The sequence below is a fragment of the Chryseobacterium joostei genome (genome assembly GCF_003815775.1).
Taxonomy (GTDB): Bacteria; Bacteroidota; Bacteroidia; order Flavobacteriales; family Weeksellaceae; genus Chryseobacterium; species Chryseobacterium joostei.
The window spans coordinates 1,038,086-1,095,756 of the sequence record NZ_CP033926.1 but is presented as its reverse complement, the minus strand read 5'-3'; the positions used below and the strand labels follow the sequence as shown (position 1 = coordinate 1,095,756).

58 protein-coding genes and 1 tRNA gene (2 of these 59 running past the window's edge) are annotated in these 57,671 nt (G+C 34.2%); 38 read left to right on the top strand and 21 right to left on the bottom strand.

Annotated features, from left to right (window positions below; all coding sequences use genetic code 11):
• The 9 genes from EG359_RS05150 to EG359_RS05110 form a co-directional block, all read left to right on the top strand.
• Positions 1-791, top strand: partial view of a VOC family protein gene (locus EG359_RS05150; RefSeq protein ID WP_076351316.1) — the 3' portion only. It extends 76 nt beyond the left edge of the window; only the last 791 of its 867 coding nucleotides appear in the window; the start codon falls outside the window, past its left edge; its stop codon occupies positions 789-791.
• Between the two features lie 89 nt (positions 792-880).
• Positions 881-1,309 (top strand): SRPBCC family protein, encoded by a 429-nt coding sequence (locus tag EG359_RS05145; protein WP_076351318.1) that lies wholly within the window; start codon positions 881-883, stop codon positions 1,307-1,309.
• A 62-nt stretch (positions 1,310-1,371) separates the two neighbouring features.
• Entirely contained in the window at positions 1,372-1,830 is a 459-nt protein-coding gene (locus tag EG359_RS05140) for an SRPBCC family protein (RefSeq protein ID WP_076351320.1), read from the top strand.
• Between the two features lie 33 nt (positions 1,831-1,863).
• A complete protein-coding gene (locus tag EG359_RS05135; protein WP_076351323.1) occupies positions 1,864-2,322 on the top strand; it encodes a DoxX family protein in 459 nt (152 codons plus the stop codon).
• A 171-nt stretch (positions 2,323-2,493) separates the two neighbouring features.
• Entirely contained in the window at positions 2,494-4,503 is a 2,010-nt protein-coding gene (locus EG359_RS05130) for a S9 family peptidase (protein ID WP_076351325.1), read from the top strand.
• 253 nt (positions 4,504-4,756) lie between these two features.
• Positions 4,757-5,311, top strand: a complete 555-nt coding sequence (locus EG359_RS05125) for an RNA polymerase sigma factor (protein ID WP_174567008.1) — start codon at positions 4,757-4,759, stop codon at positions 5,309-5,311.
• 11 nt (positions 5,312-5,322) lie between these two features.
• Complete coding sequence (locus tag EG359_RS05120; RefSeq protein WP_076351329.1) at positions 5,323-5,655, top strand: hypothetical protein; 333 nt, start codon at positions 5,323-5,325, stop codon at positions 5,653-5,655.
• 91 nt (positions 5,656-5,746) lie between these two features.
• A complete protein-coding gene (locus EG359_RS05115; RefSeq protein ID WP_076351331.1) occupies positions 5,747-6,004 on the top strand; it encodes a hypothetical protein in 258 nt (85 codons plus the stop codon).
• A gap of 407 nt (positions 6,005-6,411) precedes the next feature.
• Positions 6,412-7,059, top strand: a complete 648-nt coding sequence (locus EG359_RS05110; RefSeq protein WP_076351333.1) for a J domain-containing protein — start codon at positions 6,412-6,414, stop codon at positions 7,057-7,059.
• 1 nt (position 7,060) lies between these two features.
• Here the strand turns inward: EG359_RS05110 and EG359_RS22375 are convergent, their stop codons facing one another.
• Positions 7,061-7,213, bottom strand: a complete 153-nt coding sequence (locus EG359_RS22375) for a hypothetical protein (protein WP_162926100.1) — start codon at positions 7,211-7,213, stop codon at positions 7,061-7,063.
• 476 nt (positions 7,214-7,689) lie between these two features.
• Between EG359_RS22375 and gcvP the strand changes: the two genes are divergently transcribed.
• Positions 7,690-10,548, top strand: a complete 2,859-nt coding sequence (gcvP, locus tag EG359_RS05105) for an aminomethyl-transferring glycine dehydrogenase (protein WP_076351335.1) — start codon at positions 7,690-7,692, stop codon at positions 10,546-10,548.
• 76 nt (positions 10,549-10,624) lie between these two features.
• On the opposite strand, the gene EG359_RS05100 is transcribed toward gcvP, so the two are convergent.
• From EG359_RS05100 to EG359_RS05085, 5 genes are all read right to left on the bottom strand, one after another.
• The gene (locus EG359_RS05100; protein ID WP_076351337.1) at positions 10,625-11,134 is read right to left on the bottom strand and encodes a hypothetical protein; all 510 of its coding nucleotides are present in this window, start codon (positions 11,132-11,134) and stop codon (positions 10,625-10,627) included.
• A 184-nt stretch (positions 11,135-11,318) separates the two neighbouring features.
• Positions 11,319-11,492: a hypothetical protein gene (locus tag EG359_RS22370; protein WP_164463041.1), complete on the bottom strand. Its 174-nt coding sequence runs from the start codon at positions 11,490-11,492 to the stop codon at positions 11,319-11,321.
• A 74-nt stretch (positions 11,493-11,566) separates the two neighbouring features.
• Positions 11,567-12,010 (bottom strand): hypothetical protein, encoded by a 444-nt coding sequence (locus tag EG359_RS05095; protein ID WP_076351339.1) that lies wholly within the window; start codon positions 12,008-12,010, stop codon positions 11,567-11,569.
• Between the two features lie 12 nt (positions 12,011-12,022).
• Entirely contained in the window at positions 12,023-12,772 is a 750-nt protein-coding gene (locus tag EG359_RS05090) for a YggS family pyridoxal phosphate-dependent enzyme (protein WP_076351341.1), read from the bottom strand.
• Positions 12,769-13,488, bottom strand: coding sequence for an AAA family ATPase (locus EG359_RS05085; RefSeq protein WP_076351343.1), 720 nt, complete (start codon positions 13,486-13,488; stop codon positions 12,769-12,771). Before EG359_RS05085 ends, EG359_RS05090 begins: the two co-directional genes overlap by 4 nt.
• Before the next feature lie 48 nt (positions 13,489-13,536).
• On the opposite strand from EG359_RS05085, the gene EG359_RS22790 reads away from it, so the two are divergent.
• Together EG359_RS22790 and EG359_RS05080 are read left to right on the top strand one after the other, a co-directional pair.
• Entirely contained in the window at positions 13,537-13,662 is a 126-nt protein-coding gene (locus EG359_RS22790; protein ID WP_262488022.1) for a hypothetical protein, read from the top strand.
• 921 nt (positions 13,663-14,583) lie between these two features.
• A complete protein-coding gene (locus tag EG359_RS05080; protein ID WP_076351345.1) occupies positions 14,584-14,919 on the top strand; it encodes a DMT family transporter in 336 nt (111 codons plus the stop codon).
• Positions 14,920-14,977: 58 nt separating this feature from the next.
• Here the strand turns inward: EG359_RS05080 and EG359_RS05075 are convergent, their stop codons facing one another.
• Positions 14,978-15,412: a hypothetical protein gene (locus EG359_RS05075; protein WP_228434873.1), complete on the bottom strand. Its 435-nt coding sequence runs from the start codon at positions 15,410-15,412 to the stop codon at positions 14,978-14,980.
• 187 nt (positions 15,413-15,599) lie between these two features.
• Here EG359_RS05075 and EG359_RS05070 point away from each other — a divergent pair, with 187 nt between their 5' ends.
• Complete coding sequence (locus EG359_RS05070) at positions 15,600-16,676, top strand: sensor histidine kinase (protein WP_076351349.1); 1,077 nt, start codon at positions 15,600-15,602, stop codon at positions 16,674-16,676.
• Positions 16,676-17,401 carry a LytR/AlgR family response regulator transcription factor gene (locus EG359_RS05065; RefSeq protein WP_076351351.1) on the top strand — a complete coding sequence of 242 codons (726 nt, stop codon included), beginning with the start codon at positions 16,676-16,678 and terminating at the stop codon, positions 17,399-17,401. Before EG359_RS05070 ends, EG359_RS05065 begins: the two co-directional genes overlap by 1 nt.
• A 26-nt stretch (positions 17,402-17,427) precedes the next feature.
• On the opposite strand, the gene EG359_RS05060 is transcribed toward EG359_RS05065, so the two are convergent.
• The gene (locus EG359_RS05060) at positions 17,428-18,054 is read right to left on the bottom strand and encodes a class I SAM-dependent methyltransferase (protein WP_076351353.1); all 627 of its coding nucleotides are present in this window, start codon (positions 18,052-18,054) and stop codon (positions 17,428-17,430) included.
• A 214-nt stretch (positions 18,055-18,268) separates the two neighbouring features.
• On the opposite strand from EG359_RS05060, the gene EG359_RS05055 reads away from it, so the two are divergent.
• Positions 18,269-19,624, top strand: a complete 1,356-nt coding sequence (locus tag EG359_RS05055) for a deoxyguanosinetriphosphate triphosphohydrolase (protein ID WP_076351355.1) — start codon at positions 18,269-18,271, stop codon at positions 19,622-19,624.
• Positions 19,625-19,732: 108 nt separating this feature from the next.
• Positions 19,733-20,671, top strand: coding sequence for an SPFH domain-containing protein (locus EG359_RS05050; RefSeq protein ID WP_076351357.1), 939 nt, complete (start codon positions 19,733-19,735; stop codon positions 20,669-20,671).
• Positions 20,672-20,783: 112 nt separating this feature from the next.
• Here the strand turns inward: EG359_RS05050 and EG359_RS22700 are convergent, their stop codons facing one another.
• Positions 20,784-21,395 carry a DUF4377 domain-containing protein gene (locus tag EG359_RS22700; protein ID WP_084180271.1) on the bottom strand — a complete coding sequence of 204 codons (612 nt, stop codon included), beginning with the start codon at positions 21,393-21,395 and terminating at the stop codon, positions 20,784-20,786.
• Between the two features lie 148 nt (positions 21,396-21,543).
• Between EG359_RS22700 and EG359_RS05035 the strand changes: the two genes are divergently transcribed.
• From EG359_RS05035 to EG359_RS05020, 4 genes are all read left to right on the top strand, one after another.
• On the top strand, positions 21,544-23,565 hold the full coding sequence (locus EG359_RS05035; RefSeq protein ID WP_076351359.1) for a DUF3857 domain-containing protein: 2,022 nt from the start codon (positions 21,544-21,546) through the stop codon (positions 23,563-23,565).
• An 89-nt stretch (positions 23,566-23,654) separates the two neighbouring features.
• Positions 23,655-24,464, top strand: coding sequence for a hypothetical protein (locus EG359_RS05030; RefSeq protein ID WP_076351361.1), 810 nt, complete (start codon positions 23,655-23,657; stop codon positions 24,462-24,464).
• Positions 24,464-24,922: a lipocalin-like domain-containing protein gene (locus EG359_RS05025; protein ID WP_084180272.1), complete on the top strand. Its 459-nt coding sequence runs from the start codon at positions 24,464-24,466 to the stop codon at positions 24,920-24,922. Before EG359_RS05030 ends, EG359_RS05025 begins: the two co-directional genes overlap by 1 nt.
• 18 nt (positions 24,923-24,940) lie before the next feature.
• Positions 24,941-25,393, top strand: coding sequence for a hypothetical protein (locus tag EG359_RS05020; protein WP_076351363.1), 453 nt, complete (start codon positions 24,941-24,943; stop codon positions 25,391-25,393).
• Positions 25,394-25,497: 104 nt separating this feature from the next.
• Here EG359_RS05020 and EG359_RS05015 read toward each other — a convergent pair whose 3' ends face one another.
• The 3 genes from EG359_RS05015 to EG359_RS05005 form a co-directional block, all read right to left on the bottom strand.
• Positions 25,498-25,830 carry a DUF962 domain-containing protein gene (locus EG359_RS05015; protein WP_076351365.1) on the bottom strand — a complete coding sequence of 111 codons (333 nt, stop codon included), beginning with the start codon at positions 25,828-25,830 and terminating at the stop codon, positions 25,498-25,500.
• A gap of 158 nt (positions 25,831-25,988) precedes the next feature.
• Positions 25,989-27,671 carry an APC family permease gene (locus EG359_RS05010; protein ID WP_076351367.1) on the bottom strand — a complete coding sequence of 561 codons (1,683 nt, stop codon included), beginning with the start codon at positions 27,669-27,671 and terminating at the stop codon, positions 25,989-25,991.
• A 103-nt stretch (positions 27,672-27,774) separates the two neighbouring features.
• Positions 27,775-30,015, bottom strand: a complete 2,241-nt coding sequence (locus EG359_RS05005; RefSeq protein ID WP_076351369.1) for a CocE/NonD family hydrolase — start codon at positions 30,013-30,015, stop codon at positions 27,775-27,777.
• 255 nt (positions 30,016-30,270) lie between these two features.
• On the opposite strand from EG359_RS05005, the gene EG359_RS05000 reads away from it, so the two are divergent.
• The 4 genes from EG359_RS05000 to EG359_RS04985 all read left to right on the top strand — a co-directional run bounded on the left by EG359_RS05000 (position 30,271) and on the right by EG359_RS04985 (position 35,684).
• Positions 30,271-33,234: a tetratricopeptide repeat protein gene (locus EG359_RS05000; RefSeq protein ID WP_076351371.1), complete on the top strand. Its 2,964-nt coding sequence runs from the start codon at positions 30,271-30,273 to the stop codon at positions 33,232-33,234.
• A gap of 9 nt (positions 33,235-33,243) precedes the next feature.
• On the top strand, positions 33,244-33,729 hold the full coding sequence (locus EG359_RS04995; protein WP_076351373.1) for a hypothetical protein: 486 nt from the start codon (positions 33,244-33,246) through the stop codon (positions 33,727-33,729).
• 30 nt (positions 33,730-33,759) lie between these two features.
• Positions 33,760-35,526, top strand: a complete 1,767-nt coding sequence (locus EG359_RS04990) for a TonB-dependent receptor (RefSeq protein WP_076351375.1) — start codon at positions 33,760-33,762, stop codon at positions 35,524-35,526.
• 86 nt (positions 35,527-35,612) lie between these two features.
• Positions 35,613-35,684 (top strand) — tRNA-Arg (locus tag EG359_RS04985).
• A 972-nt stretch (positions 35,685-36,656) separates the two neighbouring features.
• Here the strand turns inward: EG359_RS04985 and EG359_RS04980 are convergent.
• From EG359_RS04980 to EG359_RS04965, 4 genes are all read right to left on the bottom strand, one after another.
• The gene (locus EG359_RS04980; RefSeq protein ID WP_076351379.1) at positions 36,657-37,343 is read right to left on the bottom strand and encodes a hypothetical protein; all 687 of its coding nucleotides are present in this window, start codon (positions 37,341-37,343) and stop codon (positions 36,657-36,659) included.
• Positions 37,344-37,512: 169 nt separating this feature from the next.
• On the bottom strand, positions 37,513-38,178 hold the full coding sequence (locus EG359_RS04975) for a hypothetical protein (RefSeq protein ID WP_076351381.1): 666 nt from the start codon (positions 38,176-38,178) through the stop codon (positions 37,513-37,515).
• A gap of 247 nt (positions 38,179-38,425) precedes the next feature.
• Entirely contained in the window at positions 38,426-38,728 is a 303-nt protein-coding gene (locus tag EG359_RS04970) for a hypothetical protein (protein ID WP_123867276.1), read from the bottom strand.
• A 4-nt stretch (positions 38,729-38,732) separates the two neighbouring features.
• On the bottom strand, positions 38,733-39,524 hold the full coding sequence (locus EG359_RS04965; protein ID WP_076351385.1) for a hypothetical protein: 792 nt from the start codon (positions 39,522-39,524) through the stop codon (positions 38,733-38,735).
• A 144-nt stretch (positions 39,525-39,668) separates the two neighbouring features.
• On the opposite strand from EG359_RS04965, the gene EG359_RS04960 reads away from it, so the two are divergent.
• From EG359_RS04960 to EG359_RS04940, 5 genes are all read left to right on the top strand, one after another.
• Positions 39,669-40,115 (top strand): hypothetical protein, encoded by a 447-nt coding sequence (locus EG359_RS04960; RefSeq protein WP_076351387.1) that lies wholly within the window; start codon positions 39,669-39,671, stop codon positions 40,113-40,115.
• A 142-nt stretch (positions 40,116-40,257) separates the two neighbouring features.
• Positions 40,258-41,919, top strand: a complete 1,662-nt coding sequence (locus tag EG359_RS04955; RefSeq protein ID WP_076351389.1) for a DKNYY domain-containing protein — start codon at positions 40,258-40,260, stop codon at positions 41,917-41,919.
• 45 nt (positions 41,920-41,964) lie between these two features.
• Positions 41,965-42,303 (top strand): hypothetical protein, encoded by a 339-nt coding sequence (locus tag EG359_RS04950; RefSeq protein ID WP_076351391.1) that lies wholly within the window; start codon positions 41,965-41,967, stop codon positions 42,301-42,303.
• 158 nt (positions 42,304-42,461) lie between these two features.
• On the top strand, positions 42,462-42,923 hold the full coding sequence (locus EG359_RS04945; protein WP_076351393.1) for a hypothetical protein: 462 nt from the start codon (positions 42,462-42,464) through the stop codon (positions 42,921-42,923).
• Between the two features lie 341 nt (positions 42,924-43,264).
• Positions 43,265-43,939 (top strand): HEAT repeat domain-containing protein, encoded by a 675-nt coding sequence (locus EG359_RS04940; protein WP_076351397.1) that lies wholly within the window; start codon positions 43,265-43,267, stop codon positions 43,937-43,939.
• A 364-nt stretch (positions 43,940-44,303) separates the two neighbouring features.
• On the opposite strand, the gene EG359_RS04935 is transcribed toward EG359_RS04940, so the two are convergent.
• Genes EG359_RS04935 through EG359_RS04915 form a run of 5 tightly spaced genes read right to left on the bottom strand, consistent with a single transcriptional unit; the run spans position 44,304 to position 49,813 of the window.
• Complete coding sequence (locus EG359_RS04935; RefSeq protein ID WP_228434875.1) at positions 44,304-45,149, bottom strand: sugar phosphate isomerase/epimerase family protein; 846 nt, start codon at positions 45,147-45,149, stop codon at positions 44,304-44,306.
• Between the two features lie 18 nt (positions 45,150-45,167).
• Positions 45,168-46,577: a carbohydrate porin gene (locus tag EG359_RS04930; protein WP_076351399.1), complete on the bottom strand. Its 1,410-nt coding sequence runs from the start codon at positions 46,575-46,577 to the stop codon at positions 45,168-45,170.
• A gap of 5 nt (positions 46,578-46,582) precedes the next feature.
• Positions 46,583-47,887, bottom strand: coding sequence for an L-fucose:H+ symporter permease (gene fucP, locus EG359_RS04925; RefSeq protein ID WP_228434877.1), 1,305 nt, complete (start codon positions 47,885-47,887; stop codon positions 46,583-46,585).
• Positions 47,838-48,752 carry a carbohydrate kinase family protein gene (locus tag EG359_RS04920; RefSeq protein WP_076351401.1) on the bottom strand — a complete coding sequence of 305 codons (915 nt, stop codon included), beginning with the start codon at positions 48,750-48,752 and terminating at the stop codon, positions 47,838-47,840. The genes fucP and EG359_RS04920 overlap by 50 nt, the downstream gene beginning before the upstream one ends.
• 53 nt (positions 48,753-48,805) lie before the next feature.
• Positions 48,806-49,813, bottom strand: a complete 1,008-nt coding sequence (locus EG359_RS04915) for a LacI family DNA-binding transcriptional regulator (RefSeq protein ID WP_076351403.1) — start codon at positions 49,811-49,813, stop codon at positions 48,806-48,808.
• 907 nt (positions 49,814-50,720) lie between these two features.
• Between EG359_RS04915 and EG359_RS04910 the strand changes: the two genes are divergently transcribed.
• The 9 genes from EG359_RS04910 to EG359_RS04870 all read left to right on the top strand — a co-directional run.
• A complete protein-coding gene (locus EG359_RS04910; protein ID WP_076351405.1) occupies positions 50,721-52,211 on the top strand; it encodes a phytoene desaturase family protein in 1,491 nt (496 codons plus the stop codon).
• Position 52,212: 1 nt separating this feature from the next.
• Complete coding sequence (locus EG359_RS04905) at positions 52,213-53,049, top strand: phytoene/squalene synthase family protein (RefSeq protein WP_076351407.1); 837 nt, start codon at positions 52,213-52,215, stop codon at positions 53,047-53,049.
• A gap of 50 nt (positions 53,050-53,099) precedes the next feature.
• Positions 53,100-53,567 (top strand): SRPBCC family protein, encoded by a 468-nt coding sequence (locus tag EG359_RS04900; RefSeq protein WP_076351409.1) that lies wholly within the window; start codon positions 53,100-53,102, stop codon positions 53,565-53,567.
• Positions 53,568-53,569: 2 nt separating this feature from the next.
• Positions 53,570-54,022 (top strand): sterol desaturase family protein, encoded by a 453-nt coding sequence (locus EG359_RS04895; RefSeq protein ID WP_076351411.1) that lies wholly within the window; start codon positions 53,570-53,572, stop codon positions 54,020-54,022.
• Positions 54,019-54,708: a lycopene cyclase domain-containing protein gene (locus EG359_RS04890; RefSeq protein ID WP_076351413.1), complete on the top strand. Its 690-nt coding sequence runs from the start codon at positions 54,019-54,021 to the stop codon at positions 54,706-54,708. The genes EG359_RS04895 and EG359_RS04890 overlap by 4 nt, the downstream gene beginning before the upstream one ends.
• Positions 54,698-55,246: a lipocalin family protein gene (locus EG359_RS04885; RefSeq protein WP_076351415.1), complete on the top strand. Its 549-nt coding sequence runs from the start codon at positions 54,698-54,700 to the stop codon at positions 55,244-55,246. Before EG359_RS04890 ends, EG359_RS04885 begins: the two co-directional genes overlap by 11 nt.
• A gap of 20 nt (positions 55,247-55,266) precedes the next feature.
• On the top strand, positions 55,267-55,857 hold the full coding sequence (gene ribA, locus EG359_RS04880) for a GTP cyclohydrolase II (RefSeq protein ID WP_076351417.1): 591 nt from the start codon (positions 55,267-55,269) through the stop codon (positions 55,855-55,857).
• Positions 55,858-55,959: 102 nt separating this feature from the next.
• Entirely contained in the window at positions 55,960-56,259 is a 300-nt protein-coding gene (locus EG359_RS04875; protein ID WP_084180273.1) for a hypothetical protein, read from the top strand.
• A 242-nt stretch (positions 56,260-56,501) separates the two neighbouring features.
• On the top strand, positions 56,502-57,671 hold the 5' portion of the coding sequence (locus EG359_RS04870) for a cryptochrome/photolyase family protein (RefSeq protein WP_228434879.1). 114 nt of this gene lie beyond the right edge of the window; only the first 1,170 of its 1,284 coding nucleotides appear in the window; the start codon lies at positions 56,502-56,504; its stop codon lies beyond the right edge, outside the window.

Genomic DNA, 57,671 nt, shown 5'->3' with positions numbered 1-57,671 from the left:
TTGGCGGAGAGATTACTGTAGATACCCCGGTTGTGATGAACATTGATTTGTTCGGACAAAGGCTGATGCTATTGAATGGTGGGCCACAGTTTAAAAAGAACGCTTCCATTTCGTTCATGGTAATTTGTGATACAGAAGATGAAGTTCAAAAATATTGGGATAAGTTGCTGGAAGGAGGAATGGCCCTGATGGAGCTTGGCTCTTATTCATGGAGCAAAAAATATGGATGGGTTCAGGATCAATATGGAGTTACATGGCAGTTATTTCTGGGAGAAAAGTCTGGTGATCAAAAAATAGTGCCTACCATGATGTTCATTCATCAAAACAATGGTAAGGCTAAAGAAGCAATGGAGCTTTATACCCAAACTTTCCCGAATTCAAGCATTGGAAATGTCTTAAAATATGGTGATGGAAGCGAGGGGCATCCTATTCCGGAGCCGGCAGAAAATGTTCAGCATGCCAATTTTGTAATTGACAACTATACTTTATTCTGTATGGATAATTCCTACGATCATCAATTTGACTTTAATGAGGGCATCTCTTTGGTAGTGATGACCGATGATCAGCAACAAACCGATCATTATTGGAATACGCTTACCTCAAATGGAGGGAGAGAAAGTATGTGTGGCTGGTTAAAAGACAAATACGGCGTAAGTTGGCAAATTGTTCCTAAAAGACTCATCCAATTGATGAACGATTCTAATCAGGAAAAAGCCTATAAAGTAGTTCAGGCTATGATGAAAATGCAGAAAATAATTATTCAGGATTTAGAAGATGCATATAATTCCTAAAAACTTCGGCTTATTGTTTGATGCTATTTAGAAAAGCTTTGATCTTAAAGAATTGGAGCAAGTCATAATCAAATTCAAAATTTACAGGTATGGAGATATTATCATATGAAATAGAGATTAATGCAGAACCCGAAAAAGTATGGAGTGTCCTTTGGGGAGATATTACTTACAGACAATGGTCAACTGCTTTTGCGGAAGGCTCTTTTTACGAAGGAACTCTGGAAGAGAATAATATCATCAAGTTTTTTGATCCCAAGCACAATGGGATGTACAGCAGAATTGAAAAAATTATCCCTAATGAGGAAATAAAATTTCTGCATCTGGGAGAAATTTATGATGGCATTGAGGTTCCTAAGGATTGGGGAGATGCTACGGAAACCTACTTTTTAGAGGAAAATGATAACGGAACTCTATTGAGAACTGAAATTCACTCTCCCGAGGAGTTTAAAGAATTTTTTGAAGAAAAATTTCCCAAAGCACAGATGATTATTAAACATCTTTCGGAAAACCAACTTTAAATCAGTTGAAAGTAAGTCATGTGGGTTGGGAAGTATCGTAATAAATCACAAAATTTTAAAATATGGAAACCCTATCTTACGAAACAATAATTGATGCTCCCTTGCAAAAAGTCTGGGACATTCTTTGGAGCCCTGAAACATATAGCGTATGGACGCAGTATTTCGGTGCAGGATCATCTATCATGAAGTCTGACTGGAAAGTAGATGGTAAAACATACTTTCTAAATGACAAGGGAGACGGAATGGTCTCTACTATAGACAGTCTGGATGAACCTAACCAAATAGTTTTTAAACACCTGGGAATGATAGAAAACGGAGTAGAAGACACCCAAAGCAAAGAGGTAATGGAGTGGAATGGTTGCTTTGAAAAGTATTTTCTAACCGATTATGAGGGAAAAACAAAGCTTCATGCTGAGGTTCAGGTCGAGAAACAATGGCGAGATCATATGAATACAGGTTTTACAAAAGGATTGATCGTGGTAAAAAGCCTCGCAGAGAGAGTCAATCTTACTTCAGTATAAATTACATTCCTTATTATTTGAATTTAAATACCTATGAAATTATTAGTAATCCTATTCGGAACATTTATATTGGCTTTGCTTGGAACCACAGTTTTTCAAGGGAAACCAGACTTCGTATTCTCAGGAAACCTTGGAATGGCTGTATTCATCATATTTACAGGTTTCTCTCATTTTAAGTTTCAGAAAGGAATGGCGATGATGATCCCTGAGTTTATTCCCGGCAAAATGTTTTGGGTATATTTTACCGGACTTTTAGAAATTGCAGCGGGAATAGGGTTAATGATTCCCTCCATTCGGGAGATAACGGCAATCTTATTAATCATTTTTTATGTGTTGGTTTTTGTAGCTAACATCAATTCTTCCAAAAAGAATATTAATATTTTTAAGGCAGATTATACAGGCCCGGGGATGCAATATCTTTACGCTCAAAGGATTCCTATGCAGATCATTTTAATAGCGTGGACCTGGTATTTCGGAATTTATTTACATTAGATATAAGGCAGCTTCTAAAGCTGTCTTTTTTTATTTATTTGTTTTTTTTAGAAAAATAATGCTTAAATTATGTAACGTTTTGAGGTTTAAGCTGTCTTATATATAAAAGCTTTAATTTTTTTAATTAAAAGATTAAATGCAACCAATAGTTTTAACTTTAAAGCATAAGTTATGAATCTAAATTCCAAAATTTTCGGTACAGCTTATATTGTACTTTCCGCTATTATGATGAATGCACAGAGTTCTACATCCAAACTTCCGGGAGATCCCACGCTTCCGTCTACCAAGGCTAATCTAGAGAAACTTGTTTCTTATGACAAAGGAAACTTCAAGTATAAAGTTGAAGATTACTTTGCAAGACCAAAGGCTTCCCAATTTAAAATATCGCCGGATGGAAAGTTTCTTTCCTATAAAGAAAAAGACAAAGACAGCAAAAATCATGTTTATGTTAAAGAATTAGGTACAGGGAAAATTACCAAGGCCATTGTAGAAAAAGATGACCTGATAAAAGCATATGGCTGGTTGAACAAAAACCGTTTATTCTATACGCAAGACAAAGGGGGTAATGAGAATATTCATCTTTATGCTGCGGATACTGATGGTAGTAATCTTAAGGATTTAACTCCATTTGACGGGATTACATTAGGCTCAATTATTCCAATAAAAGATACAGACTTCGTTGTAGTTACAATGAATAAGAATAATAAACAGATCTTTGAACCCTATAAAGTTAACTTCGTAACAGGAGAAATAACCCAATTGTATGAAAATAAAGATGCCAATAGCCCTATTGACGACTATATTTTTGATAAAGACGGAAATTTAAGAGGATATACTATTCTTGAAAACGGATTAACAACGAAGACTTACTATAAAGACCTGCAGACAGGGAAATTCAATCTGATTAAATCAACGGATTGGTCTGATACATTCAGTATTGTCAGATTTAATGATAATTCCAAGAACAAAGGCGAAGCTTATGTGGTCACTAATCTAGACAGTGATAAAGCAAAGATTGTTTTATATGATTTAAAGAAAAATGCTGTAATTAAGGAGGTTTATTCCAATCCTGTTTATGATGTAAGCTCAATAAGTGTTGCCGGTAAAAACAGAAATTATGAACTGGATTACGTTAGCTATAACGGCGTAAAAGGAGAAACGGTTCCGGTAAGTAAATTCTATAAAGAAATTGATGATAAGCTAAAATCTCAGTTTGGAGACAAGGAATTTGGTATCGTTTCTTCAGATGATAATAATGATAAACTTCTTGTAGTAGTAGGAAGCGATAAGCTATACGGAACGTACTACGAGTATGACACAAAGACTAAGCAAACAAAGCTTCTTTATAACCTGATGCCACAGTTGAAAGAAGAGGATATGGCAGAAATGAGACCAATTGAATTTAAAAGTAGAGATGGACTAACGATTCGTGGTTATATTACCCTGCCTAAAGCAGCATTGGAAGGCAAAAAGGTTCCTTTAATTGTGAACCCACATGGTGGTCCTCAGGGAATCAGAGATGATTGGGGATTCAATCCGGAAAGCCAACTGTTTGCAAGCAGAGGGTATGCTACACTTCAGGTGAATTTCAGAATTTCAGGAGGTTATGGAAAAGAATTCCAAAAAGCAGGGTATAAGCAGATTGGAAGAAAAGCAATGGATGACGTGGAAGATGGAGTAAAATACGCCATCAGCCAAGGATGGGTAGATAAAGATAAGATTGCAATTTACGGAGGCAGCCACGGGGGATATGCTACCTTGATGGGCTTGATCAAAACACCGGATTTATATGCTTGTGGAGTAGATTATGTAGGAGTATCTAATATTTTTACATTCTTCGAATCATTCCCGGAATACTGGAAACCTTACAAAGAAATGGTAAAACAAATCTGGTATGATTTAGATAACCCTGAAGAAGCTAAAATTGCCAAGGAAGTATCACCTGTCTTCCAGATTGATAAGATAAAGAAACCATTGTTTGTAGTTCAGGGTGCTAATGACCCTAGAGTAAATATCAATGAATCTGATCAGATTGTGAAAGCTATGCGTGCTAAAGGATTTGAAGTACCTTACATGGTAAAATATGATGAAGGACACGGATTCGGAAAAGAACCAAACAGAATCGAATTTTATAAATCGATGCTAGGATTCTTTGCTGAAAATTTCAATAAGGCTAAGTAAGTTTAAAATTTTTATAATGATGGAAACGGAGGATATTGTGTCTTCCGTTTCTTTTTTGTCATTATTGAGAAGTTGGAAGTTGGGAAAAAATGCAAAGAGGTTAAGTATAAAAAATAATGAAAAAATATTTTATGAAATGAAAAGCCGATGGATAAAAGAAAAATTGAATTCTTAGAAAAATATTATAAATTTATTAAAGTAAAACCAAGAAGACAGTCGTCATAGCAATATGGAGGTTGTCGAAAAAATAACAATGCCACAGAAAGAGAAAGAAAGCATCATCTCGCAGACCGTTTCCAACTACGGAGGAAAGCTGATGTCCTATATTCGTCCCAAAGTGAAAAACACAGAGGATGCAGAAGATATTCTGCAGGAAGTGTGGTATCAGTTCAGTAGCATTACCAATCTTTCCGAGATTGTAAATGTAGGAGGCTGGCTTTACAGGGTCACTGCGAATAAGATTACAGATCGTTATCGTAAAAAGAAAACAGAAAATCTTGAAGATTTTGTTTACGAAGATGAAGACGGTAGTTTTTCCATTAAGGATATTTTATTGATGGATGATAGCGCAGGTCCTGAAGTAAAGATGTTTCAGGATGAGATCTGGAAAAAACTGTTTGAAGCATTGGATGAGCTTCCTGAGAAACAAAGGTTGGTTTACGTAGAAAATGAACTAAACGACAAAACCCTCCAGGAGATCGCTGATGAACAAGGAGAAAACATCAAAACTATCATCAGTAGAAAAAACTATGCTGTGAAGCATTTGAGAAACAGGTTGAGAAGACTATACGAAGATTTAAAAAGTTAGAAAAAGAAATTATGAATCATAAACACAAAAAGAGCTGGATTTTTTTATTCTTATGTCCACCATTAATTTTATTAGCCGTTACATGGATTGTAATGATGCTATGGAATTGTCTGCTTCCGGAAATTTTAGGAGTAAAGGCCATTACATTCTGGCAGTCTATGGGAATATTGATCTTAAGTAAGATCCTTTTCGGAGGTTTTCATTTTGGTAAGGGAATGAGAGACTTCAAGGAAAGAAAAATGAGACAGAGCATGGAAGGATGGTCGCCCGAAGAAAAAGAAAAATTCAAGGAAGTATGGAAGAATAAATGCTCCGGAGGATTCTTCAACAGAAACAACGAATAATTTGAAAATTTTAAAAAAGTAGTAAAGTAAAATTAAAATTCATTCGTCTATATAAAAAACAAGAAGTAGTAAAATTTAAAATTTTGAAAAAATGAAAAATTCAGCATTAAAAGGTGCTCTTGGAGCACTAGCCGTTGTGGGTGTAGCTTTAATCGCTAAAAAAGCAGTACAAAGAAAAAGATTTATTAAGGGTATTTTTGATGAATACGGAATCAAAGAAAAATCCCCATTTGGATTGGCTGACAAGATCAGGGAGATGAATAATGAAGAGTATGAGGCATTGAAGGGAAAATTCAAAAAGGAATTTGCTTCAAGATGCTGCAGAAAAGATAATACCTGCGAAGCATAATTCGTAAAAGACTAAATTGAAATTGTTTAATTCCGGCGCGGGAAGCAGAGCTTCCCGCGCCGGAATTTTTTATTTAATAGATTATACTTTCTCACAGATAATATTGATACATAATTATCTGCAAAATCTGCGTGAATATTATTCTAATACTATGTTTAGATTTCTTTCTATACTAGAAATGACAAAGGTACCATTGAAATTTTATTGAAGATAAAATCCTTGCGCCTTAAAAGCAACGATCTTATAAAACCTTTTGTGTCTTTGCAATTTCCAATCATCAATATAAAAATCATGTTGAGATTGCTTCATCTTTGATTCGCAATGACTTTTAGAGCTTTTCTTCTAGCAAATTTTTACCGGAAATATAAAACACAAAGAAAAATAAATCCTTATTTTTGTATTGCTCAATGAAAGACTACTACTATTTTCTCGGTATATCCCAGGATGCTTCAGAAGAAGACATCAAAAAGGCTTATCGGAAGCTGTCTTTAAAATACCATCCCGACAAGAACGATAATGATGATTTCTTTGCAGACCGTTTCCGTGAAATTCAGGAAGCCTATGAAACGTTGAGTGACCCAGGCAGAAGACATTCCTATGATCAGAACCTGGAAAGCCATCAGCGAAGTTTCAGATATAATGTTCCGCCCGTCATAAAGACTTTTACAGCCAATAAAATTCATGCGAAAAAAGGAGAGGAGATTATTATCAATTGGCAAACAAGTAATGCCGATGTGGTGAAAGTATTACCTTTCGGATTGGAGAAACCTTATGGTGAAAGAATCTTTAAGATTACAGAATTTAAGGATGGAAAATTCCAGCTTTTGCTTCACGCAACAAATTCGCTTCTGCATAAAACCGTAGTGCAGGGAATTACCATTACAGAGGTTTTTGAAAATGATACAGAGAAATTCAAAAACACAGTAGAGGATATGTTTAAGTCTCAGCCGAGAACGGCTGTGAACAAGAATGGTCTGTCCAAAATTACAATGTTGTTTTGGGGGATTGTAATTTTAGCAATTGCTTTATACTTCCTAATAAAAGAACTTATTTAGCCTAAGCCATTTTCTTTCTTCCGGGGCACTTTTTGCATCTTTTCCCTTTCTTGAATTTTTTACAGCAAGATTTCTTTTCACAGAACATCTCTTCATTATTGAATGCATATGCAGGAGCCAAAGGCTGAACTTTAAACGGGACAATCATATTCATACTGCAAATATATTAATTTAGAATAAATATAATTAATAAAATTTCATAAAAATCTTAAAACCTGATGAATAGCAGTGTTACTCACTTTTTTTACATTCATAATAAATTGCAGATTTAACATAATATCACTTTAGACCCTCCATAATTAATCCCTAAAAGAGGCTATTTCTTGCAGGATGGCGAAATGAATATATTCCTCAATTAATTTACGATCATTGAAAATTATTTAAAGTTTTTCAATGAATATTTCACTATTTTATTGATAATAAATAGGCTGTATTGTTGAGTATTATTTATAGAATCTATAAAATTGCTGTTTAAAACAATCCAAACCGTATCCGATGACTATCAAAAGCAAAGTTATCTAAAACAACTGAACGATAGGGTGAATTATCTATGGTTTTATGATGTTGTGCAATCGTGTAAAAAATTGTAATTTTACGCATCTTTTTACAAACAAAATCTAATAAATAAAAATGAATACAGAACAGTTTGTGAGCCGTCACATTTCTCTTAATGAAGCCGATAAACAGGCGATGTTGGAAAAACTTGGCGTTTCTAGTATTGAAGAGTTAATTTCTCAGACTATCCCTTCTTCTATCCGGTTAGAAAAAGATCTTGAGATCTCAGAACCGCTTTCGGAATACGAAATGCTAAACCACTCTAAGGACTTGGCATCAAAAAACACTGATTATACAAGTTATATCGGATTCGGATACCACAACACGCTTTTACCATCAGCTATTCAAAGAAATATCTTTGAAAATCCTAGCTGGTATACTGCATATACTCCTTATCAGGCAGAAATTGCACAGGGAAGACTGGAAGCGCTTCTTAATTTCCAAACTGTAGTATGTGATCTTACAGGTTTCGGATTGGCAAACGCCTCTCTATTGGATGAATCAACTGCAGCTGCTGAAGCAATGCATATGTTCTTCAACAACAGAACTAAAGATCAGAAAAAAGCTGAAGCTAATAAATTCTTTATCTCTGACCTTGTACTGCCTCAAACAATCTCTGTTTTGAAAACTAAGGCTGAGGGACTTGGAATTGAAGTAGTAATAGGAGACCACAAAACTCATGCATTCGATGCTTCTTACTATGGAGTATTATTGCAATATCCTGGAAAAAACGGTATTGTACTTGACTATACTGAGAACATTGTAGAATATAAAAAATTAGATCTTCAGGTAGCCGTTGCTTGTGATCCTATGGCTTTGGTGAAATTAAAGTCACCGGCTGAAATGGGTGCAGACTGTGCTGTGGGAACTTCACAGAGATTTGGTATTCCATTAGGTTACGGAGGTCCTCACGCAGCATTCTTTGCTTGTAAAGAAGATTATAAAAGAGATATTCCTGGAAGAATCATTGGGGTTTCTCAGGATATGTACGGAAAGCGTGCATTAAGAATGGCTTTACAGACAAGAGAGCAGCACATTAAGAGAGAAAGAGCAACTTCTAACATTTGTACCGCTCAGGTTCTATTGGCTGTAATGGCTGGTATGTATGCTGTTTATCACGGTCCAAAAGGATTAAACTATATCGCTGATCAGATTCACTTTAAAGCGAATGCATTAAAGAATGGTCTTAAGGCATTAGGATATCAGACGGTAGAAGAGCCTATCTTCGATACAGTGAAAATTGTAATGGCTGAGGATGAAAAGGCAAGATTGGTGAGATTGATGCTGGATCACAGACTTAACCTTAACTACTTTACAGAAGGCGTTGTAAGTATTGCAATCAATGAAAGCACAACATTGGAGAAATTAAACTATCTAATGGCTTCTTTCGCTCAGTTTAAAGACAAGCAAACTTTCAAATTAGAAATAAAAGAAGGATACAGCATTCCGGAAGAAAACCTTAGAAAGGATGAAATTCTTACAGAAGAAGTATTCAACAAATACCATACAGAAACAGAATTGATGCGTTACATCAAGCGTCTTGAGAGAAAAGATTTATCATTGACGCATTCAATGATTTCTCTGGGATCTTGTACAATGAAGCTTAACGCAGCTACTGAAATGTTGCCACTTTCATGGGCAGACTGGGGTAGTGTACACCCATTTGTACCGGTAGATCAGGCAGGTGGTTATCAGCAAATGATTGCAGAGCTTGAAAAAGATCTTGCTGAAATTACTGGTTTCGCAGGAACATCTTTACAACCGAATTCCGGAGCTCAGGGAGAATATGCAGGACTAATGGTAATCAGAGAATACCATATCTCAAGAGGTGATCACCACAGAAATGTAGTATTGATTCCTCAGTCTGCGCACGGAACTAACCCAGCTTCTGCAGCAATGGCAGGAATGAAGATCGTTGTTGTTAAAAACCTTGAAAACGGGGAAATCGACTTCGAAGATCTTAAAGCTAAAACAGAACAACATTCAGCTAATTTATCAGCTGTAATGATTACCTATCCGTCTACTTACGGATTCTTTGATGCTAACATCAAGGAAATTACCAACCTAATCCACGAACATGGAGGACAGGTATACATGGATGGTGCAAACATGAACGCTCAGGTAGGATTTACAAGTCCTGGAAACATTGGTGCAGACGTTTGTCACCTTAACCTTCACAAGACTTTTGCAATTCCTCACGGAGGTGGAGGTCCTGGAGTAGGTCCAATCTGTGTTGCTAAGCACTTGGTACCATTCTTACCATCTAATGCAAATATCAGAATCGGAACTAAAGACGCAATTGAAGGTATTTCTGCAGCACCTTATGGTTCAGGTCTAATCCTTAACATTTCTTATGCTTACATTAAAATGTTAGGTACTGACGGTCTGAAGAAAGCTACAGGACATGCTATTATGAATGCGAACTACCTAAAAGAAATTTTAGCTGAGCATTTCCCAATTTTATATTCAAACGAGAACGGAAGAGTAGCTCACGAATGTATCGTAGATTTCCGTCAGTTCAAGTCTTTAGGAATTGAAGTGGCTGATGTAGCGAAGAGATTGATGGATTATGGTTTCCATGCTCCTACCGTTTCTTTCCCGGTTGCAGGAACTTTGATGATTGAGCCTACAGAATCTGAAAGCAAGGCTGAGATTGATCGTTTTGCTGAAGCTTTAATTTCGATTAAGCATGAGATTGACGAGATTGCAAACGGACAGGCTGATCCGGCAAATAACGTATTGAAAAACGCTCCTCACACAGAGCAATTGGTGATCTCTGATTCTTGGGATAAGCCATACAGCAGAGAAAAGGCAGCTTATCCGCTACAATGGGTAAGAGACCACAAATTCTTCGCTTCTGTATCAAGAGTAGATGAAGCATACGGAGACAGAAACTTAGTATGTACTTGTGAGCCTATTGAAGCTTATATGTAATCTGAGTTTTTTAGATATAATAAATCCCTTTCAGTAATGAGAGGGATTTTTGTATTTTAAAAGATGATACCGGAAGCTAGTTCCATTTTGCACCAAAAGCAACAATCACAAAATAAATAGCGAGCATTATAATATTTGTGAAAAGATTGACTACAAAGAATGGTTTTAATAGTTTCCATCCATTCTGTTTTATTCTCAATGAAAGCCAATAAAAAGTAAACTCAATGATTAAGGTTGCCCCAAAGCTACATAGAAAGCCGGTAAAGAAACCACCGAGTTCATATTCTCCTACTCTTGATTTCATGCCCCAAAAATCCTGATAACCATTGAGTAAAGAAAAATAAGGTGCAATGAAGTAATATCCTGCAAACATAGAAATGTAGTTGGCTGCAATGATCAACCATTTTCTGTTTTGAAGATTAAATTTTTCTACAAGAAGCTTGCTTTCAAATGTTCCTATTATAAAATTGATCCAGATCAAATGCAAAAAACTAAACCAAATCATAGGAGAACCTGCATTAGCTAAAAGGAAATTTGGAATAAATAAAAGGAATACTAAGAGGTAATTTTGATGATTAGTTTTCACGTTTTTTATTGTTTAAAATCTATACAAAAACATTGTCAAAAATAAGTAAATATTCAGAGAAAAGCAGTTTGAGTTCTAGGGAAATATATGGAAAATGGATAGGTGTGTCTCATTAGGATTTTCAAATAAATAGAAAATCACCTCCCAAAAACTGAAAGGTGACTTTTTGTTATATTTTATTTTGCTATCTTCTCTTATAGCTGTAGGCAACCAGAATTGCTACACCCATAATGAGTACTGTAATCATTGAAATGGTTTCAATTGAAATTCCACTTTTCATCTGTGTGTTTTCTTTTTCACATGAAAAAAAGAATAATACTGTCATCAATAGACAGCCCGAGAGTAATTTTTTAATCATAAATGCATTTGTTTGGTTGCTAAAGTTTTATGATCAAAAAGTATACCGAATTTGTAGACTAGTTTGAGGCTGCTTTATGGCCTTTCATTTAGATTTCTGGAAACCTTGTCAATGACTGATTGGTATTGAAAGTAGCTGACAAATGTGATAAGAATAAAAAATAGGGTAGGGATTACAGTCTCTATGATCAAATGACCAGCAAGGAAATGTAAAATTAAGAAAAGAATAACAGCGTATATCAAATTAAACAGGATAGGATAAAAAGACTCTATCTTGTAGGTTAAAATTCTCGTGGATTCATCATAGATAAAGTATTCTTTGCCCGGAGATATCACAAGTGGAGATCTATTTGAAAAATCCAGTTTCACGAGACTGTCTTTTCCGGTTATGATGTTGCCGTCAATATTTATATGATCTACTTGTCTTTCCATAAAAGAATTCTGTACAGCATCAGTCACATTTTTTAATGTTTTTCTGCCTTTTATTTTTCTTTCAAATGTATAGTGAAGTGATGTCATGATTTTTTACTATTAAATTCCTTTATTTTCAATTTTTCCCTCGTCCCAGTAATAATTATCAGGATAGATTCTCTCTCCAAAAATTGCCGTTCCAACCCGTACAATTGTTGATCCTTCTTCAATGGCAGTTTCCAGATCTCCGCTCATTCCCATAGAAAGCTCGTTCATTTCTACATTAGGAATATTTTCTTGGATGATCTTCTGCTGTAGGTTTTTCAGGATTTTAAAAAACGATCTTACCTGTTCTGTTTCTGCACTGAAGAGTCCGATGGTCATTAATCCTTTTATTTTCAATGTAGAAAATTCTGAGACCTTTTTAATCAATTCAATAGCTTTATCAGGATCTACCCCAAACTTGCTTTCCTCATTGGATGTATTCACCTGAATAAGAACTTCTATTGTCCTATTTTCTGCCAGAAGCTTTTGATGAAGTTTTTCGGCCAATTCCAGACGATCAAGAGACTGAATACAAGATACATCATACTTTAAAATATCCTTTATTTTATTGGTCTGAAGATGGCCAATAAAATGGTTCTCGTGAGGAATATCCTTTAAATCTTCATACTTCTCTTTCAGCTCCTGTACTTTATTTTCAGCAATTAGGATTTGTCCGCTTTCTAGGGCAATTTTGATGCGCTCTGCCGAAACGGTTTTGGTGGCTAGTAATAATTTAACCTCATGATAATTTCTACCTGCTTTTTCACACGCCTTTTTTATCCGGTTATTGATAATTTCGAGGTTATGGAGAATATCTTCTTTCATGACTTGATGGTTTCTTTGGCCTCCAGTTTTGTTATTAATGCTGCTTTTACCGATGTTAATGCATGGTCCTTAGCCTCTGCAAAAGAAATTGAATATTTCCTTTCAATAGTCCTCATGTCTTCAGGAAACTGAGCAAGCAGTTTATCATAGAATGTATCCAGAAAATCATTGGACGGCATTTCATAATTGATCTTTAGTTGAAAACGTCTCAATAAAGCGGTGTCAATGATCTCAGGATGGTTAGTCGCGCAGAGAAGAAGAGCGTCCTCAGGGTAATAATCGATGAGTTGGATTAAAGTGTTCACCAGTCTTCTCATTTCTCCTACATCCTTGTCGTCACTGCCTCTGGCTTTTCCAATCTGGTCCAGTTCATCCAGAAAAAGAACAGATCTTTCCCTTGCAGCCTTATCAAATATCATTTTAATATTCTGGGAAGTTTCGCCAATACGGGATGAAACAATATTGCTTAAATTTAAAATGATAATATTTTTCCCTAGAGCATTGGCAATAGCCTTTGCGGTCATTGTTTTTCCGCACCCCGAACTTCCCTGAAGCAGAATCTTGTTATTTACAGGAAGTCCATATTCCTGCAATTCCTTGCTGTAAGTATTTTCCTTAATAAGCTGTACAAGATGATCCCTGTTGTGTTTATCGAGAAATACTTCATTAAGGGTTATCTGTTCCTTGTCTTGAATAATGAGGTTGTAAAGATTCATGATGACGATTAAAAAATTCTTGGATTAACAAAGATAAAGCTTTATTGAATGCGATCTAAAATCCTGATTGATAATAAATACCTAGGCCAGCGGGAAAGCGATGGAGGAAGCGGGATATCTGTAAACAAAAAGAAAAGCCAAACAGATGTCTGGCTTTTCTCATTTGGATATTAAAATTTGTTATGAAACTAAGATCTTTTTGCTATGTTTTTGGGCCCTTTTACCCTAATGGTAAAAGAGCAATCTGATTTCTCAGAGTAAAAACATAAAACAATATAATTAGTATAGTTTTGCTATAGGCTTTTTGTTTTAATAATTAGTTTCTTTCTCTTCTTACTGTCATGAAATATGATGAGAATACTACTAAACATGTTGCGATACCGATATAAGTTACCATTTTGTATTATTTTTAATTATTTGACTTTATTTTATCAATCTTTCAATTGCAATATTACAGCTTTCAAATCACGTGCCAAAGTAAAATACTATGATGTATGTCAGTGTGTTAGGGGTGTTTTAATTAATTTTATGTTGGTTTTTTGTTTACAATGTGTTAATGTATTATTGTGAATTTATTAATATATTTATTATTATGGCTTGAAAAAAATATTAAAATGTTAACGGTTTGCGGACTTCTATATTAGACTTGATAAAACAAATAATAAATAATGCGGCGCATAATATCCTTGTAAAATGTTTTAATGGGTTGTAAAATTTTAGCGAGAAATAGATTTCTGTGTTAACAAAATTTATTTTTTCAGTGTTTTTTTGTACTGAAACTTTTGGCAGTTGTCAGATTCCGTGACAGTCAGTGACATGTGTATTTGTGACAAAATCGGAAAGAAAGATACTTTCTCACCAGCTTTAATCTGGAAGTATTTTATAATTTATAAAATATAAGCACTAATCTTTCTGTGGCTTAAGGTGTTCATCAATAGATTGTTATGAAGTTTTTGAAAGGAGTGTAGGGTCATAAATGAAACCTTAAGCCACTGGGAAATGCACATGCGTTATTTAGTTTTTCACGGATTCTTTATTAATGGAAAGGAGAAAAACGAAATAGGTTTTATTACTTTTGCATAAAAGAATACACGTATGGGACGCAGTTATATTTTTCTTGCCTTGGCTATTATATTTGAAATTATTGCCACCACTTTTCTGAAAAAATCGGAAGAATTTTCTAAACTGTGGCCATCTGTTGTTACCGTAATAGGATATGCCTGTGCTTTTTACTGTTTGAGCTTAACGCTTCGTCAGATTCCGGTAGGAATTACTTACGCTATTTGGTCAGGAGTCGGGATTGTCTTTATAACAATGATCGGGATTATAGCTTTCAAGCAGGTTCCGGATTTACCGGCTATTATAGGGATTGCTCTTATCGTTATTGGGGTAGTTGTTATTAATGTATTTTCAAAAATGGGAACGCATTAATTGATTAAACTGATCGTCTATTAAAATTATCAAACAGGACTCGTTAGCTGCCTGTCATTTATTTCAACCTCTTTATAATAGATTGGAAAAAATTGAATGAAAAAATTCTATCATAAAAAATATCCAGACTGTTTTCAATAATTGCATCAGTATAGTTGGCTATATTGGAAGCAGACGTTTCTTCTACAAAAACAAACCAGATTTCAGAGAGTTCATATCTTCTTTTAAATTCTTCTGAAGCATTGCTGTCCGGAACGGAAGAGTGGTTTAGGTCACAAAATAGAATACCTTTCTTTTCACCGTTTTGTTCTACAATATTAATAGAATGGTGAATGTAGTTCAGGATTTTTATCTTCGGGTCAAAGCACTCTACAAAGTGGTGCAAGTCGATAAGCTGTATTACTTTTTCTTCCTTTTGAGATTCTGTCATAAAAAAACATTCCAATGATATTTCCTTTGTTAATTCGTGAAAAGTCGTTAATTCCATGCTCATTTTTTAAAGACTACAAAGAAATACAGAATATCAAAGGCAGATTTTATTTTTATACAAAATGGCTTGTATTTTATACAAAACCCAGGATGTCCATAGTTAGTATAATAAAACCAGGCTTTTGTATAATAAAATAGTTGTAATTTACGTTAATGACTATTTTTGTTAATGATAAAGCTAGCCTCATATTATGAAATACAGCCCGTGGAAATTTAAAGAAACATTTGTAATGGACTTTCTGGTGGAGAGAAAATATAGATTTCGGAGACATCTGTTATTCCTTATCTTTTTTTTTCTTTTGCTGTACAGTTCCAGATTTTGGCAGCCTTATTCAGGAACCGTTCAGTTTTATGTGCTATTCTTTGTATATATGGCACTTATTGTCATGGTTTACATTAATACCTATATATTGGTTCCTCGGTTTTTCTTTAAAACGCGATACCTCAGTTATCTGGTATTACTTGTTGTATTGGGAGTTGTAGGGCTTAATATTATCGGATATGGTTTAAGAACTCTTTTTGCTGATTTCAGGATTGATAATATTCATCGGGAGAATGAAAAAGGAGGAATCTATGAGGGAGTGTTAATGTGTATTCCTATTATTCTGACAACCACTACAATCAAGCTTTTGCAGAAGTGGATCAATGATAATAAAAGAATCAACGAACTGAGCAATCTTACCCTGAATATGGAGCTAAATGAGCTTAGGAACCAGATCAACCCTCACTTTCTGTTCAATATGCTGAACAATGTAAAGGCCTTGATAAGAACAGATCCTGCAAAAGCATCTGTGGTTATTGTAAAACTTTCAGAGTTTCTAAGGTATCAGCTGTATGAAAACAGTGAAGAAAAAACCTTGTTGACTTCAGAAATTGATTTTCTGTCCAATTTTTTGAACCTTGAAAAAATAAGACGAGAGCATTTTTCCTTTGAAATTCATACTGAGGCTGATAAAAGAACCATTAATACCACCTTTATTCCTCCAAACTTATTTACAACCTTTGTAGAAAATGCAGTGAAACATAGTGTAGATATCAGTGGAAAAGAATCCTATGTGAAAATAGAGATCAGAATTGAAGATAAGCTGCTTCACTTTATCTGTGTAAATTCCAGAAATCCGGATTATATCATCTCTGATAAGAAAAACAGCGGGCTTGGGCTTGCCAATATCACCAGAAGGCTGGAATTGTTGTATAATGATACCTTTGAGCTAAATATCAATTCAGAACAAAAAGAATATACCGTTAATTTAATAATTCCTGTATGATGAACTGTATTATAGTAGATGATGAACCTTTGGCAAGATCAGAAATGCGATCACTGATTGAAGAAGCCTCAAAGATTGATATTCTCGGCGAATTTTCCAATGCACCATCAGCAATGGAGTTTCTTAAGGATAATGATGTAGACCTTATTTTTCTGGATATTGAAATGCCGATGGTAACAGGGCTGGAGTTTGCTGAAATGCTTCCCAAGAGATCTCTGATTATCTTTACCACAGCTTATTCCCAATATGCACTGAAAAGCTATGAGCTTGAAGCGGTAGACTATCTGCTGAAGCCCATTGATCCCCAAAGATTAGAAAAGGCGATAGATAAAGCAATCCTATATACAGAACTTTTGTCTAAGGATACGATCAAAAATACAGTAGAATCTAATACCACAGATTTTTTATTCATCAAGGCAGACCGACGGTTTTACAAGATCAGCTTTTCGGATATTAAGTTTATCGAAGGCTTGAAAGATTATGTTGTAATGCATACGAAGCAACAGAAACTCATCACCGCAATGAACCTGAAAACAATCCATCAGAAAATGTCCGGAGAAAACTTTATTCGGGTGAGTAAATCATATGTTGTGAATACAGAGTATATTGATTCCTTTGATAATCATAATATATATATTGAAGAGGCTGAGATCCCAATCGGAGAAGTATATAGAGCCGATTTTTTCGCAAAATATGCCGGGGGATTTCTCAATTCTGACTTATAAAATCATCAATAAAGACTTCATTAAGTTTACATTTTCTGACCCACAAAACGAATAACAGAGCCTGTTCCGTTATGAAATAAGCCTTCATTAAGATCAATCTTTGTTTCTGTAAGTTCCACGATATTATAATCCGGAAAATCAGCTTTAATTTCATCTATAGAAAACAGGGATTCAATATCTTTTGGGCCTCCTACTTTTTCATCTTTGGCAATGTATTCAAGATGATTTTTACTGAAAGCCTCAAAAATAATAAAACCGCCTTTGCGCAGATACTGATTCAACATTTGATGTATCGAAGATTTAACAGATGCCGGAAAATGGGCGTAAATAAGCGCGATCACATCAAACTGCTCTTTCTGATAATTCAAAGTAGATAATTCTCCCACCTGATAATCAATATTCACGTGGTTTTGTTCAGCAAGCTGAAAAGCTTTCTTCTGACCATTGGCACTGATGTCAAAAGCAGAAACATTCCATCCTTTTGTAGCTGCAAAAACAGCATTTCGTCCTTCGCCTTCTGCCGGGAAAAGGATGCGGCCGGGGCTTAATTTGTTCAGTTGTTCTTTTAGATAATGATTAGGATCCGTTCCGTACGCAAACTGTTCGCTGCCATATCTCTTATCCCATCTGTTGAGCCATGTGTTGTCTGTCATTTACAAAAGAATTTTAATGGTGTATCTGAATTATTTTTTAGAAATAAAACAATATTCCTCATTCTGCTTCAGTATACCAAATGTAGACTATTTTCTTCTGGCTTCCGTCCATGAAAAACATTTACTGCAATAGATTTTTTGAATGAGAGATCTCTTTAATAAAAATCTAAATACTATTCCATAAAATTAAAATTTGGAGTAATTTTGAAAAATGATGAATTTAAACCAGATTTTCACCAATCAACGTACAGGAAACAATCCGCAAACTAAGGTTTCAAGAACTGATTTTCAAAGAGATTTCGATAGAATAATCTTCTCTTCAGCTTTCAGAAGGCTGCAAAATAAAACTCAGGTTTTTCCTCTTCCCGGAAGTGTTTTTGTACACAACAGGCTTACACATTCACTGGAAGTGTCGTCTGTAGGAAGAAGTTTAGGAAGTATTATTGGTGAATTTATTGTTGAGGATTATAAAAATGACCTTACCGAAGATTCAAAGAATTTTTATCTATACAATTTAGGAAATGTAATTGCCGCAGCATGTCTTTGCCATGATGTGGGAAATCCTGCTTTCGGGCATTCCGGAGAAGATGCCATTGCAAGCTATTTTGAAAGGAATGAAAAGGATCTGAAATCAAAATTCAATGAAAAGGAATGGGCAGATTTGGTTAATTTTGAAGGAAATGCAAACGCGATCAGAGTATTGGCTCAGCAACAGCAGGGAAAAGATGCGGGAGGGATTCAGCTTACTTTTTCTACATTGGCAAGTATTGCAAAATACCCATGTGAAGCCGTAGCCAAGCAAAAAGGAATTATTCATCGTAAAAAATTTGGGTTCTTCCAGAATGAGAAGGATATCTTCCTTGAGATAGCAAAAGGAACCCAGCTTATTTCTGAATGCGAAGAACCTCATATCTTTAAAAGACATCCGTTTGTATGGCTGGTAGAGGCTGCCGATGATATCTGCTATAATATTATTGATATGGAGGATGCACACAGACTCGGAATTGTATCCACTTCAGACTGTGAAAACCTTTTCTTTGAACTGGTGAAATCCGAAACCAATGATATGGATAAGGTTAAAAATAAACTGGCTTCCATTTCCAATGAAAATGAGAAAATTTCTTATTTAAGAGCCAAAGCAATCAATGCTCTAATTAATAAATCCCTTGAGATCTATAAGCAGAACTTTGACACAATTCTGAAGGGTAATCTGGATAAAGGACTTTTGGATATCTATAAATCTGAAAACAACGCTTTGCAGGATATAGAATCTTTCTCCATTGAAAAAATTTATAATCATAAGGCCGTTGTGGAAATTGAGAATGCAGGATACAATGTAATGTATGAATTACTGGATCACTTTATTCCATCCATTCTGAAGCCGGATAATGAAAGAAAGTCCTACGATAAAAAAGCATTAAAGCTTCTTCCAAGACAGTTTGTTTATGATAACGGTACAGACTATCAGAAAGTTCTCGGAATTATCGATTTCGTTTCAGGAATGACGGATAACTACGCTACAGATTTATATCGAAAAATTAAGGGAATAGACATCGGAATGACCGTTTAGTTTGAAAATAAGTAGTATATTTATGAAAAACTGTTTCAACTTATTAAAATGAGCTTGAATAGTTTAACAAAGCACATATTATTACTACTTATTATAAAAACTTAAACTATGGGTATTTTTCTAGCACCCGTTATTTTATTCGGGCTAATCATTTTATTTGCATCGTTCTTTGTAGTGAAGCAGGAAACTGCAGTTATTATTGAACGTTTTGGAAAATTTCAGGGAGTAAAGCACTCCGGATTGCATCTTAAGCTTCCTATCATTGATCAGATTGCTAAAAGACTGAATCTTAGAATTCAGCAGTTGGATGTGATGATTGATACCAAGACATTGGATAATGTATTCATTAAAATGAAAATTTCTGTTCAGTATCAGGTAATCAGAAACCAAGTAGGAGATGCGTATTATCGTTTGGAAAATCCTGAAAACCAAATTACATCCTTTGTATTTGATGTAGTACGTGCAGAAGTTCCTAAAATGAAACTGGATGATGTTTTCGTAAGAAAAGATGATATTGCAGTAGCTGTAAAAGGTGAACTTCAGGAAGCGATGAACAGCTACGGATATGATATTATCAAGGCACTGGTAACGGATATTGATCCGGATGAGCAGGTAAAGCATGCCATGAACAGAATCAACGCTGCCGAAAGAGAAAAAACAGCCGCAGAATATGAATCTGAAGCGCAAAGAATCAGAATTGTTGCTGTAGCAAAAGCTGAAGCAGAATCTAAAAAGCTACAAGGACAGGGGATTGCAGATCAAAGAAGAGAAATTGCAAAAGGTCTTGAAGAATCTGTAAGAATGCTGAACAATGTGGATATCAATTCGCATGAAGCATCTGCACTTATTGTGGTAACGCAGCATTATGATACTTTACATTCTGTAGGAGCAAGTACCCGAAGCAACCTTGTGCTTCTTCCCAATTCACCTACGGCAGCAAGCAATATGCTGAATGATCTGGTAGTGGCTATGACTACAGCCAATACTGTAGGAGAAGTAAGCAAAGGGAAATATCCTGAACCTCCTCAAAAAGAGCAGGGATATTAATGAAGAAATAGAAATACTGAATAAATAAGCATATCAATTGTTTGATAAAAGCTTTTATTTCAGATGTACAGATAAAAAAACTCCGAAGAAATTTCTTCGGAGTTTTTTATTATTATTTCTTGGTTTTGGAAGCCTGCTCTATCAATGTATATTTAATTGAAGATGCGTCTGCCGGTGGATTGGCAATTTTTTCTGTTTTTACCTTCAAAACATATTCATAACCTGGTTCATAAGTAAACCCTTCAATATGGCTGTAGAAGTTACTCCAGCTTTCAGAAGCATTCTCTTTTACCTGCATACACTTCATACGTCCCGCTCCTGCAGAACAATCTACAGTTTGTGATCCTATGATAAGTGTTTTTTCGTTGGCTGCCACTTCTTTTTTAGTTTTGGAAACCTGCTTTACCAAAGTGTACTTGATGGAAGAACCATCAGCGGGTGGATTTGCTATTTTTTCTGTTTTTACCTTTAAAACATATTCATATCCGGGCTCGTAGGTAAATCCATCGATGTTTGTGTAGAAATTAGTCCAGTTTTCTGATGCCTTCTCCTTTACCTGCAGACATTTCATAGGAGCTACTCCTGTACAATCTGCGGTTTGTGGTCCTACGATGAATGTTTTTTCATCAGCTGAGGATACTCCTGCGGTGGTTGTACATTGTGTCATTGCGAATAATGCTAATGCAGGTGCTGCCCCTTTTAGAATTGTTGCTATACTTTTCATAAACTTGATTTTAGACCATACTTGGCAATTACCATGCCGAACTTTTTCGCGAATTGTCGCAGTTCTTCTATTGTTTTTTAGTTTTTTAATCATTTAATTTGAGGTTCTTAATGATCATAACCAAAGAACATAATACGTAAATATAAATATGGAGAATCAAATTCAAGTTGAAAATTACAGGATTCAGAAGCCTGAAATGTGGGCGGGGAATATTGGGGACCAGGAGATTATGGACCGCATCAAAGATTCCGAATTTGCCAGAAAACAAACAGATGACGGCCGGGATTATTGCTACTTTTTAGACAAAAAATATTACACAAGCAATAAGGAAAATAGTGAGTATGCCTGTATGGCCTATACTTTAAATGAGCCAGGAAATTTAGAAAGAGCCTCTGTTTCTGATGTTATTGTGGAAGAAAATGAGATATATCAGCTTCACAGGATTAGTGTTTTGAGAGATGGAGTCTTAATAGATAAGATTCCGGATACGAAAATTAAGGTTCTCGACAGCGAAAATCAAAGTAGCGGGGGAGTTCTGAGCAGTAATAAAAAGATTAATATTACGATTAAAGACCTTAGGCTATATGATGTATTGGTGCTGGAGGACTCAAGGGTTAAGCCTTTTACAGATCGTGATTTCCTGAGAAAGGAATTTTCAAAATATGTTTGGGTAAGTCCGGATAATTATTGGGCGTACGGAAGTTTTAAGTTTACATTTATTAATGAACGTGAAGAGACTATCGCTTATAAAAAAACATTTTTCAGGGATGAACAAGGAAATGTTCTGGAACCGGAAATTAATTACCTAAAGAAAGGAGAACGCTTCGTTATTGAAGAACAGAATTATATCAATCCTGTAGATGCTGGACGTGAGATCTTCCCTTATATAGACTTTGCCACAGACAACAACTGGAAAGATCTTTCCAATTATATTGTTCCTTTTTATGAGGAAATTTTCAGTAAATCTTCCTTAAAGGACTTTGCCCCCAATGTGGTAGAAAAGCTGGATGACATTCATGATCAGGATGAAAAACTTAGGTTTGCTATAGAATATGTTCAGAATCATATCTATTATATCTTCAATGCAGATGAAATGAATGGTCATAAGCCACAGGAGCCTGCCATAACCTATGAAAACAAACAGGGAGATTGTAAGGCAAAATCTGTTTTATTAAAGATTATCCTAGATTATATCGGAGTGGATGCCTCTGTTGTGTTGGTGAATTTCAACACAGATTATTACATTAAATATTATCTGCCTTCATTGCTGAACTTCAATCATGTGGTGGTAAAGGTGAACTACAAAGGTGAGGAATACTTTATTGATGCTACCATCAGAGATGAATTCGGGTTGATTGAAAACAGAGGGTTTATCTATTTTATGCATTATCTTGAAGTGAAAAGAGATCAGGAGCTTCAGATAAGAAAGCCGTTTAAGTTTCCTTATTTCTGCCTTAATGAAAAAGTGGATCTTAATGTGCAGGGATCAATAGGAAAGCTGAATGTGGAAACTACTTATAAAGGGAACCGCGCCAATGCGATGAGAAGGTATTTTAAAGTTACCAATAAAAGGGAAATCATAGACAGCTGGAACAATTTCCTTTTTTATGGTCTTAATTATTCTAATGACAGAAACGGAACAGATGTAAGAAATATCTTTAAGGATGCTGTCATAGATGTAGTAAGCGATGATAAAAAGTTAAATGAAATAAAAATTCAATACTCTGCTACCGTTGATAACCCTTACTATACGGATCCACAAAATAATCGTTTTCTGATGTACTTTGATAGAAATGTAGTGAAAGCGAGTGCAAGGGATTTTATGCATAAAGATTTACCGTTTTGGCATAATTTCGATAGAGAGAAGTATGAAATTAATTTGTATACCGATCAGAAGATTGATACGGAAGAAAAATATACAGTTCAGGAAAGCACCATTAATAATCCTTATTTTGAATATAAAAGCCGTAAGAAAGTAACTAAGAACGGAGCAACAGTTACTATTGAATGTGATCCATTGGTCAATATTGAAATTCCACAAAACGAATTTGAAAAGTTCAGAAATGACCACCATACAGTAGCTGACAGCAATTTCGGGCTGGGAGTTGACATTATAGAACCAGGATTGATGAACAGACTTAAGTTCAGCTTTAAAAAAAGATTTAAATAAAACATTGATATAAAGATAAAAGAGATTTGGTTATGGGCTGCTTTGCAGCCCATAACCAAATCATTATATTGCTATTAAGATAATAACAGATGAGAAAATTATTCGTACTGACCTCTACTTTTTTTATAACCATTATGTCTGCTCAAAAGGCTGATAATGCCTTGCAGGGATATTTTGAAGAGGAGGGAAATGAAACCTTTTATAAGGGGTTCAATTTTGATGGAAACGGAAAAGTGATTGGCGGAATGAGAAGCAGCTATTACTTTACCAGAAATGACAGCTTGGTGATCATCCCTGATAAAAGTGTTTTTATTTTTAAAATTAAAAAGGATAAACTTATTGGGATTTCAGACTGGGTGAAAAATGGGGTATGGGTTAGTAAAAAAGACAGTACAGAGGTTAATAACAGAATAAACCCTGAGGAGTCTCAAAAAAGAGCGGCTTTACTGGCTGCGTATTATGATAAGACGAAAGATATGTCTGGGCTGGATGCGTTGTTTTCCAATGATTTTACTGCTATCAGTGAAAGCTTTTGTAATCAAGGTTTGGCTAAGGCATGCCTCAATACCTTTGGATTAAAAATGATGGAGTATACTCCTGGTTTTTTAGGAGATCATGAAAAACTTAAGGCTCAAAAAATCAAACCTCACCCGGAATTAATAGAGCTTTCCAAAAAAATAATAAACCTTGGTGAAACAGAGGGATATAACGTCTTGGGAGCCTACTATCATCTTTTAGGACTTAACGATAAGGCTTTTGAAACCTGGAAAGAGGGTGAGAAAAACGGAGATCCTGCATCTATGCTTTCCATGGGACTTATTGATCTTGGAGAAAATATGGATAAACAAACTGAAAGTTCGGATCATAAGAAAATAAACAAAAAGAAAAAGAAGAAATAATGATGAGAATGATATTTTCCACTGCCTTTATTCTGGCCTTTTCCTCCCTTGTAAGTGCACAGAAACTAAAGAAAGAGGATGTATTGGGATTCTGGAAGTTAAAAGAATCTGGATTTTATGAAGGTAAAACAAAGGTTAAAAAAGATTTTGACAATTGTCGTCTAATGAGAAATTACACGCTCAGGGAGGATGGTTTTGCTGTTTATAATTATGTAGAAGGAAGTGTCGGGGACTGTATGCCATCTGAACCCCGATTGTCTTTCTGGAGAATTGTAGATAACAGAATTCAGTTTTTTGTGGATGATAAAAATATTCTTGAGGAAGTAATGGTAACTTTCAACAAAGATAAGACAATGCTATTCTCCAGCTATATTCCAATTCCTGCCAAGAATAGTGATGCAAAATTAGAAGCGATATTGAATACCATTCATTACAGCATTCTCGAAAAGCAATACTAAATATTAAATTTTTAATCTATGAACTATGTTACAGTAATCTATCTCATCAATGTGTTGTTGTATGCCATTTATTTCTTTGGAAAAAGTGGGAGTGAAGTGAGTATGTCTGGTGTAGATTACACGATTTCTGTAATCATGTCACTTCTTTTAATTCTTGCAGGATATCTTAACGCAAAGAAAAAAATGACATACAGATCTGTCCTGTGGATGTTTTTTGTAAATGTTTTATTATTTGCAATGTCGGGACTGTTTGATCATTTTGGAAATGATTTTAATCTTTTTTCAACAGCGGGTGGTAATAGCTTTATGTTTACCCTGGCACTCATTGCCTATAATGCATTTGCATTTCCTTTAATTGTAGTGTTGGAGGGAAGTGGTTTTTCATTAGTTGTACCATTGCTGTTATCCTTTATACTTCCGTCTTTAGGATATTTAATAGGAAGAAAGATGTATTCTCAGAATAAAAATTAGAGGTGTGGCAGTTTTAATGTATTTGGTGTTTTCAAAGCATAGGATACCGTTTGCAATAAAGCTTTCCTTTTTTGCAATCCTGTAAGTTGTTGAAAAATTTAAGTTTAATGAGGCTGGCTGTCAGTCTTCGTAATGAACTTCTGTTTCCCGATTAAAAGCTCAAAAAACAGCTTGAAATCTGAGATTAAAGACCATAACGGATACTTAAAGGTGGCGGGTTTGTTTCTTTCAATAACCGCATGACTAAACCACGCAAATCCGTACCCAACAATCGGGATGTACCATAGAAACCTTTCCTTTCCGGAACTGATAACATAGCCTATAACAAAAAATATGAGCAGGGTTCCGATAAAGTGAAAAATTCGGGTTCCTGTTTTACTGTGCTCAGTAAGATAAAACTGATAAAATTCTCTGTATGTTTTGATTCTTTCAGTCATAATGGTCTAGTTTATTGATTCTATTGAAGCTAAAGCAATAATTCTGCCGATTTTTACGAACGGGTAAAAAAGCAAAAAGGCAAAATAGCCAATCGGTTTCTCCATCGGATTTAACCTCTTCGCTATTTTGCCTTTCTGCAATTGTATTTGTTGCCTATTTAGCTATTTTTTAATTCTTTTCCTAATTTACTGTTTTTGTATCCGTAGCAGAAGTAAATTACCATACCGATCAGGAACCACATCCCGAACCAGAACCAGTTCTCGTGGCTCATTCCTGTAAGAAGATACAGACATGAACTTAATCCAATCAGTGGAATTAATGATAAGTTCTTGATGAAAGTTACAACACACAGGATAAGGTTCACTATAATAAAGAAGAAAATAGAAGCTCTGAATTCCCCATCTTTAGGATCTCCCCAGTTCATAAGAGTCTGGAAAAATTCCGGTTGCCAGTAGTAAAAAGCAATTAGCCCGCCAATAAAAACAACAGGGAAAATAATTTTACCATTGATATAAGGAAGGTGGAATCTGCCTTTTATCTTCTCCTTAGCCGGAAGAACAAGAACTCCTGCACAAACCAATACGAAAGCGAAGATGGTTCCTATACTTGTAAAATCTAAGATGAACGTTTTATCTGTAAACAAAATAGGAATTCCCACTACAATACCTGTAACAATAGTTGCAAAAGAAGGTGTTTTATATTTTGGGTGAATGGTCAGGAACTTTTGAGGCATTAATCCGTCACGGCTCATGGCATACCAAATTCTTGGCTGTCCCATCTGGAAAACCAATAATACAGTGGTAATGGCAACAATAGCTACAAACGAAACTACAAGTTCCATCCATGCTACATTCGCATTTGTTTTTTCAAATATAAATGAAAGCGGATCTCCTACACCATCGAATTTTTTGTAATCCACCATACCTGTTAATACCAAGGTAAGTGCAATATAGATTACCGTACACAATACAAGCGAGATGATCATCCCTTTTGGAAGTGTTTTCTGCGGATCCTTTGTCTCCTCGGAAAGAACACTCAATGCGTCAAAACCAATATAAGCAAAGAATACCCCTGAAACAGCGCTCATTACTCCTGTAAAGCCATTTGGCATAAAGGATGGACTGCCTGTAGCAGGGCTTATTGGTGTCCAGTTATCAGTATTGATATAAGAAAATCCAACTATAATAACCAATAAGATTACACCAAGTTTTAAGATCACCAAAGAGTTGTTAAAGTTTTTACTTTCCTTTATTCCAACATAACAAAGCCATGTAATTAAGCCATTGATTACCAAAGCCGGAACATCCACAATAAACTTTAAGTTTCCAATTAATGGAGCTGATTTCCATGCATTTAATAATTCCTTGTTTTCTGAGCCGTTTCTAAAAGCTTTACTGGCTTCTGTATAGCTGCAGGTAAGATAATCCGGAATATGCATGCCGAGGCGTCCAAGGAAGCTTGTGAAATAATCGGACCATGAGAATGCAACGTAGATGTTCCCAAAGGAATATTCCATAATCAAAGCCCACCCAATTATCCAGGCAATCAGTTCCCCGAAACTGGCATAGGCATAAGTGTACGCCGAGCCTGCTGTAGGAATTCTGCTTGCAAATTCAGCATAGCATAAAGCAGTAAATCCACAGGCAAAACCACAAATCAAATATAGAAGGATAACACCGGGACCACCTCTAAAAACGGCTTCTCCCAAACTGCTGAAACTTCCAGCTCCTATAATCGCCGCAATACCAAAAAATACAATGTCCCATACACCTAAAACTCTTAAAAGTCCCGTTGATGTGTCTGTATTCGAATAGATTTTTCTTCTAAAAAGTTGACTCATTCAATAACTATATTTGATTTGAAAAAAACAAATGTAATGATTTTTTATTTTGATGTTAACAGTCGTTAAGAACATTTAGGTAAAAATACTTAACGAAAAGCCTTTAGTCTTCATAAACAGGTATTTCCACATAGCTGTCGTTATACCATTTTACTTCCAGCGGTTCCCCGGAATCTTTTATGGTTTCTTCACTTACATCTTTTCCTGTCCCATAATTGATTTGCCATGCCGAATTTTTGTTGACCCCCACCAATAAAAGCAGCTTACTTCCTTTTTCAATCTTCTTACTCATAAATATTGACTGCTTGATTGGAATTTGCTGAATTTTATTAGGCTCAAGAAGCTGACGTACTTCATTATCCTTAGCATAACTTGCTCTTGCGAGATGGGTAGATAGCCAGAAAGATTTTCCATTCGGCTTGATCTCATAAAGAAGAGTACTTGTGTCTATATCCTTTTTGTTGATGGAAATGTTGAAAACACCTGAAAGATTTCCACTCATAATAAGATCTTTATCCAGTACCTCACTTTCAAAATAAATGAAATCCGTGGTTTTAATACTGTCTTTTTTGCTTACCCCATAATAAGTGTCTTTATCATCTCTGTTTTTGAAATCAACAGTTTGTTTGGTGAAACTCAGGCTTCCGGGTTTATTAAAGACAGAAGAATTATTTTTACTATTCTGAAGGTAGAACTTAAGAGTAGAAGTGTGCATCTGATCAAGAGTTGGAACATGTTTCCATGTGTTAGTATTCATAATCTGAAAATTGACTTTATCCTTTAAAATTTCAGGTTTTTTACCATTTTTAAGAATATAGTCAAACCATGAAAAAGCAAGGTCATCAATACTGATTCTGGCAGATGGGTCTATACGGTTTCCCTCCACATAGGTATACCCGAAGCTTTGTGCCCCGCCATGAGTATAAGGACCTATTGTCATATAATGCTCAGCATTTTTATTGTATTTATTATGTTCCTTAAAATAATATAATGCGCCTATCTGATCATCATCATAATATCCGGTGGTAGTTAAGATCGGAATATTTATTTTGGCAAATTCCTCTTTGTAAGGAACCATTTTTTTCCAATACTGATCATATCCAGGGTGATCCAGCCATCTTTGGAATATTTTACTAGGTTTGCCACTTATAGTGTCTAATGCCCTGAATGATTTCCCACTTTTATACCATTTCGTATTAATGGAATCCCACTTTGTAGCGTTGCCAAAATCCAATTCGTCTGTATACTTATTATTGGTAACATATTGAATCCATCTTAGCATATAGCTCATGAATACATTATTCTTGGAGGGATAATCAATCCCGATTCCTACTGCTACTTGCGGTACAATTGTTTTTAATGCAGGGTGTAGCTTTTTTACAGCTGCCCATTGACTGAATCCCAGATAGCTTCCGCCCATCATTCCTACCTTTCCATTGCACCAAGGCTGTTTACTAATCCAGTCTATAACTTCGTAGATATCCTGTGATTCATATTCAAACGGATTGTTCTCATCATTGCTATTTCTTTTACCACGGGTGTTCACTACTGCTCCTACATAATTATAGATTGCAGCTCTTTTTCCGAAGAAACTATCAAATTGTCCCGCATAAATATTACTGGCAAGAATAACCGGAAGAGGAGATTTATTTTCTTTTTTTCTGACAATGGTAATCGTTAAGGTATTTCCGTATTTTGTTTTAAGGTCTTTGGTTTCAATAATAAATTTTTCCTGATCCTTTGATTCAAGCAGTTTTGAAGACTGAGGTAGAATACTGGAGTATGTTTTATAGTTGAGATAAGTTTTGCATAAAGCTAGCGCAGAATTATAATCTATGCTGTCTTTTCCTTGTTGTTTGCTCAGTACTTTTTTCAGAAGTTTTCTGGAATCATTTACATCGCCCTCAATGGCTGCTCCAATTCTTGGAATCAGTTTTGGATCAATACTTTCATACTTTTTGTTAAAAACAGACTGAAGAGCATTAGGAAAAGAAGCCTTGGTTTCTGTTTGCGCTAATTTAGCCAGGCTGTACAATTCATATCCCATGGACTTGTATCCGCCCATATTATGATCAGCAAACTCATTACGATACTCGGACAAGGTCATCATTGCCTTTTTGTAATCTTTGGCAACGATTTGCAAACGGAAAAGACTATCTAGAAAATCTATATTATTTTCGGGTTTGTGCTTCACAGTCTGCAGATTAGAGATCACTTGTTCAGCCAGTCCCGGCATTTGTTTTTCTAAAATAAGAGAATCTGTGGCTGCTGTTTTTGGAAAATAAAATTTTTGAGCCTGCATGAGGTTTACAAAAATTAATGCTAAAAGTATCTTAAATTTCATATTACAGTGTGTTTATGGTATGTTTTTAGCTGCTGTTGAAACGGTATCAGGTCAAAATGAATTTTTGATAACTGTTTACTAAAATTGTTTAGATTTTATCAGACTAAATTAATAAATTTTATCATGTAATAGTGAAATGTTTTCATTATTGTTAAATATTTATCTTAGAGTATTAAATCTGTTAAAACTTGCTTAAACAATAAGTTTTTAATATTTTCGTTAACTTATTTAGACTAATTTTCTTATACGAGAAGAATGAAATCAAAAAAAATACTTTTAGCGGCTGCGGTCATATACTTCGGAATTTCCGATGCTCAACAGTCCCAATATTTTACACAGAAAGAAAATTACAGATTCAATCTAGCTGAAAATCTTTATCAGACCAAAATATACAACGCTTCCCAATACGAATATGCAAGACAATATTTCTATAATCAGAATTTGTCCCGTTCGAAAAAGGAAGCGGCTCAGTTTTTTGACAATGTGATAGGGGTTATTCTTCAGAAAAATCATGCTGAGGATGGATTGACGGCTTTCATGAAAGAATATCCAAACTCTGCCTACTTTGCTCAGGCTAATCTTCCTTTGGCAGATTACTATCTGGCGAAAAAGGATTTTGACAAAGCACTGGAAACTTTGAAAAAGGTTAACCAATACCAGCTTTCAAAAGAGGAAAATACACAGTATATTCTGAAGCTTGGATATGCAAAATTCATGATGGGAGATTCTAAAGGAGCTACTGATGCCCTTGAAGAAGCCTATAAAACAGCTGACCAGTCTCAAAAAGGTGATATTGCCTATATGCTTGGACATTTGTATTATAGCAACAGACAAAATGATAAGGCTTTCCAGTATTTTGATTCCGTTAAGGATCAGGATAAGTTTTCAAAGCTGGTACGTCCTTATTATGTACAGATGTACTACAATGACAAGAATTATGATAAGGCTATTTCTGAAGGAAATGCACTGTTGAACGAAAATATTTCAGAATCCTATAAAGCAGAGGTTCACAAGATCATTGGGGAGAGTTACTTTATGAAAGGGGACTATACTTCTGCCTATCCGCATTTGAAAGATTATCTGAATGTACAGCAGAATCCATCTGAAAATGATCTTTACGAAATGGGATTCGTTGCAGCACAGCTTAAAAAGTATGACGAGGCTGTTTCATATTATAATCAGCTTATTAACAGTAATTCTGCATTGGCACAAAATGCTTATTATCAATTAGGAAATGCCTATCTGGCTGTTGATAAAAAGCAGGAGGCTCTTTCCGCATTCCGTTCTTCTTACCAGATGGATTATGATGCGAAAGTGAAAAAACTGGCTCATGAACAGTACGCCAAACTAGGATATGATATCGGTAATCCGTTTGAAAACCCGTCTACTGTTATTCAAAGTTATATCAACGATAATCAGAATGGATCCAATGCCTCAGAAATGAGATCATTATTGGTGAAATCATACCTGTATTCCGGAAACTATAAAGAAACATTGAATGCTATTGATAAGCTGCAGGGTTCTACTCCTGAGATCAATAAAGTAGATCAGGAAGTTTCTTATTTATTAGGTACGGAAGAATTCAACAAAGGGAATTATGATGAAGCTGAAAAATATTTCCTGAGAAGTTTAGGATTCAATATCAATAAAGAATTTAACAGCAGAGCTTTATACTGGCTTGCGCAGGTATATTATCAGAAAGGAAACTATCCCTCTGCCATTGTTCGTTACGAAAAGCTTCTTAATGAGACATTCCCTGAAAAGCAACAGTTGCCTTATGATTTAGGATATGCTTATTTTAAATCTAAGAAATTTGATCAGGCACAAACTTATTTTAAGCAGTATCTGACGAATCCGAAGCCTGAATTTAAAAATGATGCTGAGCTTCGTCTTGCAGATATTCACTACGCTAATAATGATCTGAATGAGGCAATCGCCATCTACGATAAAAACGAAGATGCTACAGATTATACCGTATACCAGAAAGCAATGGCTTTAGGATTTAAAGGCGATACTCAGGCGAAAATCAATAACTTAAAAAATCTTTTATCAAAATATCCGGATTCCGAATATTACGATGATGCACAATACGAAATTGGAACTGCCTATGCAGCTCAGGATGATTTTGCCAACTCCAATGATTATTTTGGAAAGGTAATTAAAACATCTTCAGACAAGGATCTTATTGCCAATGCTTCCATCTACAGAGCTCAAAATTATATTGATCAAAACCAGAATGATAAAGCTCTTTCTGAGTTGAAGTCACTGGGTGAGCAGTATAAAAATACAGCGTATGCTACAAAAATAGTTCAGGCTGCCAAACCAATCTTTACAAAGAATGGTGATGTTTCGGGATATGAAAGTTTTGCAAGAAATATCGGAGTGAATGTTGATGCTTCTGAAATTGATGAAATCAACCTATCTACCGGAAAACAATACTTTGCGAAAAAAGACTATAAAAATGCTATTTCTTACTATGAAAAGTATCTGACGCAGAACCCAACAGGTGAAGGATTGTATCAGGCTAAATATGAATTAGGAGAAAGTTACTATCAAACTAATAATTCAACTAAAGCTTTACTTGTATTGCAGGAAGTTGCTGGAATTCAGAATGATTATCAGGATGATGCACAAACTCGTTTAGCTCAAATCTTCATTACACAAGGGAATACCACGGAAGCGAAAAAGTACCTTGAGGGTATTAAAAACTCTTCCAATATCAGCATTAAAAATTATGCGAATGTTGAGCTAATGAAGCTATATGCAGAAGAAAAGAATTTCTCTGAAGCTGAGAAGCTAGCTAACGCAGTAATTGCCAATTCTAAAAACTCGGCTGCGGTAATTGAGACTGCAAAAGTGATTAAAGCGAGAAGTTTAATGAATTCCGGAAAGGATAAAGATGCTCAGTCTGCCTATGCTTCCCTTGAAAAATCATCCAATACCTCTGTAGCGGCAGAAGCATTCTATGCAAAGGCTTATTATCAAAATAAAGGTAAGGCATTCAAGTCTTCCAATGAAACGATCTTTAAGCTGGCAAATAATTATGCTTCCGAAGAATATTGGGGAGCAAAAGCATTGGTGCTAATGGCTAAGAACTATATCGGTTTGAAGGATAATTATCAGGCAAGCTATACATGTGACCAGATTATTGCAAACTACAAGGATTTCCCTGAAATTATTGCAGAAGCAAAAGAAGTTAAAAAACAGATTAAGAAATAAGAATTGAAGGTGTTTAAAATAGCAATATATTCTTTTTTAGTCTCCACTTCGCTGTGGAGTTGTATTCCTGCCTATACTGTTTCTAATAAAGAGTACAGAAATGCAAAGGCAGACTTTACAAAACAGAAAGCTTTTGTGGCGAATAAGGATCTTAAGAAAGAATTTGACATTTTAAAACATTCCAAAATTTATGAAATTGTAGATGACAGTACCAACGTTGCAAAAATAACATTACACCCTATGACAACCCGTACTCCTTTCTGTGGAAATCCAATGATTGGAAGTATGATTACATTAGGATTGATGCCCTCGGGGTTTCCGTATGATATTTCTTACAGCTATGATATTGCCGAGAAGAATACGAAGAAAAATTATCAATACAATTTAAAAGTTTATCAAAGCCTTTGGCTGTTTAATATATTCAGATTAGGCAAAACTTTTTCAAAACAGTCAGGGAAGGCTTTGTTGGGAAATTATATAGCTTCCAATAAATAGATCCCGTTATATTTTTCAAATAAAGAAAATATGAACAAGAAAATTCAATTATTATCCATATTATTTTTAGGGGTTTCGCAGTTCGCGTTTTCCCAGATCAAGGAGGAAAAACTGGTTCTTAATAAAAAGAGAGAGCCGGAAGTGAAGAAGATCGAGAAGAAGAAGACTTCTGTAGAAACCATTAAAAACTATCCGCCGGAAGAGAAGTCCCAGAACCCTGTGAAATATACCATTACGGATGTTCCTGCGGTTTCGGATTTCAAAACTTCAACGATTCAGGGTGAAGATGTAGCTCCAAAATTTGACGGTACGGCTCAGAATAACTATGTTCAGTTTGGAATGGGTAACTATGGAAAGATTCTGCTAGACGGAAATGTTTCTAAGGTGCTTGATAATAAGATTGAAGTAGGAGCGGACGTTCACTTGCTTTCAACCAGTGGCCTTAAAAAGGATTACGATTGGAAATCAAAGCAGACTTCAGCAAGTTTCGGAGCTTTCCTTAATTCTTATGGAGAAAAAGGGAAATTCAATTTGAATGCTGAATATGGATTGAATAATTATAACTATTACGGTATTTATGCCCTTGAGCCGGCTGCTGATGTAGATTTGAAGCAAAAAGTAAATCAGTTTAAGGTAAACGGTTACTATGACTTTTACTCTAACGAGATTTTAAATGATGTAAGAGTAAAGTCTTCATTCCTAAAAGATCATTTCGATGCTCAGGAAAATCAGGTTTCCATTCTTGCCAACCTATCCAAACATGCTGTTGAACTAGGTAAATCAGGAATTAATCTAAATGCTGATTTAGGAGTAGGTTTAGAAGCAGTTAAGACAGATTTTGAAATAGGAAATAAGAACTCTTCTAATTTCTTTAATACCAATTTGGCTCCAAAGGTGACCTTTAGAAAAGGAGAATCTTATTTGATGCTTGGGTCTTTATTCTCTTTCCTGAATGCTAAAAACTCAAATATTCAGATGGAGCAAATGAAGAATAATAAGACTTACTGGTTTCCACAAGCTGAGTTCCAGGTCGCTGCTGCCAAGGAATTCAAATTCTATGGTGGGGTAGATGGTGGTCTGAAGCTTAATACATACGGAGATCTTTTACAAGCAAACCCATATGCTTTATCTGACCAATATTTAAAGCCAACAGAGACAAAATATCATTTTTATGTAGGATTGAGAGGAGATATTGATGAAACGCTGAAATATGACTTCTCTGCAGGTTTTGGAAAAATGAAAGATATTATGTTCTTTAAGGCAAATAATCTTTTTGATAACAACTATACGCTTAACCGTTCTGCCTATGATTTTGCCAATACATTTTCTGCAGTATATGATGACGGAAATGTGAGTGATATCAAAGGGAGTATACAGTATTTCCCACTGGAAAATTTAATTATCGATGGAGAAGTAAGGTTCACCAAGTATAGTTTAAAGAATTATGACAACATTTATAACGTTCCATTAGTGAATGCAAGCATCGGTGCAAAATATACTATGCTTGACAAGAAATTGTTGCTAGGTTTCAAAGGAATTTTTGCAAGTGACAGAACAACAAACTCTTATGCGATAGAGGGTGTAGGAAGTCCTAATATGATTTTCCAATCTACAGAGAATACCAACGATAAAGTTGGTGGCTATGCGGATTTAAATCTTTCTGCAGAGTATAAAATTCACAAAAATTTCAGTATTTTCGCACTCGGAAATAATCTTCTAAGCTCAAAATACCAGACGTACAAAGGATATAAGGTTCTTGGTGCTCAAATTCTGGGAGGAGTGAAAATTACTTTCTAAAATATAAGTAATAAGCAATGAGTAATTAATAATCATCGAGTTATACATTACTCATTACTTATCATTTATTACTTATGTATGAATATGGCTGCATAGTTTAATGGATAGAACTTCGGATTTCGGCTCCGACAGTGAGGGTTCGAATCCTTCTGCGGTCACAAACGCCCAAATGGCTCCAATTTAATCCAAATTGAGCCATTTTTTTTTTTTTGATTCCAGAATATCCAGATTAATTTTTTTAATGATTTTTTGGTCGGAAAAATCGTGAAACGATGGGCATTTTTGAGATGTTCTTGAGTATAGGTGTATTTTAGGAAGATGTTCATTTGTTTTTTTGTTTAAATTTTCAGTACATCAAGTTTTGATGTGCGTAATTTAAACGCAAAGATTTATTTTTTTATAATGTATTAAAATTTTTTAATGGGATATTTTAGCTAAAACCAATTTTGATTATTCCGTTTTTGGAAATGTGTTAAAGTTAATTTCTATTTATTTTTTTAAATTTTAAAACCCAAAAACAAAACCCGAAAATCGCAAAGCTGAAAAACACAATGATGTAAAAATTAAGGTCAATCGGAGGGAAATAATCACTGTCCCAATCGTCAATAGGAATATTTCCTGGCAACAGATTTTGATAGATAATATATTGATGAATCGTAAAACTAACCAATAAAACTTGAGTCAAAATCGCAAAATAAATTGGTAGAAATCCCTTGATAAATCGATAACAAAAAAATGCAAATGCATACACTAAAATCAATACGAAAAAGACAACAAAAGACCTGATAAAAAGCTTTCCCATTGCTTGTCTACGGTTTGGTTGTAGCAAATATTTTTGCTGCAAAATCCCGAATATCAATGCGATGAATAAGAGAGCGGTGACTAGTTTTTTTTCATTGTTTAAATTGAATTTTTTTGAGATTTAAAGCCGAATTTTCTTAATAAAAAGAAAATCAGCAAAACAATATTCATAACAACCAAAACCGATAAAGTTGATGTGATAGAATAAATTTCGTTCAAAACATTGGTGGAAATTTCACTCATTTCAATTAGGAGTTTGTAATTGCTCCCAACTCAATAAAAATCAAGAAAAATAGGATTATTGTGAGGATTGTTTTGTTTTTAATTTGTTATTGTTTTTCGATAACCATTCCTTTTGCTATTCCGCTTTCGCCAATAATTTGTGGTTTTTTAGGAACAATAATTTTCGAAATTTTGAGACATTTATTGATGATGGTATCAGTTTTAATTTCTCTTTCCTTGTTGTGATAAGTTATTGAAGCATAGTAATTTATAGTGTCGTTTTTGCAATAATTAATTCTAAAACTTGCCAATTTTTCATTTTGAATTTCAGATAAAAAATGGATACTTGTAGGTCCGCCATCGTCCTCTTCGTTTTCTATAAAGTGAGCGGTGTTACTGCCAAGCCAATTATCAGAATAGTTGTAGAAATCAAAGTCATAGTTTAACCATACACTAGTGCTGTCGCTGTTGTAATTTTTATATTTTTTTTCATTGCCCAAAAACTCATTGTTCATTTTTTGCAAACAAATTTGTTTAATAGACGATTGAATACTATCTCTATTATTTATCGGATTTTTTATCAAGTACATATTTTTGTAAACTTTTGATTGAATAAATTCCATTTTCGTGAAAAATATAAAGTTGATAATGATGACCAAAATCCACATTCCAACGATTGACAAAGCCCAAATACTGCGTGTTTTCTTTTCGCAAATCCAATAAATAATTTTGAATATGAGATAGAAAAAAAGACAAAGAATTGCAATCAAAAATAGGACAAGGATTATTTCCATTGCGGGAGTTTGTGTTTTTGTTTAAACCTTCAAAGTTCGATGAGAAAGTAGATTTTCGAATAGGAGCAAGAACTTGAACAACCTTTTAAACTTCGATTATATCATATATCGAAGCAGTTTTACAAAATTTTCTTGGAGGTAACTGAATTCTATTTTCATTATGCGTAATTTAAAATGTATGTATTATTATTGTTCTGAAAATACTAGTCGTGTCCCTTGGATGATAATATAATTGAGTTTCGCAAAAAGCAGAGTCGAGTGTAACTCGGTAAAAATAATTATTTACCATTATGTTATATGTTTTTGAGGTAATCAAAGAATCGATTAGCTTATCCTTTTCAGTAATTGGTTTTCGTTTTATAGTGTCGAGAATCTTATAACTGAGTTTTAAGTTTGATAGATACTTTGTTAAATCGTTCAAGTTCCTAGGTTTATCAATGGATTTAATATAGTAGTCAGGACCGTGATAATCTCGAAAAAAATTTCGATAAATCAATTTATTATCTTTTGTAATGTATGCCACAAATGTTTGATTTAATTCTCGAGCAAAATATTTTCTTGAGTCTTTAGCTCTACCAAATGGGTCAAATATTTGTTCCGGATATTTCTCATTTTCTTTGAAAGGTCTTACGTTGGTATAAATAATCGGTCTAAAAGTATCGTATTCGATTCCATTTGTTTCATTTTTTTTGTAATATCTGTAATAATTATCAATATGAAACCTGTTGTAATGGGAATTAGCAAAAGCTTTTTGGGCAAAAAGACCTTCAGTTTCATTTTTTTTACAAGCATAACAACTAGCAAATAAAAAAAATATTATAATGATGTTTTTCATAGATTTTCTGAAAAATTTACAGTAATACATAACAATCCTTTAGAAAGCAATTTTTCTGACTTTATTTTTTATACACAGACATTAGTCCGATGGAGCAATAATCTTTTCAAATTTAAAATATTTCGTTATTTTTCAATGAAACCATTTACAATTCAAAGCGTTTCATTTATGATTCGCTATTTTATGCAAAGCTTTTATCAGATTGTTTGATAAATTCTAGACGTATTAAGATTCTGAAAAGCGAAAATTATTTTTTAAAAATGATACCAAAAAATAACAAAACTTGAATGAAGAAAATAAAAATAGAGATTTGAATTGCAAAAAATGCAGAATCAGAATTTTCTTGCTTTCTGCTTTCTCTAAAATCTAAGCTTTGTATCAAAATTTTCTTTTCACAATCCGATATTTTTGGGTTTTCTACAATATTTCTTTTTTCAATAGCGTGAATATCCAACGTTTGCAAATTTAATTTTTGGCTACTTTCTACGATAGTCCAACCGCAAAATATCATTGTAAAAATCGTGAATATCAATAGTATAGATTTTTTCATTTATTTACAAATTATCAAGCGGAGAACTGCTCATCAAACGGAAAAGTTCTTCACGGTTCATTTTTTGAATAGAATCATACATATCATAAAATTTTTGTGTTCCATCTTTCATTTGATAATGAATCTGAAACCAGCCTTGTATTTTATTTGTCTTTAATTTAAAAGCAATTTTCTTGTTTTTATCTGCTTGATAAAGTGAGTCTATTTTATTTTTTGGAAACCTTACAATAGGAGTTTCGGATAAAGATTGCGTTTGTTTTTCTTTAAAATTATTGTACAAATCAACAAATGTCTTTCGTTCCGTTTTGTATTTTAGCATTGTAGATTTGTAGAAATAAAAACTTTTTGAACAAAAAGGAAAAATAATATTGCGATTTGCTTCTTTCCATTTGTCCCATTTCATCGCCAAAGACATTTCATTGTAATTTACTTTCTCGGAATTGGTCATTATCAAATCTTCATCGAGCTGTTTCCCATCCTCATCAAAATTGAGTGAATTTCCAGTAGAAGACGAAGATGCTATATACTTATCATGATTGGTTTTGTAATAGATATCTGGCAGGCTGATTTTACGAAAGCGGTTGTTTGAAACCGTAATTTTATAGGGAATTAGAACCAAAACACTATCCGAAGTATCAGAAAACATCGGGTTTATCTTTTCAGAAATATTCCGTTGCGGTTTCATTTCGGTAATGACAATCGGTGGTTTTGTATAAAAAATAAAACCGATAAGCATAACAGTGCTCGCAATAATAGAAAGTGTAAGAAGAATTTTCCTTTTCAATTCTTTTTTCATTTGTGTTTTTTCGTACGTAAAGATATTAAAAAAAAAAAAAAAGACAATTATCTGCGAATCGTAACCTAAATACAGCGAATTGTAAATGATAAGTGAAATTTTAATGGTTTTTGAATAAATTTGAATGAGAAAACACAAAACAAGATGAAACTAAAATTCCCCATTCTGATTTTCGTAACACTGTTTCTGCAACAATGCAAAGACAAAATAACGGATGAATTTTTAACTTCGAAAAATGAAAAATCGAAAATTATTAACAGTAACCGTTTCGTATTGCCGGAAGAAATCAGAGGAAAAAAATATGATGATTTTATGGATAGTTTATACTCGAAAAATGGAGTAATCCGAAAACATCTTCCAATAGAATCTGAGACTTTCATTATGGGCGACAATGATAGTTGGCTTGCAGGAATTCGGGACGGGTTGTCGGAAATTCATACTTCCGAAGAAATTGAAAAAAAAGATATTATCATCAAAGAAGTGACTTGGGAAATCAGCGAAAACCAATTTTTTACGGTTTGGTATGAAAGAAAAAACCGGCAATGGATTCCGATTCAGGATTTTGTTTGGGATAAAGGTTCCGAATTTTAATAAATCATTAGAAGCAATTTCCAATAAAGTATGCGTTAGGAGAAGTAAACGATAAAATTCAAAGCTAATTATTTGGTTTAACTTTTGTACGAAATATTGCTCCATCATTGCTAACTCTCAGCATAAAAAAAACACAACTTGAATGAAAAAAATATTGATACTATTCTCTATTCTTCCTTTTTTAGGAATGGCTCAGGAAAAAAATAGAATAAAAATTATAGAGCCAATTATTAGTGCAAATATGAAAGTCACATCGTTTGGTTGTGATTATATTGATGAAGATATGTATTTGGTTAATAAAGATTTTGTTGTCTATGAAAATTGTAATAGCCGGAAAGTTTTACAGCCTGATATGAAATCCTTCCGGTTTCCAAAACATAACGAAAGAGAATTTTTTGCATTAGATAAAAATGGAGTTTATTTCCGAGGAGAAAAAATTAAAACAGATACCACCGGATTTAAGATTATTGGCAGAAATAATGATTATGAAAATCCCCAAGTGCTTTGGAAAATAAAAGATACGGTGTATAAAAACAACAAGAAAATATCCGTTTCAGATGTAGAAACCTTTCAGGCAGTTGAATGTTTCAATGGTTATTATTTTAAAGACAAAAACTATGTCTATTATTTTGACAAGAGGATAGAAAATTCCGATGGTTCATCTGTACAAAAATCCTGTAATGAATTTACTTTTGATAAGAATAACGCTTATCTAAATGGCGAAATCATCACCTACAAAAACGAAAAAATAATTCCTGTAAACGATGTTTTTTTGAAGACTTCTGCATTTGTTTTAACTAGAAATAATGACAATTTTACTATCCATCCAAATGTTGATGCAAAAACATTGAGAGGACTTTCCAGAAGCTATTCTGTAGATGATAACAATGCGTATTATGGTACAGCAGTTTTGCCTGTAAAAAAAGAAAATTTAAAAAATATAAAAGTTTGGGATCAGGTAAACAGAGCCTATCTTTCAGACGGGGAAAAGGTTTACTCAAGAGATAATGACCTTAAAAATAACTTTGATGCCAAAACATTTGGAATGCTCCCACACTCAGATTTTTGTTTCGATAAAAATGGAGTTTATGAGCGGGAATGGATTGAAGCTGATAAGAAAGTTATTTACGTGAAATTTCCTTATAAATATAACAAGCCCATCAGCGAGGACAATCTTTTCATTACAGATGACTCAAGGTATATTATGTACGAAAATCAAGCTTATGACCCTTGGAACAAAAAATTGTATGAAAATCTAACTTCTGAACAAATCAATTTGGCAAAAGAAAATAAATTAAGACTTGATAAAGTTGGAAATTCTAAAATCGAAGTTGATGAAACCTATGATTATTTGTTATACAAATCCGGCAATACAATCTATTGGGATGGTAAAAAAACGATTGCTGATGCGGGAACATTCGGTAGTGTAAATGGGGTTTTCTATAAAGATACCAAAAATGTTTACAACTATAGTAGAGGAGTAGGATTGCAAGTGATAGATGGTTTGGACAAGGAAACTTTAGAACCAACTTTCAACGGTTTTTTAAAGGATAAAAACTATCTGTATCATTATCATCACAAAATTATTAAATCTAAAAATATAGAATTATTGGGTATTTTCACTGGTTACAGAAGAGGTTGTAGCCAAGATAGAAGTCCGGGTTCAAACTATTATCTTTTCAAAAATATCGAGGGATATTGGCTTGTTCAGATTTCGGATAATGTAACTATCCGAAATTTAGGAAATGAACTTCCGGACCAACAAGAATGGATTCCCAACCTAAAACAAAATTTTGAAAACTGATTTTATATTCAAATAATTGAACAAACTAAAAAAAACAAAATTAAAATGATACAAACAGGCGATAGTGTTTACACCACACTCCATTATGCAGGAGGACAAAGTACAGGAAAGATGAATTATTTTGCTGATGAGTTTTCTTTTGTCCCAAACGCAACGGATAATTTGACCAAGGGATTGGCAGCCAAGAGCCAACGTCAAAATTGTTCTTTCAAATATGATGAAGTAAGTTTTCTGAAAAAGGGAGGTTTTCTTTTTTTTAAGGTTATCATTATGAAAATATTGCTTCAAAATGGTACAGAAAAACAACTCAGTTTGTTTTCCCGAAAAACAAATGATGTCTTTGAATTTTTAAAATCCAAAGTTCCTTCACATAGCATTAAATAAATATTTGTTGTCTGATTTTTCGAGATAGATTTTCAAATTTAAATTTATTCAAATCTTTCAACAAAGGTTTTTTTAGTAGTGGAACGAAACTGTAAAGTTCAACAATTGTTCTCCCATTCATCCCAATGGTATAATCTAAAAACAATACTATTCACAAAATGAAAAAAATCATTATTGCTATTTTACTAATCATAATTTTAATTTCAGTATACTTGTTCTTTTTTCCTAGAATAACTGTAAATGAAATTGAAGTAAGTAAAAGCATTCCTGTCAAAATTTTACCATATAAAGATTATACAAATAAAAAAAATGACAGTTTACTGGTTTACTTACCTTACAAGATACAAATTGTAAATTATTCAACTACAATTCTCAAAAAGCCCAATTTTTATTTTAAATCTATTAATTATGACCATCATCCGCAGTTTATGATTTATGATAAAAATGGAATAAATGTAGAGGGTTTAAGTACTGATGGTTTAACGCTCGAAGAGTTGTACAGTAGAGGGGAATTATTTCCTTTGCTACCAAAAACATTTTATGTGTACAAATACAATATAATTCCGGCTAAAGCACTCAATATGTCATTAGATTCTATTACGTACAAAAAAAATAGTTGATGAATTTTTGGAGTCAAAGGAGAATTTACATCACAAAACATCTATTCAGATTCCTCAAAAAATCGTCGACAGTTTATATGATGTAGAAAATAAAAAGAATATGCATATTAATTTCCTTTCTAAAAGCCTTTGGAAAGTGAAATTTAATCCATCAAAAAGAAAAAGTGAGTTTGAGGATTTATATAAATTAACAAAAGAACAAGCGTATCAAAAATTGTCACAACCAATTGAATAATTTATTAAACCAAAAAACGACAATTTGATAATAAGATATGGAAAGACACTTATTGAAAACTGAATTGATAAATCGTAAAAAAAACGATCGTTAATACTATAAAACTATGATTGAAAAATTAAATAAATTTGACTTAAACACTTCGGAAATAGAGAAATTAAAAGCTTTTCAATCAAGAGACGGATTCGTTCTGCTTGACGATGCAGAGTTTGGCGAAATGGAAAATTATTTTAGTCAATTTCCGATTTATAAAAATCTGGTTGCTTTGTTAACAGATGAAGACTCAAATTATTGGTGTATTAATGTTAGCGGACCAATGAAAGGAATGATTTGCTATTTAAGCCACGACGAACCAAATTTAGAACCGAAATTTAAAGATATTTCTAGCTTTCTAAAAGTAATTGATGAAAATCCAGAGGCTTACGATTTTTACGATTTAGAAGAAATTTCATTCGATTTTCCTAATTCTAAAAATCCACCGGAATTTATCGAACGAAAACAAATAATCGAAGAACTTAAAACCAACTTTCATTCAGAAAATGATGAAGACGTAAGATTACAAATTGCATATTCAATTATTGTATTGACTTCAGTAGAAGAAATTGAAGATAGCATTTATCCATTCCTTGATGATGAAGATATGTATATCCAAGAGAGAGCAATTCAAATTCTGGGTTTTCACAAATATAAGCCTGCAAAAGAAAAATTAATCGAAATGAAAAATTCTGTAATGCCAAATGGACAAACAGCAATCGAAATTGCTCTGAAAAAATTGAATTAAAAATTAAACAATGAGCACAAGGATTTTTTGAAGCAAAAAAACGAAAATAGATATTAATTTGCTTGTATCATATTTCTATTTGGTAATAGCATAGTTTAGCTCTCTACTGGAGTTTTATTAATTATTATATTTTGCTATAAGCCAAAAAAGACAATGTATTTTCAAGTGTATTTTTTTATAAATGTTTTTTTAATCTGTATTTTTAGATGATATTTAAATAGATATCGATTCTAGAAAGTTCTGTGAGTTTATTCAAATCTTCTACAAAAGTGTTCGAAAACTGAACCTCTGCAGTCACAAAGCTCCTTTTTTAGGAGCTTTTTTACTTTCAAAATAATTACCAAAAACATAAGTGGATGATTGATTATTTTTCTATATGTTTCTTTAAAAAAGCAAGACTTCTTTCAGCAAGCTCCTGCGCATTATAAGGCGATTGCTGCCATAATGAAACCTTTTCCTGCATTCCCGGAACTGAAGAACTGAAATTTTCAAGAACCAGATTTCCCTCAAAATTGATTGCTTTTAGTGCAGAGAAAAATGCCTCCCAATTTACATTTCCTTCTCCCAACATACCACGGTGAGATTCTGTAACATGGATATGTTTCAGCATTTTTCCGGATTTGATAATTGGGTCATAAAAATTGTTTTCTTCAATATTCATATGAAAAGTATCAAGGTGGACAAAGAGATTATTTTTTCCTGTCTTCTTAATAAGCTCCAAGACGTTTTCTGCAGTATTACAAACATAGGATTCATAGCGGTTAATAGGTTCTATGGCGATATCTACATTTTTCACTCGGGCATAATCTGCCACATTACACCAAACTTCGGCAATGATTTCTTTTTCATTTTCCGTGAGTGGCTTTCCAGTAAAAGCTCCTATTCCTCCATGCAGAACCCCAGCCAGAAGATTGGTTTCCAGTTCATGCACTTTATCGATTGCTTTTTTGATGAGTTTTTCCGCAGCATCAGGATAAAATGCGATATGAGCATCTTTTGGAAGGTTTAATGAGCATATGGCTTCCAGATGATTTTCTTTGAGCTGTTTTTTTACCGTGGCTGCATCAAATTCCATTGAATTGGGCAGCAGTATTTCGATGAGATCAAACCCGTTATCTGCGGTTTTTTCTATGGCATATTTTCCTGATTCTGCATTCCATAACGGGGTGATCCAGGAGAGTAGGGAAGCCCCTAGTTTTATATTCATCATATTTTCTTTATTTTACTTTTAAAAAATCCACCATTCTGTTCGTATTCCGAAATAAGTCCCAAATCTTTTAGCACCTGACTGCTGTAAAAATGGTGAATAAAGACTATTCATAGCATGATCATTATATCTGGATACTTCTGCAATAAAACGGATGTGAGGTCGTGCCCATACACTTCGTTCTGCAGTAGGAACAATGGTGGGAGCCAAAACCAGCTTCATCATTGATGCAGCATCCTCTGTTCCGTTTTTTCTGGAAGCATAGTGTAGTTCAGAAAGGATATGGAGCCAGTTGTTAATATAGTATGTAGCTCTTATTCCGGTATTAAATTCTGTTTTTGTATTGAAAATTTCACGGTTGTAATAATCTAGAGCTTTATCCTTACTGGTTGATCCTCCTTTACTTCTGGTGAAAACGGCATAGGGATTAAGCGACCATCGGTTTGACATATTCCAAAGGAAATGCTCAACGATTGTAAGAGAATAAGCTCCTTTATAGGTTTTGGTTAGCTCATCAGGTGCTCCATAGGTCCGCCAGGTCTGCGTATTTCCATTGTCTCCGCCATTGGCAATTCCGGTTCCGTATCTCACAGAAAACTGATTGAATGAACCAGGAATCTTTGTATTTAGATTGGTATTTAATTTAGCTCCGAAAACCCAGCCTCGATCAGATGGATATTGCTCTATGGAATTTTCTCCTGATTTTTCTACATGATGAAACTCTGCGAGTAACTTCAGCGTTTGCCTTGAATTTTTAAAAGGAAATGTCTGTTCAAGAACAAATACCTCCCTTTGTCTGTAGATCAGGTTTTTTGATCCACTAATGACATTGGTATAAGAATATGGAGTAGAGTTACTGGCTGCGGTGTCAATAGCGGCAGGAAAAAACATAGAAAATCGGGTATTCTTGTGTCTTATTCCCCAACCTGTTGCCGAGTGGTCATCAAAATAAAAGTAATCTGCAATATGAATGTCATCATATCTCAGCCATCTTGATCCGGCCCATACGTCCCAATCGCTTCCCATAATGTTCCTAGCCTCTACAAATGCTTCCGGTAAGGCTATAATCATCCCCTGATTAGATTTTGAATCTACATTTCCAAGAAAAGTTCCTCCGGAGTAAAAGCTTAATCTTGCCTGCATGTCTATCTTTGTACTTTTTGTACTGTCACCATTGACCACGGGACTAAAATGGAAAGTAGGTAAAAAGTCAACATAATCTCCCTGATCCATTCTACCGCCTAAAGATCCCTGATTATTTAGGTTTAATTGTCTTCCTGTCTTTCCATCTGCATTCGGAGAATATCCAACGCCGATTCTTCCGGTTGTTCCAAAGGAAAATTTCTTGTTGGTTATGGTAATCTGGGCATTAATTTCCCAGCTGATACATATAAGTAAAATGCACCAGGCCCATAGAATCTTTGTTTTCATAGGGATTATTTAAAGGTTTTAGGCTTATAAAATTTTAATGCAAACAATAAAATGACCGCATAGCATAGAATAGGAAGGAGATAAGCATGGGCAATATCTTTTTCTGCAATCTTACCCATTAGCGGGGGGAAAACAGCTCCTCCAAACATCGCCATAACCAGAAATGATGAAGCTTGCTGGACCTTTGATCCCAACCTTTTAAGACCAAGACTGAAAATGGTAGGATACATTACACTCAGGAACAGGTTGAGTAAAATAAGGCTTATAAATGAAGCCCAGCCGAAACTTTGGGAAATAATCAGGCAAAGAACAATATTACATGCTGTAAATATAGCCAGCAGTTTATTGGGTGCAATGAATCTCATCAGGAAAGTGCCGATAAACCTTCCAATCATCATCATGGCCATACTCAAAGAAAAATAATAGGAGGCTTGTATTTCAGGAAGATGCATTTTTTCTACCCCATAATTGATAAAATAAGCCCATGTTCCCCCTTGTGCAGCAATATTAAAAAACTGTGCAATGACAGCAAATATAAAATGTCTCTGTTTATAGAGAGGCGCATGAGGATCTGAAACATATTCATCTTCACCTTTTTCATTTTCTGAAATCAGGATGTCTTCTGCATGAGGATCTTTGAGATCTGGTACTCTGATGAAACTGAAAATAATAGTAATCATCAAAATCACAATACCAATCCATGTATAAAGGTTTTTTACAGAATCCAGAGAATCTGATCCTGAATCTGGAGTTCCAAAAATAAAATATCCACCCAAAAGAGGACCAATGATAGCTCCTAAACCATTAAAAGACTGAGCAAAATTCACTCTCTGATCACTCGTCCTTTCATCACCCAAAGCAGCTACAAAAGGATGGGCCACGGTTTCAAGCGTTGCCATTCCCATGGCAAGCACAAAAAGAGCTAATCTGAAAAAATCAAATGAAGAAGCATCAGCTGCCGGAATAAACAAAAAAGCTCCCAAGGCAAAAAGTGAAAGCCCTAATATGACACCGGATTTATAGCCAAATCTTTTCATGAAAACACCTGCCGGAATGCCCATAAGTGCATACGCACCAAAGATGGAAAGCTGTACGAGTCCTGATTTTGATTTTGAGATGTGAAGAACATTCTGGAAATGCTTATTAAGCACATCACCCATTGTAAGCGCAATAGCCCAGAAAAAGAATAAAGAGATAACAAAAGACAGGACAATATAATATTTCTTATCTGTAAATTTTGGAGTAGTCATAGTATCTGTTTTAAGAAGTTTTATAGCAGTTATTTTCTCTGAATGTTCTAAATTCTTCATAGGTGTAATCCGGGCATGCTCCTGATTTTGAAGTGATAAAAGCACCTAATGATGTAGCTTGCTTCATAATCTCTTCCGGCGATCTTCCCTGAATCCTTTTAGACAGAAATCCTGCAAGAAAAGAATCTCCACTTCCTACCGTGTCTGCTATCTCAATATGAACTGCCGGAAAATTATAGGAGGTACTGCCTACAAAATATCTGGCACCTTTACTCCCTTTGGTAAGAATGATTTCATTCAGGTTAAAATAATCCTGAAGATGTCTGATACTTGTATCTTCATCAATATAATCTACGCCGAGAAAGTCCAGAATTGTTCTAAGTTCTGCCTTATTCATTTTAACAAGATCAGCTTTGTGCAATAGTTTCTTAATGAATTCAAAATCAATGAATGGAGGGCGGAAATTAACGTCAAATATCCTGAATTTTGAATGTTCCAAAAGTTCCAGTAACGTTTTTTTGGAGGCTTCATTTCTGGCGATTAAACTTCCAAAAACAAATGCATTAGAGTTATGAATCAACTCTTTATGTTCCGGAAGAGCCTCTATGTAATCCCATGCTACTTCCTTTACAATTTCATATTGAGCCTCTCCATGCTCATCAAAATCAGCAAGTACAGTTCCTGTAGGCCTTTCCTTATCTACCTGTATAAAATCTGTTGTTATTCCCCATTGATCAATTTGATTGAGAAGCTGATGGCCTAATTGATCATTTCCGATCCTACTGAGCATTTTTGTATCAATTCCCATTTTGAAGAGATTGTAAGCTACATTAAATGGGGCACCACCAGCTCTGGAACCGGAGGGGAAGATATCCCATAGAACCTCCCCAAAGCATACGACATAGTAAGTTTTATTTGTATTCATGTTTGGTTAAACGTTTAAGTTAATTTATAAAAAATATTTGATTGTAAATTTGGTTATTTTAAGGATGCTTTAGAGATCAGCTTTGCTGATAATGTAATCCTTTTTCCTGTTTCTATATAATTGTTGATCTGCCCATCCAGTAGCTTAATAGCCTCTTCAGCCATTTCTTTGATAGGCTGTTGAATATAGGTGATCTCAGTTGGGAAAAGGTCATAGGCATCAGTTTCATCAAATGCTACTACAGATACTTGTTCAGGAACTTTTATATTATTTTTAACAAGATAGGAAAGACCTGCAACTGCAAGTTTATTACTGGAGAAATAGAGAGCTGTATTTTCCGGTGTTTTTTCCAGCATCTTTTGCAACTGCAAATGCACTTCTTCTGCTATATTTTCTAATCCTACCAAAAGATAATGTACTTCAACTGGTTTTTCTGAATATTTTACCGCTTTTTCAAAACCGTGCTGACGGTCCAGCAGGTGTGGAAGTTCAGTTTTGTAACCTACATATATTATTTTATTAAAATTCTTACTGATCAGTAAGCTGGTTGTACGCTCTGCTATTTCCTGATTATCAATCGTAATCCCAGGAAGGGTAACCCCTTTAAGATATCTGTCAATAGTTACAATTGGGTATTTAATATTGATAAGGCTTTCAAGTATTTTTTCTGAACCGGATACCGGAGCAACGATCATCCCGTCCACTTGTTGTTGGGAAAAAAGCTCTGTAAGTTTTTTAAATTTTTCTGCATTTTCATCAGAACTGCCAATGATGAGAGTATAGCCTAGTTTTAAGGCTCTATCTTCCAGGCTTCTTGCCATGTTTGAATAGAACTCATTGGAAATATCTGCAACGATAAGTCCCAGAAGCTTCGTTTTATTGGTTTTAAGGCTTTTTGCTATCTTATTGGGAGTATACTTAATCGTTTCAGCGATTTCAAAAATTTTTTTTCGCGTCTCCTCACTGATACGCTGTCCTTCCTTTCTGTTGAGAACATAAGATACTGTGGCTACGGAAACTCCTGCCAATGTAGCAATATCTTTTATAGAAGGTCTTTTCATTTAATTGTTTAAGGCACAAAAGTATTTCATAAAATAGTAAAAAAACAATAGCAATATTTTTTTTGTGGTTTAAGAAAATAATGTAATTTCGCAGATTTTTTATTTTTAATTTAAAGTACTGTTATTTAATTATTTATAATAAATCAGTTATTTTAATGTTAACAAATCGTTACGTCATAATAGAGTTGCTATTAAATTTGGTTAAACGTTTATTCATTATTTTTTAATTATATTTTTATAGGATTTTCATACTATTAAAAACTTTTACATTATTAAATGTATAATCTCAAGAAGATTTTTTAATCATCGTTATTACTACTGCTTCTTATTTTTCTGTCCAAACCGAAATACTTTAGAGTTGCCTCTTTCTAGCTGTGTTAATAGAATTTATTCCTCAAGGAATAAACAATTCTTAATGCGTATTTAATTGGGCATTAAAAAACTTCTAATTTTTTAAAATATATATTAGTTTATTAATATACTAATTATTTGTTATTGGAGTATGAGGTTATATTTATTTTTAGTCTGTCTTTTTTATAGAGGGTTTTGTTTTAATTTATTGTATTGCAGTATATTGTGTTTTGTTTTTGTTTGTTTTATATTTTGTAAAGTATTTAAATGATCCGGTAGGATTTCAATATTTTATAAATAAAAAGAAAATAAAGTACATTTATATCTCTTAATTGGTATATTTGTATACTAAATTATTTGACTTGAATTTTGATCTAGTAGGTAACCTGACCCATTCTGAGCAAATGCTATTCATAGTCATACTTTCTAAATTGGATCAATTTCATGATTCTTTTTATTGTATGAATTAGGAAACCATAGATCTGTTAGATATTGCATATGAAAAGTTGAAATGATTAAGTAGTAAAAGTGCTATAAAACTATTAAATAAGTAATAATGAATACTGGAAACTTAGGAAAAAGAATTGCAGTAATAGGTGCTGGGTTTTCCGGACTTTCTGCTGCTGCTTATGCTGCGAAATCCGGAAATGAGGTACATGTATTTGAGAAGCACCATCAGCCTGGCGGACGGGCAAGACAATTTAAAACAGATGAAGGGTATGTTTTTGATATGGGGCCAAGCTGGTATTGGATGCCTGATATTATAGAAAGTTTTTTCGCTGATTTTGGTTATAAAGCATCTGATTTTTTTAATCTTATTTCCTTGGATCCTCAGTTTGATATGGTTTTTTCAAAAGAAAAGGTTTCGGTTCCTGAGAAAAATGAAGACATACGTGACTTATTTGAGAAAATAGAACCCGGAGCAGGCAGCCAGTATGATAAATTTATGAAAGCTGCCCAATTTAAATATGAGGTAGGAATGAAAGATTTTGTAACAAAACCATGTTACAACTGGCTTGAATTTGCTTCTTTAAAAATAGCAGGCAGTGCGCTGAAGCTTGATCTTTTAAGTAATTTCAGAAAATATGTTTCAAATTATTTTACTGATCCGAAACTCAGATTCCTGATGGAATTTCCGGTTATATTTCTTGGAGCATCCCCACAGCATATTCCTGCTCTTTACAGTCTTATGAATTACGGAGGTTATGTTTTGGGAACAAAATACCCAATGGGAGGGTTTTATCAGCTTGTTCTCGCCATGAAGGAAGTGGCGGAAAGACAAGGGGTAACCTTTCATTTTAATCATGATGTACAAAAAATAAATATAGAAAACGGGAAAGTGGCTTCAATAACAATAGATGGTAAAAATTATGAATTTGATGCAGTAATTGCTTCATCGGATTATCATCATACAGAAACATTAATCCCGGAGTCACTCAGAAATTATAATGATGCCTATTGGGAAACAAGAACCTTTGCTCCTTCTTGTCTTATCTATTATCTGGGGATAAAAGGAAAAATTCCCCATTTAAAGCACCATACCCTGTTTTTTGAAAACGAACTTGATGATCATATAGACTGTATTTATAAAAATAAGAAATGGCCCTCTGAACCGCTTTTTTATTCATGCTGTCCTTCCAAAACAGATCCGGATGTAGCTCCTGAAGGTTGTGAAAATCTTTTTTTACTGTTGCCTCTTGCGCCTGGAATACATGATGAGGAATCTGTAAGAGAAAAATATCTTAAGGAAATGCTTTGTAGAATTGAAAAGCATACCGGTGAACCCAATCTTTTTTCCAGAATTGAATATAAGAGAAGTTATTGTGTAAGCGATTTTATTTCAGATTATAATGCTTATCAGGGTAATGCGTACGGATTGTCCAATACTTTATCCCAGACAGCGGTCTTAAAACCCAAAATAAGAAATAGAAAGATCGGGAATCTTTTCTATACAGGACAGTTAACGGTTCCGGGGCCAGGAGTTCCTCCATCGGTAATTTCAGGGAAAATTGTGGCGGCTGAAGTTAATAAACTAAAAATAAAATAATATGAAAAAACTGTTTGATGAATTGTCTTACGAAGTGAGTAAGTACACTACACAAAAATACAGTACCAGTTTTTCATTAGGAATATTGGCACTCAAGCCCTCGATCAGACCGGCTATTTATGCTGTTTATGGTTATGTGCGTCTTGCAGATGAAATTGTAGACAGTTTCCATGGCTATGATAAAGAGAAACTTCTGAAGAGATTAAAGTCGGAAACCTACGAGGCACTGGAAGATGGTATTTCTCTTAATCCGATTTTACATTCCTTTCAGGAAACTGTTCACCAGTATGATATCGATAAGCAGCTGATCAATCAGTTTTTACACAGCATGGAAATGGATCTTCAAAAATTAGATTATAATTCCGCTTTGTATAACGTGTATATCTATGGTTCAGCAGAAGTGGTTGGTTTGATGTGTTTGCAAATATTTACAGATGGAAATAAACAGCAGTTTGAGGAGCTTAAACCATTTGCAATGAAACTTGGTTCTGCTTTTCAGAAAGTTAATTTTTTGCGGGATCTGAAAGATGACTATCAGATTTTAGGACGAACCTATTTCCCATCCATGAATATGTCAGTCTTTGATAATACATTAAAAGCCCTGATTGAAAAGGAAATTGAAGAAGAGTTTAAAGAAGCATTACAGGGAATTAAAAAACTGCCGGGTTCTTCCATTTTTGGAGTATACCTGGCATATAGATATTATCTTTCTCTGTTTGAAAAAATAAAAAAAACAAGTTCCCAGAATATCTTGCAGCAAAGAATCAGAATTGCCAATTCACAAAAGTTATTGGTTGCATTCAAAAGCTATATCCGTTATAAATCCGCTTATTTTTGATCGCTGGGTTCTGTGTTTTAAGAATGATTTTTTAATGATAAATAAAATAAATGATGTACAGATTATACAGAGAGCAACAGCTCAATTGTAATATTGAAAAGGCATGGGATTTTTTTTCATCCCCTCATAATTTATCGGAAATAACCCCTGAAAGCATGAATTTTGTCGTTCTTTCAGATGTTCAGGATGAGCCTATTTTTAAAGGAATGGAAATAGATTATACAGTTTCTCCTGTACTGGGAATTCCGATGAGGTGGAAGACTGTCATCAGCCAGGTAGAAGATTATAAAAGTTTTACGGATTTTCAGAAAGAAGGTCCGTACAAGCACTGGAATCATTTTCATGAATTTATTCCTAATGAGAATGGAGTGCTCATGAAAGATACTGTAGATTATGAACTTCCGATGGGTATTTTAGGTAAAATAGCGCATCAGTTATTCGTAAAACAAAAGCTCAAAAGTATTTTCGATTTCAGATACAGAGTGTTGAATGATTTGTTTAACAATAAGCATAATTAAAAATGAATTTTCTGATCGTTTTGGGTGTGTTTATTTCCATGGAGGGTGCTACATGGCTTATCCACCGATATATTATGCATGGCTTTCTGTGGGGGCTGCATCGGGATCATCATGATCATAGCCATTACGGGAAACTTGAAAGAAATGATTTGTTTTTTTTCATTTTTGCAAGCCCGGCTATTGCTTTATTATACCTTGGAGTAAAACAGCAATTCAGTTATTGGTTTTTCATTGGTCTGGGAATAAGTCTTTACGGAATGGCTTATTTCTTTGTACATGATATTTTTATTCATCAAAGAGCAAAGGTTTTTACCAAAACAAAGAACCCATATTTCCTTGCGATCAGACGTGCTCATAAACAGCATCACAGACATCTGGGGAAAGAAGATGGAGAATGCTTTGGCTTTCTGTGGGTTCCTTTTAAATATTTTAAAATGTATTTCAATAAAAAATGATGTCTTATACTTACATACTGATTAATTTTTTCACTGTCATTATCTGCTTTTTGGCATCTTTTGACGGAAGAATACAGTTTAATAAACTTTTTGGGAAATTTTTGCTGTCATCAACCATCGTGGCAATTCCTTTTATTATCTGGGATATCTGGTTTACTGCAAAAGGAGTCTGGTGGTTTGATCTCAAATATACCTTAGGATTTAAAATAGCAGGGCTTCCTATTGAAGAATGGCTGTTTTTTTACTGCATACCTTTCGCCTGTGTTTTTACGTACTACTGTCTGGAAAAGTTTTTTAATCTTGATTGGGCAGGCATTTTAAATAATCTCATTGTATTTACAGCGGTTATTGTTCTTTGTGTCTTTGGGCTTCTTTATTATGAGAGAATATACACTTTGCTTACAGTAATTGTAACGATAATCACCCTTTGTTATTTGCATTTTATCGTCCAAAAAGAATGGATAGCAAAGGCTAGTTTTGTATATATGGTTTTAATGCCTGGTTTTTTTGCAGTGAATGGGATTCTTACAGGATCTTTAATTCCTTCGCCTGTTGTGAATTATAATCCTGGAGACTTTTTAGGCGTTAGAATGGGGACTATACCAGTTGAAGATGCCGTTTACGGTTACAGCCAGTTTTTATTAAATATTTATTTCTTTAAAAAAATAACTAAAAATGAAAAATAGAATAATTCTTATTGTATTAATCAGTTTCGGGCTATTAAATAATTTGGCCTCTTGTTCTTCTATGCCTGAAAAAGCACAGCCTGTCAATCAGTTTGATGTCAACAGGTATTTAGGTACATGGTACGAAATAGCAAGATTTGACTATCGTTTTGAAAAAGATCTTGATAATGCAATGGCTCAATATAGTCTTAATGCTGACGGAAGTGTAAAAGTTGTCAACAGCGGATATAATTTTAAAAAGGAAAAATGGGTTTCTGTAGATGGTACAGCTAAATTTAGAGGAGACAAGAATACTGCAGCTCTGAAAGTGAGTTTTTTCGGACCTTTTTATGCCGGATATAACGTAGTGGCACTGGAAGATTATAAATATGCATTGGTGGCCGGGAAAAATTTAGACTATCTGTGGATTCTTTCACGTGAGAAAACGCTTCCGGATAATGTAAAACAGCTTTTTATCTCTAAAGCTCAGGAGATTGGTTATGATACATCGAAACTTATATGGGTAAAACAGGATAAAAAAAGTCCGTTCAATAAATAAACAACTTAAAATCGATACATATGCTTAAAATACAGGCACGATCAAAAATACCTACAGATTATGGGATATTCACTGTATATGCATTTTCAGAGAGTGAAGAAGACTGGACTCCCCACTTGGTTTTGGTGGCAGAAAATACAGACTTTTCCAGAACTGTAAATGTACGTTTTCATTCGGAATGTATTACTGGAGAAGTTTTTCATTCAAAAAAATGTGAATGCGGGCAACAGCTGGATGTTGCTATGAAATATATGTCGGAAAATGGTGGAGTTATCATCTATCTCAGACAGGAAGGAAGAAATATTGGAATTATTAATAAGCTTAAGGCTTATGCGCTTCAGGAAAAGGGGTTAGATACTGTTGAGGCCAATTTGAAGCTGGGGCTTCCGGCAGATGGAAGAAACTTTGATATAGCAGTTGAAATGCTGAATATTCTAAAGATCAGAGAGATCAATCTATTAACCAATAATCCGGATAAGATCAAATCTATAGAGAATAGTGAAATCATTCTCAATAGCAGAATTCCTCTGGAAATTGCTTCTAATGAAGTGAATGAAAGTTATCTCATTAAAAAAAAGGATTACTTCGGTCATTTCTTGGAAAAACTTTAGGCTAGTAGATTCAAATTTAATTTTAATATTTTTTTAACACAATAATTATTTTTTAGGCATGAAGATTGTTTATTTATATACCAATTACTAAAATATTATATTATGAATAATTCAGATTACAACAAAGCGGAAAATGCAGTAGATCAAACAAAAAACTCTTTAAAAAATGCGGCTGATGAGGCAAAATGGAAAATCAATGAGTTAGCAGACAAAGCTAAAGATTATATCAATGAAAAAAGAGATAATGATGAGGAAGCAACTCAGGAAGACTGGTTAGATAGAGTGAAGTCAAACTTTTCCGATGCGTGGGAAGATATCAAAGATAAGGCTGATGAAGCTTGGGAAAGTACCAAAGATGCTGCGGAAGATGTGAAAGCAGAATGGAGAAAGAAAACCAATTAATGTTAGTTTAATAAATGCCCGGAACTTTTAGTTCCGGGCATTTATTATTTCAGCTAAATATTTAGTTTATTTATATCTTAATTTAAGGTTGTTTCCATACTCATTCTTTTTTACCCGTATTTCATCTCTGGAATTTATATGATATAAATATTGGTTTATTAATATTCTTTTTTGTTTGTTTATTAGTATATTTGTATTTTATTTTAAAAATCAAATATCTAATTTTTTAAACAGATAAAATCATGAATAGGGTGAATGTTTTTTGGTTCAGAAGAGATCTTAGGCTGGATGATAATACAGGGCTTCATCATGCACTTAATTCAGGATTAAAGGTTATTCCGGTTTTTATTTTTGATACTGATATACTGAACCAGCTTCAGAATAAAAATGACAAAAGAGTAGATTATATTCATCAGGCCTTACAGCAGATTCATAAAGAGCTGAAAAAACATAACAGTGGGCTTTATGTTTATTATGGTACTCCAATTGCGGTCTTTAAGAAAATAATTCAGGATTTTAATATTGATACCGTTTTTAGCAACAGGGATTATGAGCCAAAAGCCATACAACGGGACAGGCAGGTGGCTGATTTGCTGTTGAAGCATCATATTCAATTTAAAAATTTTAAGGATCAGGTTATTTTTGAAAAAAATAATATCTTGAAAAATGATCTTTCTCCCTATACTGTTTTTACCCCATACTCAAAGAAATGGAAGGAAAATTTGAAAAATATAGAAACGGTTACCACAAACTGTGCTCATTTTGCAAATTATAGCGGGTCTTCGGAAATTATTTCATTAAAAGAAATTGGATTTGAGAAAACAGATCTTGAATTTGCAATACCGGAACTGGACCATAGTATAATAGATTCTTACGGTAAGTACCGGGATTTCCCTGCATTGGATCATACTAGTCATCTTGGGACTGCACTTCGTTTTGGAACCATTTCGATCCGGAAATGTGTACAATATGCAGTTAAGCATAATGAAGTATGGCTTAATGAACTTATCTGGAGAGAATTTTTCATGCAGATTTTGTATCATTTTCCAAGTGTTGTTCATCAGTGCTTTAAAAAGAAATATGAAAATATTGCTTGGAGGAATAATGAAAAAGAATTTAAGGAGTGGTGTGAAGGTAAAACCGGATATCCAATTGTAGATGCCGGAATGAGGCAGCTCAATGAAACCGGATTTATGCACAACAGGGTAAGAATGATCACGGCAAGTTTTCTTACTAAACATCTGCTTATTGATTGGAGATGGGGAGAGGCTTATTTTGCCGAAAAGCTGCTGGACTACGATTTGGCTGCCAATAATGGAAACTGGCAATGGGCTGCAGGTTGTGGTTGTGATGCTGCGCCTTATTTCAGGATATTCAATCCCTATGAACAAACAAAAAAGTTTGACAAAGAT

What these genes read in the sequence shown, in the direction of transcription:
- EG359_RS05145 (WP_076351318.1), top strand. Translation starts at nt 881, where the DNA reads ATGGAGATATTATCATATGAAATAGAGATTAATGCAGAACCCGAAAAA.
- EG359_RS05140 (WP_076351320.1), top strand. Translation starts at nt 1,372, where the DNA reads ATGGAAACCCTATCTTACGAAACAATAATTGATGCTCCCTTGCAAAAA.
- EG359_RS05135 (WP_076351323.1), top strand. Translation starts at nt 1,864, where the DNA reads ATGAAATTATTAGTAATCCTATTCGGAACATTTATATTGGCTTTGCTT.
- EG359_RS05130 (WP_076351325.1), top strand. Translation starts at nt 2,494, where the DNA reads ATGAATCTAAATTCCAAAATTTTCGGTACAGCTTATATTGTACTTTCC.
- EG359_RS05125 (WP_174567008.1), top strand. Translation starts at nt 4,757, where the DNA reads ATGCCACAGAAAGAGAAAGAAAGCATCATCTCGCAGACCGTTTCCAAC.
- EG359_RS05120 (WP_076351329.1), top strand. Translation starts at nt 5,323, where the DNA reads ATGAATCATAAACACAAAAAGAGCTGGATTTTTTTATTCTTATGTCCA.
- EG359_RS05115 (WP_076351331.1), top strand. Translation starts at nt 5,747, where the DNA reads ATGAAAAATTCAGCATTAAAAGGTGCTCTTGGAGCACTAGCCGTTGTG.
- EG359_RS05110 (WP_076351333.1), top strand. Translation starts at nt 6,412, where the DNA reads ATGAAAGACTACTACTATTTTCTCGGTATATCCCAGGATGCTTCAGAA.
- EG359_RS22375 (WP_162926100.1), bottom strand. Translation starts at nt 7,213, where the DNA reads ATGAATATGATTGTCCCGTTTAAAGTTCAGCCTTTGGCTCCTGCATAT.
- gcvP (WP_076351335.1), top strand. Translation starts at nt 7,690, where the DNA reads ATGAATACAGAACAGTTTGTGAGCCGTCACATTTCTCTTAATGAAGCC.
- EG359_RS22370 (WP_164463041.1), bottom strand. Translation starts at nt 11,492, where the DNA reads ATGATTAAAAAATTACTCTCGGGCTGTCTATTGATGACAGTATTATTC.
- EG359_RS05095 (WP_076351339.1), bottom strand. Translation starts at nt 12,010, where the DNA reads ATGACATCACTTCACTATACATTTGAAAGAAAAATAAAAGGCAGAAAA.
- EG359_RS05090 (WP_076351341.1), bottom strand. Translation starts at nt 12,772, where the DNA reads ATGAAAGAAGATATTCTCCATAACCTCGAAATTATCAATAACCGGATA.
- EG359_RS05085 (WP_076351343.1), bottom strand. Translation starts at nt 13,488, where the DNA reads ATGAATCTTTACAACCTCATTATTCAAGACAAGGAACAGATAACCCTT.
- EG359_RS22790 (WP_262488022.1), top strand. Translation starts at nt 13,537, where the DNA reads ATGCGATCTAAAATCCTGATTGATAATAAATACCTAGGCCAGCGGGAA.
- EG359_RS05080 (WP_076351345.1), top strand. Translation starts at nt 14,584, where the DNA reads ATGGGACGCAGTTATATTTTTCTTGCCTTGGCTATTATATTTGAAATT.
- EG359_RS05075 (WP_228434873.1), bottom strand. Translation starts at nt 15,412, where the DNA reads ATGAGCATGGAATTAACGACTTTTCACGAATTAACAAAGGAAATATCA.
- EG359_RS05070 (WP_076351349.1), top strand. Translation starts at nt 15,600, where the DNA reads ATGAAATACAGCCCGTGGAAATTTAAAGAAACATTTGTAATGGACTTT.
- EG359_RS05065 (WP_076351351.1), top strand. Translation starts at nt 16,676, where the DNA reads ATGAACTGTATTATAGTAGATGATGAACCTTTGGCAAGATCAGAAATG.
- EG359_RS05060 (WP_076351353.1), bottom strand. Translation starts at nt 18,054, where the DNA reads ATGACAGACAACACATGGCTCAACAGATGGGATAAGAGATATGGCAGC.
- EG359_RS05055 (WP_076351355.1), top strand. Translation starts at nt 18,269, where the DNA reads ATGAATTTAAACCAGATTTTCACCAATCAACGTACAGGAAACAATCCG.
- EG359_RS05050 (WP_076351357.1), top strand. Translation starts at nt 19,733, where the DNA reads ATGGGTATTTTTCTAGCACCCGTTATTTTATTCGGGCTAATCATTTTA.
- EG359_RS22700 (WP_084180271.1), bottom strand. Translation starts at nt 21,395, where the DNA reads ATGAAAAGTATAGCAACAATTCTAAAAGGGGCAGCACCTGCATTAGCA.
- EG359_RS05035 (WP_076351359.1), top strand. Translation starts at nt 21,544, where the DNA reads ATGGAGAATCAAATTCAAGTTGAAAATTACAGGATTCAGAAGCCTGAA.
- EG359_RS05030 (WP_076351361.1), top strand. Translation starts at nt 23,655, where the DNA reads ATGAGAAAATTATTCGTACTGACCTCTACTTTTTTTATAACCATTATG.
- EG359_RS05025 (WP_084180272.1), top strand. Translation starts at nt 24,464, where the DNA reads ATGATGAGAATGATATTTTCCACTGCCTTTATTCTGGCCTTTTCCTCC.
- EG359_RS05020 (WP_076351363.1), top strand. Translation starts at nt 24,941, where the DNA reads ATGAACTATGTTACAGTAATCTATCTCATCAATGTGTTGTTGTATGCC.
- EG359_RS05015 (WP_076351365.1), bottom strand. Translation starts at nt 25,830, where the DNA reads ATGACTGAAAGAATCAAAACATACAGAGAATTTTATCAGTTTTATCTT.
- EG359_RS05010 (WP_076351367.1), bottom strand. Translation starts at nt 27,671, where the DNA reads ATGAGTCAACTTTTTAGAAGAAAAATCTATTCGAATACAGACACATCA.
- EG359_RS05005 (WP_076351369.1), bottom strand. Translation starts at nt 30,015, where the DNA reads ATGAAATTTAAGATACTTTTAGCATTAATTTTTGTAAACCTCATGCAG.
- EG359_RS05000 (WP_076351371.1), top strand. Translation starts at nt 30,271, where the DNA reads ATGAAATCAAAAAAAATACTTTTAGCGGCTGCGGTCATATACTTCGGA.
- EG359_RS04990 (WP_076351375.1), top strand. Translation starts at nt 33,760, where the DNA reads ATGAACAAGAAAATTCAATTATTATCCATATTATTTTTAGGGGTTTCG.
- EG359_RS04980 (WP_076351379.1), bottom strand. Translation starts at nt 37,343, where the DNA reads ATGGAAATAATCCTTGTCCTATTTTTGATTGCAATTCTTTGTCTTTTT.
- EG359_RS04975 (WP_076351381.1), bottom strand. Translation starts at nt 38,178, where the DNA reads ATGAAAAACATCATTATAATATTTTTTTTATTTGCTAGTTGTTATGCT.
- EG359_RS04970 (WP_123867276.1), bottom strand. Translation starts at nt 38,728, where the DNA reads ATGAAAAAATCTATACTATTGATATTCACGATTTTTACAATGATATTT.
- EG359_RS04965 (WP_076351385.1), bottom strand. Translation starts at nt 39,524, where the DNA reads ATGAAAAAAGAATTGAAAAGGAAAATTCTTCTTACACTTTCTATTATT.
- EG359_RS04960 (WP_076351387.1), top strand. Translation starts at nt 39,669, where the DNA reads ATGAAACTAAAATTCCCCATTCTGATTTTCGTAACACTGTTTCTGCAA.
- EG359_RS04955 (WP_076351389.1), top strand. Translation starts at nt 40,258, where the DNA reads ATGAAAAAAATATTGATACTATTCTCTATTCTTCCTTTTTTAGGAATG.
- EG359_RS04950 (WP_076351391.1), top strand. Translation starts at nt 41,965, where the DNA reads ATGATACAAACAGGCGATAGTGTTTACACCACACTCCATTATGCAGGA.
- EG359_RS04945 (WP_076351393.1), top strand. Translation starts at nt 42,462, where the DNA reads ATGAAAAAAATCATTATTGCTATTTTACTAATCATAATTTTAATTTCA.
- EG359_RS04940 (WP_076351397.1), top strand. Translation starts at nt 43,265, where the DNA reads ATGATTGAAAAATTAAATAAATTTGACTTAAACACTTCGGAAATAGAG.
- EG359_RS04935 (WP_228434875.1), bottom strand. Translation starts at nt 45,149, where the DNA reads ATGATGAATATAAAACTAGGGGCTTCCCTACTCTCCTGGATCACCCCG.
- EG359_RS04930 (WP_076351399.1), bottom strand. Translation starts at nt 46,577, where the DNA reads ATGAAAACAAAGATTCTATGGGCCTGGTGCATTTTACTTATATGTATC.
- fucP (WP_228434877.1), bottom strand. Translation starts at nt 47,887, where the DNA reads ATGAAGAATTTAGAACATTCAGAGAAAATAACTGCTATAAAACTTCTT.
- EG359_RS04920 (WP_076351401.1), bottom strand. Translation starts at nt 48,752, where the DNA reads ATGAATACAAATAAAACTTACTATGTCGTATGCTTTGGGGAGGTTCTA.
- EG359_RS04915 (WP_076351403.1), bottom strand. Translation starts at nt 49,813, where the DNA reads ATGAAAAGACCTTCTATAAAAGATATTGCTACATTGGCAGGAGTTTCC.
- EG359_RS04910 (WP_076351405.1), top strand. Translation starts at nt 50,721, where the DNA reads ATGAATACTGGAAACTTAGGAAAAAGAATTGCAGTAATAGGTGCTGGG.
- EG359_RS04905 (WP_076351407.1), top strand. Translation starts at nt 52,213, where the DNA reads ATGAAAAAACTGTTTGATGAATTGTCTTACGAAGTGAGTAAGTACACT.
- EG359_RS04900 (WP_076351409.1), top strand. Translation starts at nt 53,100, where the DNA reads ATGATGTACAGATTATACAGAGAGCAACAGCTCAATTGTAATATTGAA.
- EG359_RS04895 (WP_076351411.1), top strand. Translation starts at nt 53,570, where the DNA reads ATGAATTTTCTGATCGTTTTGGGTGTGTTTATTTCCATGGAGGGTGCT.
- EG359_RS04890 (WP_076351413.1), top strand. Translation starts at nt 54,019, where the DNA reads ATGATGTCTTATACTTACATACTGATTAATTTTTTCACTGTCATTATC.
- EG359_RS04885 (WP_076351415.1), top strand. Translation starts at nt 54,698, where the DNA reads ATGAAAAATAGAATAATTCTTATTGTATTAATCAGTTTCGGGCTATTA.
- ribA (WP_076351417.1), top strand. Translation starts at nt 55,267, where the DNA reads ATGCTTAAAATACAGGCACGATCAAAAATACCTACAGATTATGGGATA.
- EG359_RS04875 (WP_084180273.1), top strand. Translation starts at nt 55,960, where the DNA reads ATGAATAATTCAGATTACAACAAAGCGGAAAATGCAGTAGATCAAACA.